The sequence below is a fragment of the Novosphingobium beihaiense genome (genome assembly GCF_022832375.1).
In the GTDB taxonomy this organism is placed as follows: domain Bacteria; phylum Pseudomonadota; class Alphaproteobacteria; order Sphingomonadales; family Sphingomonadaceae; genus Novosphingobium; species Novosphingobium beihaiensis.
In genome coordinates, this window is the sequence record NZ_JALHLG010000005.1 from 56530 (window position 1) to 112736 (window position 56207).

General features: G+C 64.3%; 51 protein-coding genes, 3 tRNA genes, 1 other RNA gene and 1 pseudogene (2 of these 56 only partly in view). 26 read left to right on the forward strand and 30 right to left on the reverse strand.

All coding sequences use genetic code 11. From position 1 onward, the window contains the following. From ygiD to MTR66_RS03840, 6 genes are all read right to left on the reverse strand, one after another. Positions 1 to 514, reverse strand: the 5' portion of a protein-coding gene (gene ygiD / locus MTR66_RS03815) for a 4,5-DOPA-extradiol-dioxygenase (protein WP_243918088.1). The gene continues 269 nt to the left of window position 1, outside the view; 514 of the gene's 783 nt are visible here — the first part of the coding sequence; the start codon lies at positions 512 to 514; the stop codon falls past the left edge of the window. Between the two features lie 146 nt (positions 515 to 660). After that, complete coding sequence (locus MTR66_RS03820; RefSeq protein ID WP_243918090.1) at positions 661 to 1146, reverse strand: VOC family protein; 486 nt, start codon at positions 1144 to 1146, stop codon at positions 661 to 663. Between the two features lie 296 nt (positions 1147 to 1442). Continuing rightward, positions 1443 to 2657 (reverse strand): aromatic ring-hydroxylating oxygenase subunit alpha, encoded by a 1215-nt coding sequence (locus MTR66_RS03825; RefSeq protein WP_243918092.1) that lies wholly within the window; start codon positions 2655 to 2657, stop codon positions 1443 to 1445. Between the two features lie 154 nt (positions 2658 to 2811). Beyond that, positions 2812 to 4104, reverse strand: a complete 1293-nt coding sequence (locus tag MTR66_RS03830) for an MFS transporter (RefSeq protein WP_243918093.1) — start codon at positions 4102 to 4104, stop codon at positions 2812 to 2814. 198 nt (positions 4105 to 4302) lie between these two features. Next, positions 4303 to 6687: a TonB-dependent receptor gene (locus MTR66_RS03835; protein WP_243918094.1), complete on the reverse strand. Its 2385-nt coding sequence runs from the start codon at positions 6685 to 6687 to the stop codon at positions 4303 to 4305. Positions 6688 to 7032: 345 nt separating this feature from the next. Next, entirely contained in the window at positions 7033 to 7740 is a 708-nt protein-coding gene (locus tag MTR66_RS03840) for a response regulator (RefSeq protein ID WP_243918095.1), read from the reverse strand. Positions 7741 to 7905: 165 nt separating this feature from the next. Here MTR66_RS03840 and MTR66_RS03845 point away from each other — a divergent pair, with 165 nt between their 5' ends. The 3 genes from MTR66_RS03845 to MTR66_RS03855 all read left to right on the forward strand — a co-directional run bounded on the left by MTR66_RS03845 (position 7906) and on the right by MTR66_RS03855 (position 10610). Then, positions 7906 to 8589: an outer membrane protein gene (locus MTR66_RS03845; RefSeq protein ID WP_243918096.1), complete on the forward strand. Its 684-nt coding sequence runs from the start codon at positions 7906 to 7908 to the stop codon at positions 8587 to 8589. Positions 8590 to 8682: 93 nt separating this feature from the next. Further along, entirely contained in the window at positions 8683 to 9369 is a 687-nt protein-coding gene (locus tag MTR66_RS03850) for a DUF3313 domain-containing protein (RefSeq protein ID WP_243918097.1), read from the forward strand. A 128-nt stretch (positions 9370 to 9497) separates the two neighbouring features. Further along, positions 9498 to 10610 carry a HAMP domain-containing sensor histidine kinase gene (locus MTR66_RS03855; protein ID WP_243918098.1) on the forward strand — a complete coding sequence of 371 codons (1113 nt, stop codon included), beginning with the start codon at positions 9498 to 9500 and terminating at the stop codon, positions 10608 to 10610. A gap of 6 nt (positions 10611 to 10616) precedes the next feature. On the opposite strand, the gene MTR66_RS03860 is transcribed toward MTR66_RS03855, so the two are convergent. The 7 genes from MTR66_RS03860 to MTR66_RS03890 all read right to left on the reverse strand — a co-directional run bounded on the left by MTR66_RS03860 (position 10617) and on the right by MTR66_RS03890 (position 17704). Further along, positions 10617 to 12881 (reverse strand): TonB-dependent receptor, encoded by a 2265-nt coding sequence (locus MTR66_RS03860; RefSeq protein ID WP_243918099.1) that lies wholly within the window; start codon positions 12879 to 12881, stop codon positions 10617 to 10619. Further along, positions 12859 to 13827: a FecR family protein gene (locus MTR66_RS03865; protein ID WP_243918100.1), complete on the reverse strand. Its 969-nt coding sequence runs from the start codon at positions 13825 to 13827 to the stop codon at positions 12859 to 12861. The genes MTR66_RS03860 and MTR66_RS03865 overlap by 23 nt, the downstream gene beginning before the upstream one ends. 73 nt (positions 13828 to 13900) lie before the next feature. Beyond that, on the reverse strand, positions 13901 to 14431 hold the full coding sequence (locus MTR66_RS03870; RefSeq protein ID WP_243918101.1) for an RNA polymerase sigma factor: 531 nt from the start codon (positions 14429 to 14431) through the stop codon (positions 13901 to 13903). Between the two features lie 146 nt (positions 14432 to 14577). Beyond that, positions 14578 to 14654, reverse strand: a tRNA-Pro gene (locus tag MTR66_RS03875). Between the two features lie 28 nt (positions 14655 to 14682). Further along, positions 14683 to 14758, reverse strand: a tRNA-Ile gene (locus tag MTR66_RS03880). Positions 14759 to 14824: 66 nt separating this feature from the next. Beyond that, entirely contained in the window at positions 14825 to 15829 is a 1005-nt protein-coding gene (locus tag MTR66_RS03885) for a polysaccharide deacetylase family protein (RefSeq protein ID WP_243918102.1), read from the reverse strand. 90 nt (positions 15830 to 15919) lie between these two features. Further along, entirely contained in the window at positions 15920 to 17704 is a 1785-nt protein-coding gene (locus tag MTR66_RS03890; RefSeq protein ID WP_243918103.1) for a sensor histidine kinase, read from the reverse strand. A gap of 252 nt (positions 17705 to 17956) precedes the next feature. Here MTR66_RS03890 and MTR66_RS03895 point away from each other — a divergent pair, with 252 nt between their 5' ends. Both MTR66_RS03895 and MTR66_RS03900 read left to right on the forward strand, forming a co-directional pair. Continuing rightward, complete coding sequence (locus MTR66_RS03895) at positions 17957 to 18424, forward strand: Lrp/AsnC family transcriptional regulator (protein WP_243918104.1); 468 nt, start codon at positions 17957 to 17959, stop codon at positions 18422 to 18424. Between the two features lie 44 nt (positions 18425 to 18468). Further along, positions 18469 to 18993: a hypothetical protein gene (locus tag MTR66_RS03900; RefSeq protein WP_243918105.1), complete on the forward strand. Its 525-nt coding sequence runs from the start codon at positions 18469 to 18471 to the stop codon at positions 18991 to 18993. On the opposite strand, the gene aroQ is transcribed toward MTR66_RS03900, so the two are convergent. After that, positions 18957 to 19394: a type II 3-dehydroquinate dehydratase gene (gene aroQ, locus MTR66_RS03905; RefSeq protein ID WP_243918106.1), complete on the reverse strand. Its 438-nt coding sequence runs from the start codon at positions 19392 to 19394 to the stop codon at positions 18957 to 18959. The genes MTR66_RS03900 and aroQ overlap by 37 nt on opposite strands. Positions 19395 to 19557: 163 nt before the next feature. After that, positions 19558 to 20311 (reverse strand): annotated as a pseudogene (locus MTR66_RS03910) (IS5 family transposase). Between the two features lie 717 nt (positions 20312 to 21028). Between MTR66_RS03910 and MTR66_RS03915 the strand changes: the two are divergent. After that, positions 21029 to 21793, forward strand: coding sequence for a class I SAM-dependent methyltransferase (locus MTR66_RS03915; protein WP_243918107.1), 765 nt, complete (start codon positions 21029 to 21031; stop codon positions 21791 to 21793). A 187-nt stretch (positions 21794 to 21980) separates the two neighbouring features. Here MTR66_RS03915 and MTR66_RS03920 read toward each other — a convergent pair whose 3' ends face one another. Both MTR66_RS03920 and MTR66_RS03925 read right to left on the reverse strand, forming a co-directional pair. After that, on the reverse strand, positions 21981 to 22394 hold the full coding sequence (locus MTR66_RS03920) for a holin family protein (protein WP_243918109.1): 414 nt from the start codon (positions 22392 to 22394) through the stop codon (positions 21981 to 21983). 119 nt (positions 22395 to 22513) lie between these two features. Continuing rightward, positions 22514 to 22590, reverse strand: a tRNA-Pro gene (locus tag MTR66_RS03925). A gap of 295 nt (positions 22591 to 22885) precedes the next feature. Here MTR66_RS03925 and yajC point away from each other — a divergent pair. The 3 genes from yajC (at position 22886) to secF (ending at position 25901) form a co-directional block, all read left to right on the forward strand. After that, complete coding sequence (gene yajC / locus MTR66_RS03930; RefSeq protein WP_243918111.1) at positions 22886 to 23221, forward strand: preprotein translocase subunit YajC; 336 nt, start codon at positions 22886 to 22888, stop codon at positions 23219 to 23221. A gap of 67 nt (positions 23222 to 23288) precedes the next feature. Then, a complete protein-coding gene (secD, locus tag MTR66_RS03935) occupies positions 23289 to 24902 on the forward strand; it encodes a protein translocase subunit SecD (RefSeq protein WP_243918112.1) in 1614 nt (537 codons plus the stop codon). 12 nt (positions 24903 to 24914) lie between these two features. Beyond that, on the forward strand, positions 24915 to 25901 hold the full coding sequence (gene secF, locus MTR66_RS03940; protein ID WP_243918113.1) for a protein translocase subunit SecF: 987 nt from the start codon (positions 24915 to 24917) through the stop codon (positions 25899 to 25901). Between the two features lie 72 nt (positions 25902 to 25973). On the opposite strand, the gene MTR66_RS03945 is transcribed toward secF, so the two are convergent. Then, on the reverse strand, positions 25974 to 27200 hold the full coding sequence (locus tag MTR66_RS03945; RefSeq protein WP_243918114.1) for a glycosyltransferase: 1227 nt from the start codon (positions 27198 to 27200) through the stop codon (positions 25974 to 25976). A gap of 22 nt (positions 27201 to 27222) precedes the next feature. Further along, complete coding sequence (locus MTR66_RS03950; RefSeq protein WP_243918115.1) at positions 27223 to 27795, reverse strand: helix-turn-helix domain-containing protein; 573 nt, start codon at positions 27793 to 27795, stop codon at positions 27223 to 27225. A 92-nt stretch (positions 27796 to 27887) separates the two neighbouring features. Here MTR66_RS03950 and MTR66_RS03955 point away from each other — a divergent pair, with 92 nt between their 5' ends. Further along, the gene (locus tag MTR66_RS03955; RefSeq protein ID WP_243918116.1) at positions 27888 to 28367 is read left to right on the forward strand and encodes a DUF6456 domain-containing protein; all 480 of its coding nucleotides are present in this window, start codon (positions 27888 to 27890) and stop codon (positions 28365 to 28367) included. A 76-nt stretch (positions 28368 to 28443) separates the two neighbouring features. On the opposite strand, the gene MTR66_RS03960 is transcribed toward MTR66_RS03955, so the two are convergent. After that, positions 28444 to 28656, reverse strand: a complete 213-nt coding sequence (locus MTR66_RS03960) for a hypothetical protein (RefSeq protein ID WP_243918117.1) — start codon at positions 28654 to 28656, stop codon at positions 28444 to 28446. A 346-nt stretch (positions 28657 to 29002) separates the two neighbouring features. After that, positions 29003 to 30799, reverse strand: a complete 1797-nt coding sequence (locus tag MTR66_RS03965) for an ABC-F family ATP-binding cassette domain-containing protein (protein ID WP_243918119.1) — start codon at positions 30797 to 30799, stop codon at positions 29003 to 29005. 170 nt (positions 30800 to 30969) lie between these two features. Here MTR66_RS03965 and MTR66_RS03970 point away from each other — a divergent pair, with 170 nt between their 5' ends. The 4 genes from MTR66_RS03970 to MTR66_RS03985 all read left to right on the forward strand — a co-directional run bounded on the left by MTR66_RS03970 (position 30970) and on the right by MTR66_RS03985 (position 33764). Then, positions 30970 to 31281 (forward strand): PepSY domain-containing protein, encoded by a 312-nt coding sequence (locus MTR66_RS03970; protein ID WP_243918121.1) that lies wholly within the window; start codon positions 30970 to 30972, stop codon positions 31279 to 31281. Positions 31282 to 31358: 77 nt separating this feature from the next. Next, complete coding sequence (locus MTR66_RS03975; RefSeq protein ID WP_243918123.1) at positions 31359 to 32036, forward strand: response regulator transcription factor; 678 nt, start codon at positions 31359 to 31361, stop codon at positions 32034 to 32036. Positions 32037 to 32136: 100 nt separating this feature from the next. Then, entirely contained in the window at positions 32137 to 33456 is a 1320-nt protein-coding gene (locus tag MTR66_RS03980; protein ID WP_243918125.1) for a sensor histidine kinase, read from the forward strand. A 104-nt stretch (positions 33457 to 33560) separates the two neighbouring features. Next, a complete protein-coding gene (locus MTR66_RS03985) occupies positions 33561 to 33764 on the forward strand; it encodes a hypothetical protein (RefSeq protein WP_243918127.1) in 204 nt (67 codons plus the stop codon). Between the two features lie 27 nt (positions 33765 to 33791). Here MTR66_RS03985 and MTR66_RS03990 read toward each other — a convergent pair whose 3' ends face one another. Continuing rightward, a complete protein-coding gene (locus MTR66_RS03990) occupies positions 33792 to 34091 on the reverse strand; it encodes a chorismate mutase (protein ID WP_243918128.1) in 300 nt (99 codons plus the stop codon). A gap of 109 nt (positions 34092 to 34200) precedes the next feature. Here MTR66_RS03990 and MTR66_RS03995 point away from each other — a divergent pair, with 109 nt between their 5' ends. Beyond that, the gene (locus MTR66_RS03995; RefSeq protein WP_243918129.1) at positions 34201 to 35217 is read left to right on the forward strand and encodes a polyprenyl synthetase family protein; all 1017 of its coding nucleotides are present in this window, start codon (positions 34201 to 34203) and stop codon (positions 35215 to 35217) included. Between the two features lie 38 nt (positions 35218 to 35255). Then, entirely contained in the window at positions 35256 to 36059 is an 804-nt protein-coding gene (locus MTR66_RS04000) for an energy transducer TonB family protein (RefSeq protein WP_327194477.1), read from the forward strand. Positions 36060 to 36083: 24 nt separating this feature from the next. Here the strand turns inward: MTR66_RS04000 and MTR66_RS04005 are convergent, their stop codons facing one another. Next, positions 36084 to 37820 (reverse strand): putative bifunctional diguanylate cyclase/phosphodiesterase, encoded by a 1737-nt coding sequence (locus MTR66_RS04005; RefSeq protein ID WP_243918130.1) that lies wholly within the window; start codon positions 37818 to 37820, stop codon positions 36084 to 36086. A gap of 321 nt (positions 37821 to 38141) precedes the next feature. On the opposite strand from MTR66_RS04005, the gene hrpB reads away from it, so the two are divergent. The 5 genes from hrpB (at position 38142) to MTR66_RS04030 (ending at position 43346) form a co-directional block, all read left to right on the forward strand. Further along, on the forward strand, positions 38142 to 40595 hold the full coding sequence (hrpB, locus tag MTR66_RS04010; protein WP_243918131.1) for an ATP-dependent helicase HrpB: 2454 nt from the start codon (positions 38142 to 38144) through the stop codon (positions 40593 to 40595). A 45-nt stretch (positions 40596 to 40640) separates the two neighbouring features. Further along, positions 40641 to 40919, forward strand: a complete 279-nt coding sequence (locus MTR66_RS04015) for an ETC complex I subunit (protein WP_243918132.1) — start codon at positions 40641 to 40643, stop codon at positions 40917 to 40919. 72 nt (positions 40920 to 40991) lie between these two features. Next, positions 40992 to 41086: signal recognition particle sRNA small type (gene ffs / locus MTR66_RS04020), an RNA gene on the forward strand. 69 nt (positions 41087 to 41155) lie between these two features. Then, positions 41156 to 43009, forward strand: a complete 1854-nt coding sequence (locus tag MTR66_RS04025) for a DNA polymerase III subunit gamma/tau (RefSeq protein ID WP_243918133.1) — start codon at positions 41156 to 41158, stop codon at positions 43007 to 43009. Between the two features lies 1 nt (position 43010). After that, on the forward strand, positions 43011 to 43346 hold the full coding sequence (locus MTR66_RS04030) for a YbaB/EbfC family nucleoid-associated protein (protein ID WP_243918136.1): 336 nt from the start codon (positions 43011 to 43013) through the stop codon (positions 43344 to 43346). Positions 43347 to 43362: 16 nt separating this feature from the next. Here MTR66_RS04030 and MTR66_RS04035 read toward each other — a convergent pair whose 3' ends face one another. Continuing rightward, the gene (locus MTR66_RS04035; RefSeq protein WP_243918138.1) at positions 43363 to 45456 is read right to left on the reverse strand and encodes a putative bifunctional diguanylate cyclase/phosphodiesterase; all 2094 of its coding nucleotides are present in this window, start codon (positions 45454 to 45456) and stop codon (positions 43363 to 43365) included. A gap of 261 nt (positions 45457 to 45717) precedes the next feature. Between MTR66_RS04035 and lon the strand changes: the two genes are divergently transcribed. The 5 genes from lon to MTR66_RS04060 all read left to right on the forward strand — a co-directional run bounded on the left by lon (position 45718) and on the right by MTR66_RS04060 (position 51460). Further along, complete coding sequence (lon, locus tag MTR66_RS04040; RefSeq protein ID WP_243918140.1) at positions 45718 to 48126, forward strand: endopeptidase La; 2409 nt, start codon at positions 45718 to 45720, stop codon at positions 48124 to 48126. A gap of 187 nt (positions 48127 to 48313) precedes the next feature. Continuing rightward, positions 48314 to 49339 (forward strand): aspartate-semialdehyde dehydrogenase, encoded by a 1026-nt coding sequence (locus MTR66_RS04045; RefSeq protein WP_243918142.1) that lies wholly within the window; start codon positions 48314 to 48316, stop codon positions 49337 to 49339. Positions 49340 to 49359: 20 nt separating this feature from the next. Next, complete coding sequence (locus tag MTR66_RS04050; protein ID WP_243918144.1) at positions 49360 to 50100, forward strand: DUF4336 domain-containing protein; 741 nt, start codon at positions 49360 to 49362, stop codon at positions 50098 to 50100. Between the two features lie 72 nt (positions 50101 to 50172). Continuing rightward, a complete protein-coding gene (locus tag MTR66_RS04055; RefSeq protein WP_243918146.1) occupies positions 50173 to 50538 on the forward strand; it encodes a carboxymuconolactone decarboxylase family protein in 366 nt (121 codons plus the stop codon). 166 nt (positions 50539 to 50704) lie between these two features. Further along, a complete protein-coding gene (locus MTR66_RS04060; protein ID WP_243918148.1) occupies positions 50705 to 51460 on the forward strand; it encodes an alpha/beta fold hydrolase in 756 nt (251 codons plus the stop codon). 2 nt (positions 51461 to 51462) lie between these two features. Here MTR66_RS04060 and MTR66_RS04065 read toward each other — a convergent pair whose 3' ends face one another. From MTR66_RS04065 to ftrA, 6 genes are all read right to left on the reverse strand, one after another. After that, positions 51463 to 52614 carry a L,D-transpeptidase family protein gene (locus MTR66_RS04065; protein WP_243918151.1) on the reverse strand — a complete coding sequence of 384 codons (1152 nt, stop codon included), beginning with the start codon at positions 52612 to 52614 and terminating at the stop codon, positions 51463 to 51465. Between the two features lie 170 nt (positions 52615 to 52784). Continuing rightward, complete coding sequence (locus MTR66_RS04070) at positions 52785 to 54212, reverse strand: AMP nucleosidase (RefSeq protein ID WP_243918153.1); 1428 nt, start codon at positions 54210 to 54212, stop codon at positions 52785 to 52787. A 131-nt stretch (positions 54213 to 54343) separates the two neighbouring features. Further along, positions 54344 to 54952: a 50S ribosomal protein L9 gene (rplI, locus tag MTR66_RS04075; protein ID WP_243918155.1), complete on the reverse strand. Its 609-nt coding sequence runs from the start codon at positions 54950 to 54952 to the stop codon at positions 54344 to 54346. A gap of 13 nt (positions 54953 to 54965) precedes the next feature. Further along, a complete protein-coding gene (gene rpsR, locus MTR66_RS04080; protein ID WP_243918157.1) occupies positions 54966 to 55190 on the reverse strand; it encodes a 30S ribosomal protein S18 in 225 nt (74 codons plus the stop codon). 3 nt (positions 55191 to 55193) lie between these two features. Beyond that, positions 55194 to 55556 carry a 30S ribosomal protein S6 gene (gene rpsF / locus MTR66_RS04085; RefSeq protein ID WP_243918159.1) on the reverse strand — a complete coding sequence of 121 codons (363 nt, stop codon included), beginning with the start codon at positions 55554 to 55556 and terminating at the stop codon, positions 55194 to 55196. A gap of 438 nt (positions 55557 to 55994) precedes the next feature. Continuing rightward, a protein-coding gene (gene ftrA, locus MTR66_RS04090) for a transcriptional regulator FtrA (protein ID WP_243918161.1) crosses the window boundary here: on the reverse strand, positions 55995 to 56207 show its end. It continues 768 nt past the right edge of the window; 213 of the gene's 981 nt are visible here — the last part of the coding sequence; its start codon lies off the right edge, out of view; the stop codon is at positions 55995 to 55997.

The window sequence follows — 56207 nt, forward strand, 5'->3', positions numbered from 1 at the left end:
AGTCCATCGCGGGCAGATTGTGGACGATATTGCCCGTGCCCATGATCAGCACGCCCTCGTCACGCAAGGGGCGCAGCAGGCGGCCCACTTCCCAGTGCCCGGCAGGCGTCTTGCCGACGTCCATGCCAAGCTGGATCACCGGAATGTCCGCTTCGGGATAGGCGTGCACGAGCACCGACCAGGTGCCGTGATCGAGCCCCCAGTTGGCATCGAGCGTGACCGGCATCGGCGCCAGCAGTTCCTTGACGCGGGCGGCGAGTTCGGGATCGCCGGGGGCGGGATACTGCATGTCGAACAGCGCTTGCGGGAACGCGCCGAAGTCATGGATCGTGCGGGGTTCTGCCATCGCCGTCACCGCCGTGCCGCGCGTTTGCCAGTGGGCGGAGATGCACAGGATCGCTTTGGGCTTGCCGATGCGTTCGGCCATCTCGCGCCAGGTGCGGGTGACCGCGTTTTTCTCCAGCGCGATCATCGGGCTGCCATGTCCGAAAAAGACGATCGGGAGGCGGGGCATGACGGAGTGCTCCATTCGTATCCTTCGGTTCTGCGACCCGAAGGGCTTTTGCACATCGAAAGCTAGGTGGGGCGGGCCTGCGGGTCTTGCGGGAAAGCGCACAAGAACTTGTCGTGCGCGCTGCACGGAGCCGCAGGCCCGGCCGGTCATTCGCGGGTGAAGTCCTCGGGAATCTGCGGGTTTTCGCCGCCTTTGACCCAGAGCAGGATTTCGTTGCCCCAGGGATCGGCAAAGCACCAGTTGAAGCCGTTGAACTCCTTCCAGTAGTGGTTGCGCCACAGCACCGTGGCGCCGAGTTTTTCGGCGGTTTCGAGAATGCGTTCGGGGGTGTCGTCCTCGCCCACCAGAATCCAGATGCGCGCCTTGCGGCCGTCGGTGGAGAGCGTGCGGGGTTCCACGCCCGCCGGATCGGGATTGGGGCGCACGTTCTTCGCGTTGAACACGCCGAAGTGCAGGTTGCCGATCTCGCTGTCCGAGCCGTCCTTGTTCTTGAAGAAGCCGCCCGGAACCATGCGGTGATAGAGGCCGCCCATGCGCGAATCGTCCTCCCAGCCGAAGACTTCGGCGTAGAACTGGCCGGCCTTGTCCGGATCGTCGGTGGCGAAGTCGAAGAAGATCAGGCTGTTGGTCATGAAGGGCTCCCTTGTGGTCCGTCCTCGTTGCCTAGAGCGGCGGGGCAGGTTTGCTCGGCGCGCCGCGCACAAAACCTTGATCGCGGACGCCGCCATTCCTCCCTGTCCCCGCAGGGGACGGGGAGGGGGACCGCCCGCGCAGCGGGTGGTGGAGGGGGCTCAAAACCCCTCCGTCACGCACTACGTGCGCGCCACCTCCCCATCGCTGCGCGACAGGGAGGAATGAGGGCAAAAAAAACGGCGCCCAGCCGGAACCGGGCGCCGCAGGTGTCAGGAATGAAGTATAAAACCGCGGGTCAGGAAGCCCCGCCGCTGCGAATGGCCGTTACCGGGGCCGAAGGGCCGCGGCGGCGGTTCCATTCGGCCCAATAGCGTTCGACCAGCCACACATTGAGCAACCGCTGCGCGCCTTCCTGCCAGGAATAGCGGCCGCGCGGTGCAAACTTGGAACGCAGACCCTGCTGCACGAGTTCATCGACATGGAAATCCTGCGCGACGATGCGTTCCACCGCCTCGTCCGTCATTTTCACTTTCAGTTCGAAGAGCGGATCTTCCATCGCTTCGGGCAGCATCAGCGTGCCGATCGTCAGCGCGTGCGATTCCGCCGAGCGCGGGTCCATGATGAGGTAGAGCACCGTATCGTTCAGCACCACCAGCGAGAGGCTGGGCGGCAGGTTCACGAACAGCAGGCGGTTCTGCTCTTCCTCGGTCAGCTTGGGAAAGACCGGGAAGACCGCGCGCTGCGTGGCATTGAACGCGGCGTTTTTGTGCAGCGTGCCGTTGAGCCGGTAATAGCCTGCCGAGCCCTCGGGCATCTCGGGAAAGCTGGCGAGGCCGCTCGGGATGAAATCGTGCAGCGGTCCGGCGTGGAGGCGGCTGGCGTGATAGCCGTCGTTGTTGTTCTCCAGCATGACTTTCCAGTTCCACGGGAAGACCGTGGGCTCGTCAGGCCGGGGGCCGCGCAGCGAAGCGAAATCGTAATTGGCGACGACTTCTTCCAGCCCGGCGAGGCGCGGCGTCAGCGGCTCGGCATCGGGATCGAGGTTGATGAAGACGAAGCCGTGCCAGATCTCGTGCCGGATCTCGGGCAGCGAGGCGCTCTTCTTGTCGAAATTGCAGGTCCTGTTCATCGCCGGAGCGCCGACCAGCGTGCCGTCAAGATCGTAAGTCCAGTGGTGATAGGGGCAGACGAAAGCGCGGGTATTGCCGTGCCCTTCGGCCACCAGCATGGCGCGGTGCTGGCAGACCGAGGACAGCGCCTTGATCGTGCCGTCGCGCGTTTTGCACACGACGATGGGCTCGTCGGCGCGGGTCACAGTGAAGAAATCGCCCGGGTTTTCCAGCCACTCCGCGCGGCCGACGCAGAGCCATTCGTGATGGAAGATCGCTTCCTTCTCGAAGTGGTGGAATTCCTCTTCGACATAGCATTCGGCCGGAAGCGTATCGGCGTCCTCGATGGACTTGATCGAACTGGCGAAGCTGTCGAAGAACTGGTCGGTAAGAAGGGTCATGGGCCGCTGTTTCCCTTTCCGGCGATCCGTGTGAGCGAACCCGGACAGGCTGGGTGCCTGCCGGTGATGAGGCTGACTGTAACCGCCGGGCCGCCTGCTGGCTTTGCGTATGGCGCAGTGTTTCTTGGCGCGGCCTTGCCGCTGCCCGAAAGGCTTACTCGGCCGGAACGAGATGGGTGGCGAGTTCGGCTTCCTGTTCGGCCGTGTCCTGCGTTCCGGCGTCTTCGGTGGTTTCGGCAGCCGCGGTGTCGGGTGCGCGCAGGAACAGCACGGCGATGGCCGTGGTCGCGATCAGCAGCACTGCGAAAACCAGCATGGCGGGAGTATAGCTGCCGGTCACATCGGCAATGCGTCCGGCGCCGATGGGGCCGAGCACGGCAAGCGTGGTGGCAGTGGTCGCCATCGCCACCATGTCCCCGGCAATGGCGGCGCCGAAATAGCGCAGGATCAGCACGTGGGCGGAGAGCCAGGCCATGCCCCAGCCGGTGCCGAACAGCGCGGCTGCGGCGCAGGCAACCAGCACCAGCGGCGTCGACCACAGCAGCACCATCGCCGCTGCCTGCAGCACTAGGCCGAGAACGAGGATGTGGCGCGGATCGATGCGTTCGCACACGGCGCCGGTCACGCCCTTGGCGCCGGTTCCGGCAAAGGCCAGCAGGCTCATCGCGATCGCGCCGGGCGCTGCGCCTTCGCCGAGCGTGGCAATGTGGGCAACGAGGATCGAATGGGTGCTGGTGACGACCATCTGCACCACAGTCATGATCCCGGCGAGAACCAGAAACGTGGGCGTGAGCAGCGCCTTGCGCACGGTCCAGGCGGTGGCACCGGCGGCGGGCTTTTCGCCCTGTCCGCCGGCTTCCTTGACCTGATCGACATTCTCCACTTTCACCGCATCGCGCACGCACACGAAGCAGGCGAGCGCGACGAGCACGGAACTGATCGCCATGATCATCCAGTGCAGGCGCCAGTCGCCGGTGAGGCCAACGATCGTGCCGACGATCAGCGGCCCGGCAATCCCGCCCGAAGAGCCGATCATGAAGTAGAAACCGATCATCCGTGCCGAAGTGCGCGGGAACCACGTCGCCAGCAGATAGACGGCGGGAGAGGGCGCGGCGAGCGTGAAGCCGATGCCCATCAGCGTGGTGGCCACGAAGAAGAAATTGAGATCGGTAATGACCGAGGCAAGCAGGAACCCGGCGGCGAGCACCAGGCAGCCCGCCACGATCGTCATGCGCGTGCCGATCATCTTCATCAGCAGCGGCGGCAGCGGGCTGGCGAGCCCGCAGGCAAGGCCCAGCAGCGAGAAGCTCAGGCCCGCCGACGCCTTGGACCAGCCGAGTTCGGCCACCATCGTGTAGAGGACGTATCCCAGCGAAGTGAAGGTCGTGGCCGTGGCGAAAAAGAACGCGAGCGACGCGGCGAACATGACCTGGGCATTGCGGGGCATGGAGTCTCCTGCGGGCGGTGTGACCCGCGAACAGAGCGGGTATCTACAGTGCACAGGCTCTCATGCCCAGAGCCTGCACTCTTGATGATGCGCGCCTGAACATTTGATCATGGCGCAGGCGCTGTTCAAGCCATGAAAAAGGGCGCGGCGGCTTTCGCCGCCACGCCCCCTTCCTGTCGGCTGACAGGTCTGTCTGGGTCAGAACTTGTAGCCGAAGGATACGATCACCTGCCGCGGCGGGATGTAGGTATGCATGACCTGCGCCGAACCGTAAGGGTCCGAAAAGCGCGAGTTCACGCCGTTCTTGTCGAACAGGTTGACGACGCGCAGGGTGATGTCGGTGTTGGTGCCTTCGGGCTCGTACTTCGCCATCAGGTTGACCTGGGTGTAGGACGGGGTGAGATCGACCGCGCCTTCGTTGAACAGGCGGTACTGATACTTGCCGCGATAGATAAGCTGGGCACGGCCGGTGAATTTGCCGGGGCCGATATCGCCGTTCCAGGTCGCCGCGAGGCTGCCCTGCCAGCGCGGCAGCTTGGGCACGCGATTGCCCTTGATATCGGCGCGGGCCGCATCGCGGGCCAGAACGGCCGGGAAGAAGTTGGTCCAGAACAGATAGTCCGGATAACCCGCCGCGATCTGCGCGGCAGAGGCCGCCGCCGGGTCGAGCGCGTCGTAGTGCGAGGTGAACTTGCCTTCCAGCCACGATCCCGAGGCATCGATGGTGAAGTGCTCGGTCGGTGCCCAGGTCGTTTCCAGCTCGATGCCGTAGACGCGCGCCTTGGGGGCATTGCTGATGCCTTCGCCGTAGAGGATGGGATCTTCCTCAAGGAACTGCATGTTCTTGTAGTTGTAGAGGAAGGCCGAGGCGTTGACCTGCAGGGTATCGTCCAGGAACCGGTTTTTCGAACCGACTTCGAACGAATCCACGGTTTCCTGCTTGTAGGCAGGCAGGATCGAATAGGCATTGCCTGCCGCTGCGGAGTTGTTGATGCCGCCCGGCTTGAAACCGCGCGTCCAGCTTGCATAGAGCATGTTTTCCGGGGTGAACTGGTATTCCAGTGCGACCTTGCCGGTCCAGGCATGGTTGGACAGGCTACCGGTGCCCGCAGGCTGCAGATAGGCGCCCGAGGACTGGCTGGCGGTCCCGCCGGCCACGCTGTCGAACGTGCCCGATGCCTTGTCGTGATTGTAGCGGGCACCGGCGGTCAGCTTGAGCTGGCTCGTCAGTTCGTAGGTGCCCTGAGCGTAGAAGGCGTAAAGCTCGCGCGTGATCGACGAGAGTTCGGCATAGCTCAGAGGGATCGTGTCCGGATCGTCGTAAGGCGTGCTGACAGGCAGGGCCGGGCGGAGGAAGTCATCGTCCGAGCCATTGTATTCGTTGATGTACTGGCTGTTTTTCGAATGCAGGTACACGCCGCCCGCTACCCAGGAGAACGGTCCGTTGCCGTTGGAGGTCAGGTTGATTTCCTGGCTCCAGCTCTCCGTGCCGGACTGCCACAGCGGCACGTGGTCATAGCTGTATCCGGTGAAGGAAACCGGGCTGTAGGTCTGGGCGAAGAACGCCGAGGTATCGAGGCCGTCGGCATCCCAGGCCTGTTCGGAATGCAGCTTCTGATAGCCGGTGATCGATTTGATGACGGCAAACGGCGTCTCGTAGCGCATCGTGCCGGAGTAGAACTGCGTCTTGACCTTGGAGCGGCCCGGATAGTCCTGTGTCAGCACGCGCGGATCGGGCTCGGGATCGAGCAGGTTCTTCTGCGCCGGGCCGTGGGTGTCGCTGTCGTACTGGATCGTGTTCAGCGTGATCGAGAAATTCGACGTGGGAGACCACTTCGCGCCCAGGCGCCAGCCGGTGTTGTCCTCGTCGTCGAGGCCGTATTTGGCGACGCCGGGCACTTTGGTGGCATGGGCATAGCCATCGTGCTTGGTGAACTGGATCGCGCCGCGCACCGCCAGCGTGTCGCTCAGCGGCACGTTGAGAGCGGCATTACCTTCCTTGTAGTTGTAATTGCCGATCCCGGCGCTGACATTGCCGCTCAGCGCATCGGCGGAGGGTTCGTTGGTGACGACGTTGATCGTGCCGCCGGTCGATCCCTGGCCGAACAGCGTGCCCTGCGGCCCGCGCAGCACTTCCACCTGCTTCACATCGATGAAGGCGGCGCTCGCGGCGATCGAGTTGAAGATATAGACGCCGTCGATGTGATAGGAGACGCCCGGCTGGGTATTGGTGTTTTCGGGCGTTTCCGAACCGATGCCGCGGATCGAGATGATCCGCTCGCCGCCGCCGCTGCGCGCGACGACAAGGCCGGGGACCGAGCCGTTGAGGCCGGTAATGTCCGTGATATTGGCGGACTTCAGCAGTTCCGAAGTGACGGCGCTGACAGAGAGGGGGGCATCCTGCAGGCTCACGTCGCGGCGTTCGGCAGTGACGACGATATCGGTGATACCGGAGCCGCTGTCGCTGGCGGCAGCCGTAGCCGCGGTGGCGTCCGCATCGGCAGCGCGGGCGGTTCCCGCTGTGAAGGCGAGCAGCGAAGCGCTGCAGGCCAGGGCATGGACGAAATGAGACTTGCTGATCATGAAAAGCTCCCCGAGTCTATGCGTCAGAACCATTCCCGGCACGCGGCTCATCGTTGTTGATTTTGACCGCTTGCCGGAAAATCTGGCGCCTGCGGGGCTCCCGGTCTTGTGCAACTGCGAATAAGTACTTGACTGGAGTCCCCTGCGGCAGGGGCGGAAGGGAAGCGAAAAGCCTCCCGTTTCCGGGCATTTTCCGGCGATTCGCGGCCGGTGGGGAGTTTCGGGCGGTGTTGCACTGCCGCAGATTTGCGCAATGGCGCCTCGTATCAAGGAAATGCAACACGCATGAACAAGAACCGGGCGTGCCGTTGTGCGGCACGCTTGCATGCGCCGCCGCCGGGATCGCTACGGCTTGACGGCCACGTCGCTGCAGAGCCGGTAGCCGATGCCTCTGACGGCCTCGATCAGGTCTGTGCACCCGGCAGCGGCCAGCTTGTGCCGCAGTTTGGACAAGTGGCTGTCAATCACGCGGTCGTAGGCGTCACTGTCGGGCAGGGCGGCTTCCAGCAGTTCCGCACGGGAAAAGGCGCGGCGGGGCTGGCGGGCCATATGCGCGAGGATCGCGAATTCGGCCGGGGTCAGCGGCAGGTGCACGTCCCGGTCCATCTCCGCGTCGCGATATGTGGCCAGGCGCTCGTCGAGTTCGACCAGCAGCTTGCCCACGGCCAGCGTGCGCTGCCCGGTCATGCGGCTGGTACGGCGCAGGACGACGCGGATGCGTTCCACCACTTCGGCGGGATTGAAGGGCTTGAGCACATAGTCGTCCGCACCGATCCGCAGCGAGGAGAGCTTGGTGATATCGTCCTGCACGGCGGAAACCATGATCACCGGGGTTTCGAACCGGCGGCGGATCGCGGTCAGGACTTCGATGCCGTCTCCTCCCGGCAGGCCGATATCGAGCAGGACGAGCTGCGGACGCAATTGCGCGTGCATGCGGATCGCCTCGTCCACACTGGCCGCCCGCGCCACTTCGAAACCGGCGCGGGTGACATAGGCGATCAACACTTCGGCGATCTCCTGTTCGTCTTCGACTATCAGAATGGGCTGTTTCATACGGGTCTCTTGGTAGGGCAGATGGCGCAGAAGTGTTGAGCATTTGTGGAGATGGGGATTCACGGTTCCTCCACAAACCCTCCAACGCGCATTGACTGGCCGGGGCCAGAGAGGGGTTCGACGCCAGCCATGGGGGCTGGTGACGATCCTCAAGGTTCCTACGATATGCAGCTCAACACCTTTCATGCCTCGCTGCTCGGTTTCGCGGCACTGGCCGCCACAGCCGCGGCACCGGTTCAGGCGCAGGACGATGACGGCCACGGCATTTACGGCGTCGCCCGCGCCGGTGCCTCGTTCCAGCCCAAGCAGACGCTCGACGGTTCGGACTTCGATGTGTCCGACACTTTCGAGAAGGATACCAAGTACAAGAGCGGCCTCACTGGCGAGATTGGCGCGGGTTACGATTTCGGTATCGTCCGCGTCGAGCAGACCATCGGTTACACCCGGCACAATCCCAAGAACCTCGATCTGGGTGATCTGGTGGGCGATGGCAGCTTCAATGCCTACAATCTCAGCCTGAATGCCTTTGTCGATCTGCCGGTCAGCAAAGTCTTCGTGCCGTTCGTCGGCGGCGGTGCGGGCGTGGCCCGGGTCGATGCCGACCTGGCCCGCGCCGATACCGTAGCGAACCTTTCGAGCAGCTATTCGGGCAAGGACTGGGGCTTCATGTGGCATGCCGATGCCGGCATCGGGGTGCGTCTTTCGTCCAAGGCCACGGTGGAACTGGGCGCCCGCTACACGCGGATCAGCAGCCTGAAGTTCGATGGCCAGAACAACGGTGAAGCGGCCGTCTTCGATCCGAAGATGAGCACGCTCTCGGGCACGCTGGGGCTGCGCTACAGCTTCTGAGCGCCCGAGGGGCAGCCGCGCGGGCATGCGCCCCCGCTCCCTCTCGCGCGGCTGCCCGAACGCGGCTTTCCACGAAACCAAGGAACCCTATCCATGCGCAGACTTCCCATCGCGGCAGCCGCAGCCCTGGGGCTGGCCGGGTGCGCAGGACCGCAGCCCGTCGTGTACTCGGACCTCGAATCCGCCTCCCATCTGCGGCCCAGCGCGGATGATGATAACGGGCGCATCCCTTATGCCTATTCGGTGCCGGTCAACTGGCGGCGCTACTACCGGATCATCATCGATCCGGTGCAGGTCTACAAAGGGCCGGACGCCCAGTTCGGCAAGATCCCGCCGCGCGGGCAGGACTATCTGGCGCATTACATGCAGGAGCGCTTCACCAAGCGGTTGTCCCGGGATTTCGAGATTGTCCGCAAGCCCAGGCCGTCCACCTTGCGGCTGAAGCTGACGCTGACCGGCGCGCATCCGACCCCGCCGGTGATCGGCACGTTCTCTCACTTCGATCTGGCGGGCGGCCCGTACAATGCCGTGCAGGGCCTGCGCGGCAAGCCGGGCATGGTTTCGGGCGCTGTGATGTATGCCGTCGAGATCCACGACGCGCGCAGCGGCCGTCTGCTCTATGCCCAGGTCACCAAGCAATATCCCGGTGCCCTGAACATCGGCGCCAGTTTTGGCGCGATGAAGGCCGCGAAGAAGGGGATCGACAAGGGCGCGGACGAACTGGCCGAGCAGATCACCCGCAACGAACCGGGGCTCGCGCAGGATGACCGGCAGCGCTGAGCCGTTCTGCCTGGGGCAGGCGGCAGGCTGCCCGCCACGTGCGGCGGATGGCGGTTTTTAGGTGGTAGGGCGGCGGCGAGGGCGCGCCGTCTCTTCCCGGCAAGCGATAGAGACTTGTCGGGAACGCCATGAAACACACTGTTCTGCTGCCGCAATCCAATCACGCCCTCGCTACGCCGCAGGGCTGGCCTCTCGCGGCGGGCCGCCACCGCCGCCGCCTGTACCGCCCCTCGTACCGCCACAAGACACGGGCCGCCGCCGATCGGGCGGGCATGCGCGCCGTGGCCGTGCTGGGCGGCGTCTCGGCGGCGTTCGGCATGGCTGTCTATTGGAGCGGACCGTTCGTGCTGGTGCAGGCGGGGCTGCTGGCGCTTGTGCTGGCGGCTGGGCTGGTATTGCTCCGGCTGCGTTCCTGCGTGAACGCGGTTACGGCAGCGGCGGCCCGGATATCGGATGGGGATCGCAGCGTGCGGGTTCCCGGGTCGGGGCTTGGCCGGGGCCTGGCCCGCGAAGTGGATGGCCTCATCCGCAGTTTCAACGGCATGGCTGCCGCGCTCGACGCCAGCGAGCGGGAACGCGCGCAAGTGGCGGCGGGCGTCAGCCATGAACTGCGCACACCGCTGACGATCCTGATGGGCCGCCTTCATGCCATCCGGGATGGCGTGATCCCCGGTCAACCAGCCGAAACCGAGCGCCTGCTGCACCAGGTCCAGCACATCCTGCATATCGTCGATGATCTGGACGCCATGGCCCATGCCGATAGCGGGCGCATGGCTTTCGAATGGGAGTACGTCGATCTGGCGGAAGTGATCCGCCCGGTGATCGCAGACCTGCAGCCGCTGCTGGCGCGGCACGGCCTGACGATCCGGGCAGGCTATTGCGGTGCGCGGGTCTTGGGTGACCGGCACCGGCTGCGGCAGGTCTTCACCAATATCCTGACGAACGCGGCCAAGCACTCGCCCGAAGGCGGCCGCATTACCGTCGCGCTCGATGTGCGGGACGGCAATGCGGAAATCAGCGTGACGGACGAGGGGCCCGGCATCGCGCCCGCCGATCTGGAAAACGTGTTCAAGCCCTTCTGGCGCTCGGCGGCCTCGCGCCGCAGGCCGGGATGCACGGGGTCCGGCATTGGCCTCGCGCTGACCGGCAAGCTGATGCGGGCCCATGGCGGCCATGTCGAGGCGGCGAACCGTCCGGACCGCTCCGGCGCCTGTTTTCGCGTGGTGCTGCCGCTGGCGTGAGGGCGGTCAGAACCGCCGGTCGATGCGCAGGATTGCCGTGCGCGGACGGATCGGCGTGTGCTGGGTGGTTTGCCGGTAGGTGAAGGGATTGCCGAAAGCGAAACTGTCGGCTTTGCTGTTCAGCAGGTTGGACAGGCTCAGCACCACGCGCCAGCCGCCCGTTTCCGCCGAAACACCGGCGTTCATGATATAGCGCGAAGGGATCGTGAGCGGCCGCTGGGGATCGAAACCCAGCCGGGTTGAAGACCAGTAGTTGCCCGAAAGGTATGCCCCCAGCTGCCAGTCGCCGAAGGTTCCGTTCCAGCCGGTTTGTACCCTGCCGGACATGTCGGGAAGCACGGGAAGCCGGGGATCGGAAATGCCCGCAACAGTTGAGATCAGACGCCCGTGTTGCGCCGTCATGGCCGCTTCGAGCGTGAATCCGCGCCATTTCGCCCTGGCATCGAGCTCGATGCCGTAATTCGTGGCCGTGCCGACATTGGTGGTGATGACAAGGCCGTCCGTGCTCACCCGGTCGCTCTGCACACGGTTCCAGCGCAAGGTGAAAGCTGTGGCGTTCAGGGTCAGCGCGTCGCCGGGCAGCGTCAGGCGGCTGCCCAGTTCCAGGCTCTGGAGATGGTCGGCCTTGAATGTCGTCAGCGTGCCGGAACTGTCGATGCTGCGCCCTCCCGGCCGGATGGCGCTGGAATAGCGCAGCCAGGCCAGCGCGCCCGGCCCGGCATGCCAGGCCAGTGTGGCGCTGGGCGTTACGCCGAAAGTCTTGATGCCAGGGCCCGACGTGTCGAGCGGATTGTCGTAGATCTGGGAAATGAAGGCGCGACCGCCGAACGTCAGGTCAAAGCTATCGATCAAAGGCTGCCGGTATTCGCCGAAAGCCGCCGCTTCCAGATTGAGACCGGCAAGCTGCCGGGCCAGCGTCTCCTGCGCTTCCGTGGCGGCGAAAACGCCCTTGGTCACGCTGATCGTGTCTGTCACGGAAACACCCGCGATCCATTTGTCCGGGCGGCTGAGACGGAATTCCTGGTTGATGAGGTAGATGTCGCGCTGTTCGCGGTAGGCGAGCGGCGTATCGAGACCGCGCGATGCGGCCACGCTGCTGGCATCGTAGGCAAGATTCAGGTGGTTTGATTCAATCGCCGTCGTCGATAGGAAATCCAGCCCGCCGATAGGGCCGTTGGCCTCCAGCCGGACAAGGAAGAAGCGATTGTGCGCAGGCTCCGCGATGGCCGCCGTGTGCGTATAGCCTTGCGTGGCATATTGGCTGTCGCGGCTGCGCAGCCCTTGCGCGGCCACGGACAGGTCAACGGTCCAGCCTTCGCCGGGGACCCAGCGCAGGTCGGCCCGCCCGCCGGTCCGGCGCGACCGGTTGATGTTCCTGCGGCCGCGCGCGGTGTCGGTAATCCACCCGCCGGTGGTGTCGGTATAGGCGGCCGCGCGCAGAGCCAGCTGTCCTTCGGCCAGCGGCACGTTCGCATAGCCTTCCAGCGCGCCTCCGGCCGCGCCGCCCTGAGTTGTGGTTCCTTCCACGGCGATGTCCCCGCCGAAGCTGTAAAGGTCCGGCCGGTTGGTGACGATGCGGATGATCCCGCCCAGCGCACCGCTGCCGTAAAGCGTACCCTGCGGGCCGCGCAGGATTTCCATCCGGTCTATGTCCACCAGCCGCAGGTCGGGATCGGGCAGGGCGAAATTGATCCGCGAATCGTCGAGAAACAGGCCGACGGTGGACTGGGTCGGTCCATTGAACGGGCTGTCCGCCACACCGCGCAGGAACAGCCTTTCGCGTCCGGGGCCGAGATTGGTGGAAAAGACGCCGCCGGTTTCCGCCGCGATGTCGCTGGAACTGCGCGCGGGCGAAGAGAGGCTGAAATGATCGCCGGGAATGACGGATATCGAGGCCGGAACATTCGCCGGATTCTCTTTGACCTTGCGCGCTGTGACGACGATTTCGACGGGAGGCGCCGGTTTCGGAGGCGGCCCTGCGGCCGCTGGGCGAGGGGTGGGGCGCGGTTTCGGCTCTAGCCGCCAGATGCCGGGCGCGGCCTGCCGGGCCTGCCAGCCGCTGCCCGTCAGCAGCCGCCGCAGCGCCTCGCCGGGGGGCATCCGGCCCTTTACCGCGGGCGTCCGCAGCGCGGGCAGGGGCCCTTGGGTTGCGATCGAGATCCGGGCCTGCCGCGAAAGGGCGTCCAGCGCATCGCTCAGGCGACCGGCGGGCAGGTCTATGGCAACGGCTGGCTGGGCCTGTGCGGTTTCAACGCCCAGGCTTGCCGGCAATATGCACAGCGTCACCTTCGCCGCGCACTTCCACCGGAAGATAGGCTTCGATCTGCTGGAGGAGGTCCGCGCGGCCGCGGATGAACAGGACGCCGGAGAGCTTGAGGCCGGCAACCGAAGGATCGACATAGATGGGATCGGCCGTATAGCGGGACAGGTCCGAAGCGACCAGGGAAAGCGGGGCATTGTCGTAGATCAGGCGGCCTTCCCGCCAGGATGCCACGGACGTGGCGGCAATATTGCGGACCGTCACCTGGGCGCCTGCGGCATCGAGTCTGCGCCCGGCCGCCAGCCGCACCGGATCGTGCCCGGGCCACGAGACATCGACCAGCCCTTGCGCAACAGCCACGGAAACGCCGGTTTCGCGCCGGGTAACGGCAAAGCGTGTGCCGATGTCGCGGATGCGGTAGTCTCCGGCGCCGATTTCCAGCGGCTGGCCGCCCGCATGGCGCACATCCACGTAGATCGCGCCGCGGATCACATCGACATGTTCGCCGCGCCCGGTCTCCACCGCGATCCGGGTGCCCCGGTCCAGCTGGACTTGCGTGCCGCTGGCCAGCGCGATCCGCCGGGGGGCGTCCTGCGCGGTGTAGTAGACCGGATCTTCAGGCCACAACTGGCGGACGGCCGGAAAACTCACCAGCGCGGTCAGGACCGCCGCGATCGCGCCGCCCGCAATCCACCGGCGGCGCGTGCTGGCCGGGCGTCCGGCGGCGTCCGGGCTGCTGTCGTCGTTGGCGGGGGACAGGGGCGCTGCAGGGGCGTTGTCCCGGCCCCAGCGGGTGAAATCGTCTTCCAGCAGGGCGATCTTTTCGTAAGCCGTATGATGTTCGGGGGCGGCGTCCAGCCATTGCGCGAAAGCGTCCCAGTCGGCATCGCCGCCAAGGACGCGCGCGTGCCATTGCGCTGCCTGCGCCAGCACTTCTGCGTGATCCTCGTCGTTCACCGTACAGCCCTCTCTCGCGCAAGCGGCGCAGCCCTTGGAGGGGAGACGGCAAGCCTCGCCCGTTTCCCTACCTTCATTCCGCAAATTCCTTGGCCAGATGGCGCAGGGCGGTGCTCATGTTCTTTTCCACGCCCTTGCGCGATATGCCCAGACGCTCCGCCACGTCCTTGTGGCTCAGCCCTTCGATCCTGTGCATGCGAAAGACCCGCGCTGCGGCGGGCGGCATCGATTCCAGCGCGCTGGCGAAGCGCTGGTGCTGCTCGCGCGCCAGCAATTGCGCGATCTGAGAGGGGCTTTCGTCCACCAGATCCTCTCCCAGCCGCGTCGTGGCGGCTTCGCTCCAGTCCTGTTCGCGCCGGGCCCGCCGCTGGCGCTCGCGCATGCGGTCGATCACGATGTTGAGGCCGATGCGGTGCATGTAGCCCAGCGGATCCGCGATGGGGCCGGTCCCGGCACTGTCCAGCCTGAGGTAGATTTCCTGCACGATGTCTTCCGCCTCATGCGGGTCGCGCGTGCGGCTGGTGAAGAAGCGCACCAGCCGTTCCCGGTTTGCAAGGAATGCGGCAGCAAGGCCGGACGCGGGCCTTGGAGTGTTTCCGCTCACGCTATGCGGGCCCTGTCAATTGCACCGGGGAATTGCGTTCTCATCCGACTGTCAGGAAAGTTCGTACCCGCAATGGGCTAGCGGCCGCAGATCAAAACCGCAAGCCGAAGCGGGACCGGTGGAAGGCAGGGCGTGGGAAATCGAAATGGTCGGGGAGACAGGATTCGAACCTGCGACATCCTGCTCCCAAAGCAGGCGCGCTACCGGACTGCGCCACTCCCCGACCCTTCGGGCGTGTATATCCACGGTGGTGGTGGGCCCGGCAGGATTCGAACCCGCGACCTAGCCGTTATGAGCGGCCAGCTCTAACCGCTGAGCTACAGGCCCCAACCGCCGTGCGCCCGGCGGTACACGAACCGGCCGGGTGGGAGCCCGTTAGCTTGGCTTGCGCGATCAGGCAAGCGTCACGGACGTCATGATGTCGGCAACGCTGGCCGGTTTTACCCCGCGCTGTGCCAGATGGCCGAAAAGCGTGCGCCACCAGCCGTACAGTTCATCGAGATCGTCGTCCGTGCGCACATAGGGTGTGTGCCCCGGCGCCAGTGACGGGCTGTGGAAGGAGAACATCAGCACCGGCAGCCCTTCGTCGATGGCGATATCAACGCCGCGCAGCGCTTCTTCGGCCGTGATTCCCTCCGGCGTGAGGGGGATTCGTTCGAGCAGGCCGGTGCGCGCCAGCATGCCGCGCATGGCAGGTGTGCGCCACAGATGCGGGTAGATCACATTGCCCATCTGCCGCAGCGGTCCCCAGTAGACCGTGGTCAGCGGCAGTTCGAGCAGGCTGCGTTCCGCATCGGCCCAGTAGGGATGCAGCGGATGGTCGCGGTAGTTCGGGCCGCCCGTTCCGCTGTAATCGAATCGCGAGCGCACCGATGTGTCGATGGCGATGCCGCATTCGCGCAAGATCTCTCCGGTTCGCGGACCCAGGCCATAACGGCCCGCACGGTAAATTCGCGGGGCCACGCCAAAGGCCTGTTCGATCCGGTCGCGCAGCGCGTGGAACTTTGCCTGCTCCAGCTCAAACGGCAGGTTTCCGGCATAGCTGTTGAATTCGGTGACCTCTTCCTCGAACGGAGGGCTTACCCAGGGATGGAGTTGCACGCCCACTTCGGCGCGGCCCTGCGTGACGGCATCGCCGATCGCCTCGGGCGCGTAGGGGGAGCAGGCGACCGGGTAATCGATCAGATAGGTGGGGACGACGCCGAAGCTTTCGCAGAACTGCTGGAACTTGCGCAGCGCGGGTATCGTGATGACACTGTGCTTGTGCCGGTCGAGCGGGGCGGTCCAGTCGAACTCCTCTTCGGTATCGACGGTAACGATGAAACGTTGCCCGAAATCCTCGCGGAAGACGGCCTTTGCCTCCGGTTCAGGTGTTTCCAGGAGATTGAGCTCTAGCATTAGCTGACTGTCCCTCCGGTTCGCGCTGCCCTGACGCTAGCCTGCTCCCCTTGAGAAATCGTCACCAGGCAAGGACTGCAAGGAATTGAATTACTGCGAATAACCCTCTGCAAGGTTGGAACTTGCGGGAGTGCCGGCCAATCCCGGCAGTTGCAGGCAGAGGGCATCGCCGTCGCGTTGCAGGCTGCCGCCCGCCGCTGCGGCTTCCGCTGCGGCAAGGCGCAGGGTGAAACCGGTGCCGAACATCCCGGCCGAAAGCGGCTGTCCGCGCTCGCCCGGTTTTGTGCCGAACAGTTCCCCATCCTCGCGCGCGGTGAGCGCGGCGGGAAGCGCAACGCGAACCGTGACGCTGCGGCTACCGGCCGACCAGGTCAAAGCCAGCGGTTCTTCCGGCGCCGTGGCGCCTGCCAGAACGGCAAACAGACGCCAGACCAGGCGGTTGACCTCCACGCAGTCGAACGGCACCGGCAGCGCGCCCGGAGCCGCGCCGGGATCGACTGCGAACCCGCTATGGCGCGGGCCGGTCCATGAATGCAGGCGGCCAATGATTTCGGCCAGAACCTGCGCCAGATCGCATTCGCCCGCTTCCAGCTGCAGCGCGCCGGTTTCCAGCTTCACCAGCCGGTCCAGTTCCTCGAACCCGGCAAGGATATGCGCGCAATCGCTGGCGATGGCGGCGGCCAGGGCGCGGTATTCGTGCGGGGCAGGGCCATAGAGCTGTTGCTGCACGATTTCCGCGGCCACCTGGATGGCATTGGCCGGGGTGCGCAGTTCGTGAAGAATCTCGCGCATGCGCCCGGCCTCGCGCCGTGCCACGGCGGCAGCCTCATCGGCGGCGCGGGGGCGGGCGCGGCGCAGACGGCCGCAGTATCCGGTGAAGTGCCCGTTGGCCGGATCGAAGCGCGGCACGGCATCGACATGCCACTCGCCGCTGACGGCCGGAGCGCCGTTGACGCACAGGCGCGCCGCGCGCAGCGGCTGGCGCTTGCGGATGGCGGCGCCGGGGCCGGGCGAGGGGGCGGTGTCGTCATCGTTCGCGGCAAGGTTGAGACCGAACACCGACGGCGCGAAGGGCCCGTCTGCCCAGTTGATCCGGCCTTCCGTATCGGTGGCGAAGTCGATGGCTTTTGCGCGCCGGTCCGCGGCCGGAACGGTATCGCCTAGCGGCAGGCGGGGCGCATCGGTGCCCGAAGCGGGATGCCCATGCGATTCGCGCGCCTTGCGGAATTCCTCGATGCGCCGGACGATCGCGCCGATTCCCGCTTCCGCAGAGGCCGACTGTTCCGGAGACGAGGCGGCCGCTTTTGCGCGGGCCGCTCGGGCCTGCGCCCATTCGTGCAGCGAAGTGGGTGCCGGGGGATCCTCGATCATGTCGAGCAGTTCCAGCACGTCGCCGGAGATATAACTGTCGTCTTCGGCTTCGGTGGCCACAGTGGCGGGCGGAAGCCCACGGTCGTGCACGCCCAGCCGCTCCAGCAGAGCCTCGACAGGCGCGGAGAGGTCCCGGCGGTGGCGCAGGATGCCGCGGGCCCGCACCGGCAGCTCGGGAATGAGCGCAAGCCATTCGGAGTCGCGAAGCTGCGCGGCGGCAATGGCCGCGCTGGCGACACCGGGTTCCGCCTGCGCGAGAATCGCTATCAGTCTGGGATTGGTAATGGGCTGGAGTGGCTGGCGCAGCAGCCGGGCCTGATCGGCGGCGGGAATGCGTGTGGACAGGACTGCCAGTTTCGCGAATCCGGAGTCGAGCGCTTCGGATGCGGCGTCTGCAGGCAACCGCCCCAGAATATCGATGAGCTGACGATACTGGATACGCGCAAGGCCATCCCCGGAATCGGGAAGGCGCAGGACCGTATCCAGGCGATCGTCGAAGTGCATTGGAACTCCAGAGGGCCCGGCTGGCTATGCTAACAGCCATATACAGGCAAGGAAACTTTGCATTTTACCCACGCCGTTTGGCCGGGGAAGTCTTCCTAATAGCAAAGCCGTGGATGATCGGAAGCGTTCGCTATGCAGCGTTGCAAAGCGGGACGATTACGCTAAGGAACAATAATATTACCGTGTGCTGGCGTTTTCGATGTGGATATTGCATTGAAGTTGGAGCGAGGGGCACTCGCCAGGGAATTTATAATGATCAATCTCGATGAAATCGACCGCCGCCTCCTTGCCGAGCTGCAGGCGGAAGGGCGGATTACCAACGTGGAACTGGCCCAGCGCGTGGGGCTCACCGCGCCGCCATGCCTGCGCCGGGTGCGCAGTCTGGAGGAAGCCGGGATCATTCAGGGCTATCATGCCGATCTCGATGCCTCCAAGCTGGGTTTCACGATCACGGTTTTCGCGCTGGTCAGCCTGAAGAGCCAGGCGGAAGAATCGCTGCGCGCTTTCGAAGACCACATGAAGACGCTGCCCGAAGTGCGCGAATGCCACATGCTCAATGGCGAGATCGACTTCATCTTGAAGATCGTTAGCCGCGACCTGCAGAGCTTCCAGGAATTCCTGACCAGCAAACTCACGCCCGCGCCGAATGTGGACAGCGTGAAGACCTCGCTGACGATCCGCACGTCGAAGAGCGTGCCAGGCGTTCCGCTGGAAACGTGAGGCCCGGAGCGATTGCGTAGCGATTTCGTGCTGACTGGATTGTGATGAAACGGCGGCGGCTTTTCCTTGTGTCGTTGGCCGTGATGCTGGCGGGCGCGAATCTGTGGTTCTTCCTCGTGCACCGGCCTTCGCCGCCGAAGCCGGACTTCGAACTGGGGGCTACGCTCGCCTCGATCGGGGTGGGCCGTGCGGAATGGGATACGGTGCCACAGTTCGATTCCGCCCGGAAACAATGGCTCGTGAAGGGGAAGCCCGTTCGCGATCTGGTCCCGCTCCTTCGCACACCCCTCGGTGATACCAGTTCTATCGCGGGTCAGCCGGTTCTCGTGGCCAGGTTGTCCCGGGAGGCCGGAGCGCAGGATGTCAGGCGGGCCCTGTTGTCCCTTGCCCGGCAAGGGATCTGCAATGTCGCGATCTGGGGTGGCGGCGAGGCAATTGTATCTGGCACATCTGGCGGGATGGTGGACATCCCGGTGCACGCCATCGTTTCGGTGGGCGACGGCGAAGGCCGCCGCCTGACCTGCACGCAGCGTCAAAGCGCGGCGGCGGCTTCCAGCGCCAGCAGGTAGCTCTGCGCGCCGAAACCGGCGATCGTGCCCTTGGCCGCCTGTCCCACCCACGACGTATGCCGGAACGGCTCGCGCGTGTGCGGGTTGGACAGATGGACTTCGATCACCGGCACCGAAATCGAGCGGATCGCATCGAGCAGCGCCACCGACGTATGGGTATAGGCCCCGGCGTTGAGCAGCACGGCATGGGCGCTTTCGTCCTGCGCTTCGTGCAGCCAGTCCACAAGGTGGCCTTCGTGGTTGGATTGGCGCATCTCGATTTCGCAGCCGAGCGCCTCGCCGCGCTCCACCAGCAGCGCGGCGATATCGTCCAGCGTTTGCGAGCCGTAGATCTCCGGCTCGCGCTTGCCCAGCCGGTTGAGATTAGGCCCGTTGAGGACATAGACCAGCTTGCTTGCCATAGTTCGTGAAATCCCCGGGAAGCCGTTGAAAGACCGCGCCGGCCTTTTTAGCGGCCGCGCGGGTTGGCGCAAGCGTTGCTGCCGGGCTTCGTTACCGTTGTTTGCGCCGGATACGGAGGCGATTAGAGTGATCGCCGTATGTTCGAGGTAGAGCGTAGGCTCATTAATTGGTGCACCATATGCGTGCGCAGAGGAGCTTGAAGGCGGCGAGGTAGTTTTCTGGATCCTTGCCGTATCGGGGTGCTATGCCCTGGAATTGTTTGATCCGGTTGAAGAAGCGTTCGATGAGGTTGCGCTGCTTGTAGAGCCAGGGCGAGAAGCCGAAGCGCATTTTACGGCTGGAACGGTTGGGAATGTTGGCCCAGATATCTCGCGCGGCCGCGGCGTCTCGGACTGCGGCTTTGTCGCCCAAGAGGGTGGCACCTGCATCGTGGACCTGCCCGCCGGTCAGCCTCAATCCGATAGGACGTCCGCGAGCATTGGCAAGGGCGTGGAGTTTGCTGGTGTGGCCGCCCCTGGAACATCCCGTGCCACGATAACAGGATCCCCCTTTTTACCCGTCGCACCATGCTGGTGGACGCGGACACAGGTGGAATCGATCATGACCAGATCACCATCGTAATCGGCCTAGACGGCTGGCAGAAGCCGATCCCAGACACTGCCCTGCGCCAGCGCACGAACCGGTTGTAGCAAATTGTTGAGGGTGCATAACGCTCTGGAACTTCGGCCCAGGTTGCACCAGACTGGAAGCGCCACATGATACCGTTGAGTACTCTGCGATCATCCACCTGCGCCACGCCGCGCGGTTTATTGGGAAGCAAGGGCTCGATGATTACCCATTCCCGATCCGTCAGTTTGTAGCCCGCCGTGCCATCAAGCTTCCATCGCAACGGAAAGCCTGAATCACGCAGAATCATAAACCTTAAGGCCATTTATGAGTTTACGGCCTAGTGTGGTGGAACTGAAGTTCGCGTCACTATTTTCCGTCATCCCCGCGCAGGCGGGGATCCTGCTTTTTGCAGCATAGCGTAAAAAGGTAGCGGGGCCCCCGCCTGCCCAAAGGGCAGTTTATCCTGAGCGGCCGACCTGTCGGCCAGCCGAGGGGCGGGGGCGACGAATTATGACACGAACTTCGTTTTCACCAGACTAGTATCCGCTGCGTCGCGTTCGGCTATCCCAGCGTGTGGCGGTTTCTAAAAGAGGGCTTCGCGGCGATCCGCTGCACTCAAACCGCGAGCTTGGAACGATCAGGGGGGCTGTTGATATCGCGATTGCAATCATACAGCGATGGTTAACGTGATGTATTTTTACAATAAAAAATCTTTTTAATCATGGAGATGGGTGAGTGTTGCGACAATTAATTCGACATATACTAATACAAATAGTAGCTTGCACAACACTGGTGAAATCTTGCGTGCGTGAAGCGGTAGAGTGAGGGGTGCTCGCTTAATATCGCGGAGAGGGCTCTGGGGCTGTTTTTGTACCCAGTGATGGTCAGTGATGCGCAGCCTGCGTCCACTAAAGCACTGCTGATATCGTTGCGTACTATGTTGTAGTAAGGCTGGTTAGCGCTGAAACTATTCTCAATTATTTCTATAATTTACTTTCTATAACAAGAGGTGGTTATGGTTTTTATGAGCTCTGATGCGCAGCAGGAGCATAGTGACAGGGGTATTACGGAGGCGTTCTTCCCGGAGGCTAAGATTGATGGATTTAGCCGGTATGACGGAACTCTTTTATTTTATTCCAAAGTGAAGTCGCTGCTAAAAAAAGATGATATTGTTCTTGATTTTGGCGCGGGGCGGGGAGCGGGGGCGAGCCACTGCCGGTCAAATTATATTAAGAGTCTCCAAAATTTCAAAGGCGAATGTGCTGAAATTCATGGTTGCGATGTGGATCCTGTCGTGAAGGACAATCCGTATCTTGATGAGGCTAGAATTCAGGAGGTGGGAGGGGCTCTTCCTTATGAGAAGGATTTTTTTGATTTAATTGTTTCTAGCTGGGTTTTTGAGCACATTGAAGACCCCCGGCAGGTGGCTAGTGAATTGATTAGGGTGCTAAAGCCGGGGGGGTATATTTGCGCCAGAACTCCTAACAAATTTGGCTATATATCGTTCTTTTCTCGTCTTTTTAGAAATAAATACCATGCGTATTTTCTGAAATTCATACAGCCAGAAAGAAATATTGAGGATGAATTTCATACTTATTATAGGATGAATTCGAAGAAAGACATAGAGAAAATTTTTGGTGATACGTGCGATGTGGTGGTTTTTTCCTATTCGGCAGATCCTTCGTACCACTTTAATAGTAAAATTATTTATTGGATTTTTACTGTGATTCACAAGTTAACCCCGTCAGTGTTTGGGGCTGCTATTTTTATATTTCTTAGGAAGAGATAGTTCTGTAATCTAGTTTGTGAGGTAAAGATGGTGGGCGTTGGCTTTAGGAGAGTTTTCTGACGCTGCCCGCGCCCGGTCGCTTGTGATATCCGTGCGGTGTGAAACTGTTGGATCAGGGCGCCCCATTGGCGAGGAAAAAAGGCGGGGGGCGCACGTGCCTCGATAGAATACAGCGCGTTTTGGCGGCTTAGCGGTCCGAGCCTTTGACCTTGCCCCACTGGCGCATCGCCGAATATCCCAGATAACCAGTGCCGAAGAGCGCGTAGAGCGGCTCTGGAATCGCGGCTAGGTAGGCGCTGATGCCGGAAGAAATGGCCTTGGCCGTGCCGGGGCTGAACGCGCTGACAAGCCCCATCGGCAGGGCCCACAGGATCATGATATACATGACGTAGAGAAAACTGGGACGCGCGCGGCTGGTCCACGGATCGCTTGATCGGGCCTCGGCGACTATCGCCGAAAGGCTGGCGCGCAGCATGTCCAGTTCCTGTGAATTGCCGAGCTTGAGCAGTTCCAGCTTGGCCCGGTCGCGGGCTTCGGGATCGGGGATCACCTTGTCGATGATGCGGGTGACGGGACCGAGGATCGAATCGAGCAGAGGCATGGGCGAGACTTCCGTTTCCGGTTAGTGACTCACGAATAGATAACCATATAGGTTTGTGTAGGAAAACGCTTTTCCGAAAGCGGCCGCAATCTGCGGAAAACATCGTCTTTCGGAAAAATTGGTCGGGACGAGAGGATTCGAACCTCCGACCCCCACACCCCCAGTGTGATGCGCTACCAGGCTGCGCTACGTCCCGACCGGAGCGCGGCCTATAGGCACCTCGTGCGATGAACGCAAGCGGGTCTGGAAAAAGTCTTTTGCCATCCGAAAGGGGCGGCTTGAACTCGCTGTGCGGGGGCCTATCTGCCGGTGCATGCGCAGGCGGACGGAAAACGGCGCACGCGTTGCCAGTGCGGCGCTTTGTTGCTAACCGCCCGCATCCGGAAAAGTCAGGTTGTTGTTTTCCGGGTGAGCTGTGCGGCATATGGGATGCCGTGTGCAGGCTCCCCGAAGCCGCCAACCGGCTGAACACGAGAAGGCCCCTCAGTTCAATGCAGACCTCGATTCTCAACCAGCTTGCCGCAGCCGTTCCCGCGGGGGCGCCGCCGGCGTGGATTCAGTACTTGCCGTTCGTCGCCATGGGCCTGATCTTCTGGTTCCTCATCCTGCGTCCGCAGATGAAGCAGCAGAAGGAGCACAAGGCGAAGCTCGGCGGGCTCAAGAAGGGCGATGAAGTGCTGACGGGCGGCGGTTTCGTCGGCAAAGTGCTCAAGGTTGACGAGAACTACGCCGAAGTGGAGATCGCACAGGGCGTGAAGGTCAAGGCGCTCAAGTCCACGATCGTCGATGTGATCCCGCCCGCCGGATCCAAGCCCGCGAACGACTGAGCTTCGCGACGCAGAAGTTTCCGGGGCTCTCCGGTGCGGGAGCCCGATTGGAGAGAAGCTACAGGCAATGCTCGAATTTCCTACCTGGAAGAAGCTCTGGTACTGGGGGCTGACGCTTGCCGTCGCTGCTGCCGCGCTGCCTTCCCTGTTTTCCGTATCCGGGCTTCCGTGGCCCTCCGCGCTCCCCAATCCGCAGGTCAGCCTCGGGCTTGACCTTGCGGGCGGGAGCCACATCCTGCTCGAAGCCAATGAAAAGCAGGTCGCCCAGCAGCGCCTTGAGAACATGGAAGAGTCCGTACGGGGCCGTTTCAAGCTGGCCAAGCCGCGCATCCGCATCGGCGATATCTCCAGCGCGGGCGGCCGGTTGAGCTTTCTGCTCAAGGATCCCTCGCAGGTCGATGCCGCGCGGGAGGAAATCCTGCCGCTCACCACCGGCGCCGGGCTCACCGGCCAGCGCGACTGGGATATCGCGGTCGAGGACGGCAGCCGTTTCGTGCTGACGCCGACTCGCGAAGGGCTGGCGCAGGCCGTGTCCAACGCGATGGATTCGGCGATTGAGGTGATCCGTAAGCGTATCGACGCGCTCGGCACCCGCGAACCGACGATCATCCGCCAGGGCGAGAACCGCATTGTCGTGCAGGTTCCCGGCCTCGACGATCCGACCGCGCTGAAGGAACTGCTCGGCAAGACCGCCAAGCTCGAATTCAAGCTGGTTGACGAGACTGCCGCGCCGAACGACGTTAAGCAGGGCATTGCCCCTCCGGGCGACGAGATCGTGCCCTGGGCCGATCCCAATGCTCCCGGTTCCGGCGGCGTTCCGGTGATCGCGGTCAAGCGTCTGGGCGGCATCAAGGGCGATCAGCTCACCAATGCCAAGCAGGCGTTCGACAGCCGCAACAATACGCCGGTCGTCTCGATCACGTTCGATCAGCAGGGCGGAGCCAAGTTCGCCAAGCTGACCAGCGAGAACGTCAACAAGCGCTTCGCCATCATCCTCGACGGCAAGGTGCTCTCCGCCCCCAGCATCAATGAGCCGATCCTGGGCGGCAGCGCGCAGATCCAGGGCAGCTTCTCCGTGCAGTCGGCCACACAGCTCGCCATCGCGCTGCGTTCGGGCGCGTTGCCGGTCGATCTTACCGTGGTCGAGGAACGCACCGTAGGGCCTGACCTGGGCGCCGACTCGATCCGCAAGGGCCTGATCGCCATGGGCGTCGGTTCGGGGCTGGTCGTGCTGCTGATGATCGCGGTCTATGGCCGTTTCGGCATCTATGCGACGATCGCGCTGATCTTCAACCTGATGATGATCCTCGGCGTCATGGCGGTCATGGGCACGACCCTGACGCTGCCAGGCCTTGCCGGTTTCGTGCTCACCATCGGTGCTGCGGTGGACGCCAACGTGCTGATCTACGAACGCATGCGCGAGGAGCGCAAGAAGGGGCGGCGCGTGATCGCGGCGGTGGAGAACGGCTACAAGGAAGCCAGCCGCGCGATCTATGACGCGAACATCACCAACTTCATCGCGGGCGTGCTGCTCTTTGCCTTCGGCTCGGGCCCGGTGCGCGGTTTCGCGGTGGTTCTCATCATCGGCCTGTTCACTTCGGTCTTCACCGGTGTGACGCTGACCCGCATGTGGGTGGCCGACTGGCTGCGCAAGGCGCGGCCCACCGAACTGAACGTGTAAGGGACTGCTGCCATGCGTCTACTCAAGCTTGTCCCCGACAACACCAACATCAAGTTCCTGCGCTGGCGGGTGCCGTTCTACGTGGTCAGCATGATCCTGATCGCCGCGAGCTGGGGCCTGATCATGAACAAGGGGCTGAACTACGGCGTCGATTTCGCCGGCGGCCAGGAAATTGAGGCCACTTTCACCAAACAGGCCGCCGCGCCCGTTGCCGCCCTGCGCGAGCAGGTGAGCAAGCTGGGGTACGGTGATCCGGTGATCCAGCGCTTCGGCGCGCCCAACGAAGTCTCGATCCGCACCAAGCTGCCCGAAAGCGCCGAGGGTAACCCCGGCGCGGCCGAGGCGATCTCCAAGAAGATCATCGCCACCATCCGGGCGGGCAATCCCGATGTGCGGATCGAAAGCGTCAGCACGGTGTCGGGCAAGGTCTCGGGCGAATTCCGCCAGACCGCGCTTTACGCGCTGGGTGCGGCGATGCTGGCGATCTCGATCTACATCTGGGTCCGCTTCGAATGGCAGTTCGGCGTGGGCGCGCTGTTCGCTCTGTTCCACGACGTGTCGCTGACGCTGGGCATGTTCGCGCTGTTCCAGCTCGAATTCAGCCTGCAGATCATCGCCGCGATCCTGGCCATTATCGGCTATTCGCTCAACGATACGATCGTCGTTTACGACCGTATCCGCGAGGATCTGAAGAAGTTTCGCAAGATGCCGCTTCCCGAGCTGCTGGACATGTCGGTGAACGAGACGCTGGCGCGGACCGTGATGACGTCTGCGACGCTGCTGGTGGCACTGATCCCGCTGCTGTTCTTCGGGCCGGAAAGCCTGTTCGGACTGACCGCGGCGATCGTGCTCGGCATCTTCGTGGGTACGTACAGCTCGATCTACATGGCCGCGCCGATCCTGATCTGGCTGGGCGTGAGCGGAGACAGCTTCGTGCCCACCGAATCGGCGGTGGACCGGCAGGAGCGTCTGGCGCGCGAACGCAGCGCCAAGCCCTGAACCATCGGTAACAGACTGGTTCGAAAGCCCCGGAGCCGTAAAGCGCGGCTTCGGGGCTTTTCGTTTAACGGCCTACCAGGCGCCTGCGAGATGTTCCTCGGCGCCGATGGGCATGCCTTCCAGAACGTCGCTCCAGAAGCGCACGATATTGCGGGCGCTGATGCCCCAGCTGAAGCGGCTGACGTTGGCGGCGACGTCCGCCTGGCTGGGCGGATCGGCCAGAATCGCGGTTACCGCTTCGGCAATGCTTTCAGGCGTGCGCGATATCAGGCGCCCGGCGCTCTCGTCCTTCACGATCTCGCGGGCACCGCCGATGTCGGGGATCACGATGGGCGTGCCGCAGGCAAGGCCCTCGATCCAGACATTGGCGAGCCCCTCGCTGGCCGAGGGCAGCACCAGCACGTCCGCGGCGCAAAGCACATGCGGCAGCGCGTCGTGATCGACGAGGCCGAGGAACTGCACCCGGTCGGCCACGCCCAGCCGTTTGGCCAGGGCTTTGAGGCCGGTCTCGTCCTCGCCCGCACCGGCCAGTGCCAGCCGCGCATCGGGCAAGTGCGTCAGCGCTTCGATGACCAGCCGCTGCCCCTTGCGCGGGATCAGCGCGCCGGGCGTGACCAGCAGCGGCCCTTCGGACCAGATGCCGAGGTTGGGCATGGCCGAGACCAACGCGCGCGCCGCACCGCGCTCCACGGTGTGGAACTTGTCGCGGTCGAGCCCGGTATAGTGCACGCCGATGCGGTCCGCGGGCATGCCAAGCGCGATCATATCCTCGCGCAGCGCCCGGCTGACGGCGAGCAGCCCGGCGGACTGTTCCGCTGCCTTGCGCATTTGCGCCAGCGCGCGCGGACGCTGGCCCCAGAAGTGGATGTCCGCCCCGCGTGATTTGATCGTCAGCGGCAGGCCCAGATCGCGCGCGATGATCGCGGCCGCAGGGCCATCGGGGAAGAAGAACTGCGCATCGACCAGATCGAAGGGCTTTTCCGCGTGCAGCTTGCGCGCCAGCGGCAGCACGGCCGAGGCAATGCGCCCCGGATTGGAATCGCCGCCGATCTTGGGGAACAGCATGAAGCGCGGATAGTGAACCTTGAGCCCCACCGCTTCGCTCACCTTCGGGATATCGCGCAGCCGGGCGTAGGGCGGGCGCGTCGACAGCGGCCAGGGCGGCATGCCGATGGGGCTGATCATCGTCAGATCGACATCGCCGCGCGCGACGACCGCGCGCATCTGGTTGCCGACGAAGACGCCGAACGAGGGCTTCACCGGATTCGGGAAGAGCGTGGAAATCGAAAGAATCCGCATGGATAACGCCATTCGTAGCGCTTCAGAGTTTCCTGACAAGCATCTCGGCAACGGCCAGCCACGCGGGATGTTCCACAACCACCTGGCGCTGGCCGCTGGAGGGGGGCAGCAATGCGATGCGATCCCCGTCGCGATCGATCAGACGCCCGAAGGCGAAGCGGCCGCCGGGGCGGGGCGCCAGCACATCGCGGTTCATCAGCCGGGGGGCGTCTTCGGGCGGATACTGGCGCAGCCAGACCTGATCGCCCGCCCGGTACTCGCCGCAGGAGGCCTCCACCACCAGCACCAGCCAGGGGGCATCGGTGGAGAGCGTGTGGGGCAGCATGGGCTCGACGGGGTTGCGCGCGGCCTCGGCGCCCTGATCGCCCAGCACCGCGACAATGCGCGGCGGCTCGCTGTCTTCGCTGCGCAGGAGCAGTTCGGGCTCGACGTCGAGGGCGGCGGCAATCCGGTTCATCCACACGAGCGAAAGGTTGCGCATGCCCGTTTCGAGACGGCCGATGGTCTGCGCTGTGGTCGGCGGCTCGCAGGCGGCGGCAACGTCGGCCAGCGTCATGCCCTTCTGCTTGCGGATGTCGCGGATGCGGTTGATCATGATGGGCCTCGATTTGATAACCTATTTGGTTTTTCTCTTTCCTACAGATAGCCGCGTTTGGCAAGTTTCCCGTTCGTTACAGGGAGACCGTCATGAAGCAGCATCTCGTCGAACGCGAACTGACCAGTGAAGGGCCGTGCCGTTCCGGCTCCGGTCCCCGCCGGGGGCGGCGCAGCGCTACGGTCAATCTGGCCGAATCGCCGCTCACCTGGCTGCATGCGCGCGGGCACCTGACCGACCGGCGTCTGGCGGCGGGCGAGCAGTTGCGCGCCGATTGGGAGCGCGCGCAGCTCGCCCCGCGCGTCACCATGCGCTGGGATCCGGTGCGGGTGTCCGGCGGGCCGGACGCGGAGCTGACGCCCGGCGAGCGCCAGCTTGCGGCCAAGGCGCGGTTCGACGGGGCGATTGCGGCAGCGGGGCCGGGGCTGTCCGACATCCTCTGGCGCGTGGCCTGTGCCGGGGAGGGGCTGCCCTCGGCCGAAAAGGCGTTGGGCTGGCCGGTGCGCAGCGGCAAACTGGTGCTGGGGCTGGCGCTTGACCGGGTGGCGGATTTCTACCGGGTGAGAGGTTGAAGTGTCTCGACTTCGCTTGCCACGAACGGACAGGAGAGCGGTGTTTGCCTCCGCTCGTGCTAGGACGGATCGACATTCAGCCCTGACGGCCTGCAAATGGCGCTTTTGCACGCTTCCGGTGCTCACGTACATGAAGTACGCTGCGCTCCGGCTCGCGCAAAATCACCATTTTCGGCTCGCCATCTTCTGAATGTCGATCCGTCCTAAGCTTGTCGAAGCATGCTGGCGCAACGCCGGCCTCCAGACCCTTCAACAAGCTCAGGGTGAGCGCGGGTGTTTCCAATTCCACGCATCTGGTGCTGGAGGAATGGGATGATCCTCAATGTTTCGTCATCGCGAACCCGCGAGGCGGGTGGAGCCATCCAGTGCGGCGTAAATCGCGCTGGATGGCCGCGCGGCCTGCGGCCGCTCGCAATGGCGATGCTTTCCGGATGGAACGGGCCACAAAGTGACACATCGGAATGCAAGGTGACACATCGCTGCGCGCAAAGTGACACATGGACGGCACAAGGTGACACTTTACGGTCCAAGGTGACAGGTTTTCCCCTTGGACAGTGTAAATCGTGTCAACCGGGTGTCACCTTGTGCATCCCTCTCCGCTCGTGCTGAGCCTGTCGAAGCACGCAGGCGCCGTGTCAGCCTTCGACCTGTTCCGCCAGTTCCAGCCAGCGTTCCTCGGCAGCTTCCTTGTCCGCGCGGGCTTTCTCGATCGCGGCGGTCAGGGCGGCGAATTTCTTGGGATCGCGGGTGTAGAGGGTGGGATCGGCCAGGGCCTCCTCGTCGCGCACGATCGCGGCTTCCAGTTCCTCGATCCGGCCGGGCAGCAGGTCGTAGTCGCGCTGGTCCTTGTAGGAGAGCTTGGTCTTTTTCGGCGGCGGGGGAGGGGGCGGGGCGGCACCTTCGGCCTTCGCTTTGGCCTTGGCAGGCGCGGTGCGCTGCTTGCGCTTGGCTTCCCAGTCCGCATAGCCGCCCGCGATCACATCGATATGGCCCGATCCGTCGAGCCCCAGCGTCAGGTTCACGGTGCGGTCGAGGAAGTCGCGGTCGTGGCTGACGATCAGCACGGTGCCGTCGTAGTCCGAGATCACTTCCTGCAGGAGGTCGAGTGTTTCGAGGTCGAGGTCGTTGGTCGGCTCGTCCAGCACCAGCAGGTTGGAGGGGCGGGCAAATTCGCGGGCCAGCAGCAGGCGCGAGCGCTCGCCGCCCGAAAGCGTGCCCACTTTGGCATCGATCAGGCCGGGATCGAACAGGAAGTCCTTGAGATAGCCCTGCACATGCTTGCGCACTCCGCGCACGTCGAGCCAGTCGCTGCCGTCGGCGATCACGTCGCGCAGCTTCATTTCCGGTTTGAGCAGGCTGCGCTGCTGGTCGATGATGATCGTGGTCAGGGTATTGGCGAGCGTGACAGTGCCTTCGTCGGGCGCCAGTTCGCCGGTCAGGATCTTGAGCAGGGTCGACTTGCCCGCGCCATTGGCGCCGACGATGCCGATCCGGTCGCCGCGCTGGATGCGCAAGTTGAAGTCCTTGAGGACCGTGCGCTGAGTGTCTCCGGCCCCGAAGCGCTTGGTCACGTGCTCGGCAACGATCACCGACTTGGTCTTGCTGCCATCGCCTGCGACGGCGAGCTTGGCGGTGCCGGCGGGGGACATCATGGCGGCGCGTTCGGCGCGCATTTCCCACAGTTTGGCGAGGCGCCCCTGATTGCGCTTGCGCCGGGCCGTGACGCCGCGCTCCAGCCAGTGCGCCTCGATCTTGAGCTTGGCGTCGAGCTTTTCGGCGGCGCGGGTCTCTTCCTTCTGCACTTCCTCTTCCCACGCCTCGAACCCGCCGAAGCCCACGTCCTTGCGGCGTAGCGATCCCCGGTCGAGCCACAAGGTGGCCTTGGTCAGGCGGGTGAGGAACGTGCGGTCGTGGCTGATCACCACGAAAGCGCCGTTGTAGCGCTGCAGCCAGGATTCGAGCCATTCGATAGCGGCCAGATCGAGGTGGTTGGTCGGCTCGTCGAGCAGCAGCACGTCGGGCTCGGAAGCGAGCGCGCGGCACAGCGCGGCGCGGCGCCGCTCGCCGCCCGAGGCGCTGGCGGCCTCGCGCGACAAGTCGATGCCGAGCTGGTCGGCAATCGCCTCCACTTCGTGCTGCTGGGGCGCATCGGGGCCGTGCAGGGCGAAATCGAGCAGGGTATCATGGCCCTTGAAGAACGGATCCTGCTCCAGCGTGACCACGCGCGCGCCGGGCTGGATCGAGCGTTTGCCCTCGTCCGCCTCGACGAAACCGGCGATCAGCTTGAGCAGCGTGGTCTTGCCCGCGCCGTTGCGCCCGATCAGCGCCAGCCGGTCGCGCGGAGCGATATTGATGTCGAGGCCCCGGAAGAGCCAGCCGGAACCCTGGATCAGGCCGAGGCCTTCCCAGCTGAGGATCGGTGCGATTGCCATGCGCGGCCCCTACAAGCGGGGGCAAGGGGCTGCAAGCGGGCGGCGAGAGCCGGAGGCGTGGATGGCGTGGGAAAGTGGCGTGGGAAATTGGCAACAGGTGAACCTGTCTGCCACCTTCCCGCCACATTCAGGACTTGTTCAACGCCGGAACCTTAGGCACCCAGACTGTGATGAAAAAGCTTCTCCTTCCCCTCTCCGCACTTTCGGCGCTTGCGCTCGGCGCAGCCTCGCTTCCTGTCCGTGCCCATGCGGACGACAGCGGTGAGCAGGGCGAAGCGCGCAAGGAACGCAAGGCAGGCAATATCCTCTCGATCCGCCAGATCGAAAGGATCGTGCTGCCGCGGATGGGGGGGAAGCAATACCTTGGCCCCGATTATGATTCCGCCGCAATGGCTTACCGGCTGAAGTTCATCCAGAACGGAAAAGTCTATTATGTCGATGTCGATGCCCGCACCGGGCGCATCATCGGCCAATCGCGGTAACCGTACCCCGGGCAGCCTCGCTTGACGCTCACCGGGTTTCGGCCCATTTCAGCCGGGTTCTTTAAGGGAGACCTGAATTGCGCATCCTGATCGTCGAGGATGAACCTACTCTGGGCAACCAGCTCAAGACCACGCTGGAGCAGACCGGCTATGCCGTGGACCTGTCCACCGATGGTGAAGACGGGCATTTCCTCGGCTCTACCGAAGAATACGACGCGGTGATCCTTGATCTCGGCCTGCCCGAGATCGACGGGCTTACTGTGCTGGGCATGTGGCGCAAGGAAGGGCGCAATTTTCCGGTTCTGGTGCTGACCGCGCGCGACAGCTGGTCGGACAAGGTGGCCGGGCTCGATGCCGGGGCGGACGATTATCTGGCCAAGCCGTTCCAGACCGAGGAACTGATTGCCCGCCTGCGCGCGCTGATCCGCCGCGCTTCGGGCAATACGTCGAGCGAACTGACGGCGGGCGACGTGCGGCTCGATACCCGCTCGGGCCGGGTCACGCTGTCCGGCGAGCCGGTGAAGCTGACGGCGCAGGAATACAAGCTGCTGTCCTACCTGATGCACCACAAGGGCAAGGTGGTCAGCCGCACCGAACTGATCGAGCACATCTACGATCAGGATTTCGACCGCGATTCGAACACGATCGAGGTCTTCGTCACGCGCATCCGCAAGAAGCTGGGTGCCGATGTCATCACGACGATCCGTGGCCTTGGCTACAGCCTCGACGATCCCGCCGACGCCCCCCGCGGCTGAACCGCCGTCCGGGCCGGCCAGCGCACCTGCGGGGGCGAAGGTTCCGGCTGCGGCGGACGGGAGTGCGGCGCCCACGCATACCGGATCGCTTGCCCGGCGCATGATGCTGATCGCGGCGGGCTGGATTTCGGTCCTGCTGCTGGTGGGCGGGCTGGCGCTCGATCATACGCTGACGGGGCTCGTCACCCGCAATTTTGACGAGCAGCTCGGCTACATGCTCACCGGCATGATCGGCTCGGCGGAGATCGGGGCGGACGGCGATGTGTTCTTCATCCGCCCGCTCGGCGATCAGCGCTTCATGGAGCCCAATTCCGGCCTCTACTGGCAGATTCGCGGCAAGGGGCATGAGGACTATCCCTCGCGCTCGCTGTGGGACCGCAGCCTTGATGTGCCCGAGGATCACTTCGACGCGCAGCCGCATGTCTATGACAGCGACCAGTTCGAGGGCGAGCCGCTGCGGGTGATGGAACGTTCGATCATCCTGCCGGGCAGCAAAACCAAATGGATGTTCACGGTTGCGGCCAGCCGCAAGGATCTGAACGAGCAGATCAAGACGATCCGCGCGATTCTGGTCTACAGTTTCGTGGCGCTGGGCTTCGGGCTGCTGCTGATGGCCGGGATGCAGACGTGGTATGGCCTGTTCCCGCTGCGCCATGTCCGCCGCGCGATCCAGAAACTGCGCACCACTGGCGCCGCGCGCGTGACCGAGCCCCTGCCGCAGGAAGTCGAGCCGCTGGTGGGCGAACTCAATGCCCTGCTGGCCCATACCGAGCAGCAGGCGGAGGAAGCGCGCACGCACGCTGGCAACCTGGCCCATGCGCTCAAGACCCCGCTGACAGTGCTGATGAACGCGGCGACCGCGCAGGCGCCGGACTTGTCCAATACCGTAATCCGGGAGGCGGCGGTTATGCGCCGCCAGGTCGATCACCACCTGGCCCGCGCCCGGGCCGTGGGGCGGCGCGCGGCAGGCCTGTCGCGCGCGGATGTCTGGCCCAGTCTGGAGGCGGTGCTGCGCGCGGTAGAGCGGCTCTATGAGGACACCCGCTTCGACCTCGACGGCAATCAGGCTGCGGCCGTGGCGATGGAAAAGCAGGATCTGGAGGAACTTCTCGGCAACCTGATCGAAAACGCCGCGAAGTACGGCGGCGGCAGTGTCTTCGTGACGGTGGATGCGGGGGAAAAGACGCCCCGGTTTTGCGAGATCTGGATCGAGGACGATGGCATGGGCATTCCCGAGGCCGAGCGCGTGCGGATATTCGATCGCGGGGCGCGGCTCGATACCGGCAAGCCGGGGACCGGGCTTGGCCTGGCCATCGTGCGCGATGTTGTCGAAATCTATGGCGGCACGGTTGCGCTGGAAGAGAGCGAGGATCTGGGCGGTCTGCTTGTCAAACTCCGGCTGCCGCGCGCGGTGTCCTGAATGGCCGGGGCGGCCTGACCCGCCGGGGACAAGGTGCCCGAAACGGGTTGCGGATCGGCCCGGCTGCCCTCATGTGGCCCATCGATGAATTCCAAGGAGCAGCCATGACCGACACCATCCCCCTCGCATTGACCTCCGACGAGATCGAAATGCTGGTTGATGCCCTTGAGGCCGATATGGAAGGCTACGTCGAAGCCGCCAAGGAAGCGCGTGGCAACAACAACCGGGAAGACGTGCAGACCTTCACCGAAGCGGCCACCCGTATCCAGACCCTGCTGAGCAAGTTGCAGGATCTCGTCGAAGAGTGACCGGCAGGAGGGCTGGCGGCGTTGCCGTCAGCCCGCTTTTGCGCGCTCGTGGTGGCGGATGACTTCGTCAATCACGAAGCGAATGAACTTCTCGCCGAAATCGGGATCGAGATTGGCGTCTTCCGCCAGTTTGCGCAGGCGGGCAATCTGCCGTTCCTCGCGCCCGGGATCGGATGCGGGCAGGTCGTGCTCGGCCTTGTAGGCGCCCACGGCCTGCGTGATGCGGAACCGTTCGGCCAGGATGTGGATCAGCGCGGCATCGATGTTGTCGATGCTGGAGCGGAAGCCGGCGAGAATGGCGTCGGTAGCGGGTGTGTCCTGGGTCATCGTGCGGCTGCGCTAGCACGGGTTTTCCCCGTCTGCCAGCCGGACTGTTTACCTGACGGTTAGCGTTTACACTTGCGTTGAAGACGATCAGCGCGCAATGCGCGGGGCGATGAGTGCAGACGTTATTTCCCTGCGTTCCCGCAGGTCGCAGCCTTCCCTCGCTCCCATGCTGGCGCTGACCGCCGCCGGTATGAACAGCGTCAATTCCGTCATCCTCGACCGGATGCAGAGCGAGATCCCGCTGATCCCGGCGCTCGCCGGGCACCTGATCTCGGGCGGCGGCAAGCGCATGCGCCCGATGCTGACTGTCGCTGGCGCGGAACTGTGCGGTTATCAGGGCACTCGCCATCACAAGCTGGCAGCGGCCGTGGAGTTCATCCACACCGCCACGCTGCTGCATGACGATGTCGTTGACGGATCGGACCTGCGCCGGGGCAAGGCGGCCGCCAATATCGTGTTCGGCAATCCCGCCACGGTTCTGGTGGGCGATTTCCTGTTCACCCGCTCGTTCGAACTGATGGTGGAGGATGGCAGCCTCAAGGTTCTCAAGATCCTCTCGAACGCTGCCAGCATCATTGCCGAGGGCGAAGTCGATCAGCTCACCGCCCAGCGCAAGATCGAGACGAGCGAGGAGCACTATCTCCAGATCATCGGCTCGAAGACTGCGGCCCTGTTCGCCGCCGCCACCCGCATTGCCGCCGTTGTCGCGGAAAAGAGCGAGGCGGAGGAACTGGCGCTCGATGCTTTCGGCCGCAATCTGGGCATAGCCTTCCAGCTTGTCGACGATGCCATCGATTACGATTCGGAAGCCTCCGAATCGGGCAAGGACAAGGGCGACGATTTCCGCGAGGGCAAGATGACCCTGCCGGTGATCCTGGCCTATGCACGCGGCAATGCGGAGGAACGCAAGTTCTGGGAGGAGGCCATTGCCGGTTTCCGCACCGAGGACGAAGATCTGGCTCATGCTGTGGAGCTGATCAACCGCCACGGCTGCGTCGAGGCGACGCGCGAACGGGCGCGGCTCTATGCACAGCGCGCGATCGATGCGATTGCCGGTTTCCCGGCGGGTGAGGCCCGCTCGGCGATGGCTGAGGCCGTCGAGTTCGTGGTGGCGCGGCGCTACTGAGATCTGCCGCCGTTTTCTGAGGCCCGGCTTGCGATAATGTGGCGATTGCAGTGAAATCCGGGCTTGCATATCTCAGCGGCGTGATGCGTTCTCAATCTGATCGTGTGCCGACGGGCTATCAGTCCGGGTCGCCTCGTCAACGGCTGATCTCCATGGTGCTTTCGGCGGCGATCGTCGTGATGGCGCTGCTGGTGGCGATCTATCAAACGCAGGTGGCGCCCCGGCTGGAGAAGCAGAAGAACCCGGTCACATTCGATGTCGCGGGCAACGACAAAGAAGCGGGTAACAAGGCCAAGGAAAAGGCCCGGCAGGAGAAGAAAAAGCCCGAGACGCGCCGCCCTGTCCGCAGCGAGGCCCAGGCCAAAAAGCCCGTACCGACGGTCGAGCCACCGGCAGCCGCTCAAAAACCGGCCTTTACCTTTCTCAAGATGTCGAGTGCAGACATGGCCGCCGCGGACATTGGCGGCATGAAGCGTTCCGGGGACAGCGCCCCGGCGGGCGGCGGTGCGGTATATGGGCCGGGAGAGGGACCGGGCGGCGCAATCCTCTACAATGCGGACTGGTTCCGCGAACCCACCGATGCGCAGCTTGGCGGCTACCTGCCTGCCGGTGCGCCGAGGCAGGGATGGGGCATGATCGCCTGCCAGACGCTGGAGCACTATCGCGTCGACAATTGCCAGATTCTGGGAGAATCTCCACGCGGGTCCGGATTTGGGCGGGCCGTGCTTGATGCAGCGTGGCAGTTTCAGGTCGTTCCGCCGCGGATCAATGGCAAGCCGCAGCTTGGCACGTGGGTCCGTATCCGGATCGACTACGGGACGAAGACACCGGCTGCCGGTTGAAACCCGCCGGGGCAGCGCGCCCGGTCAGGCAGCGCTCCACCGCTCGGCTGTGCCGTCGTTCAGCCGGGCTAGAAGACTGGCGAAATCCATGGGCCGGGCAATGAAGTAGCCTTGTGCCAGCGAGAAACCGGCGAGCCGGGCGCTGATAAGCTGTTCCTCCGTCTCGATGCCTTCGATCACGCATTCCAGAGAGAGCGAGCGGGCCAGATTGCGGATCGCCGTAATCAGCCGCCGTCCCGATGCGTCGCCAAGGCGGGCGGCAAAGCTGCGATCGATCTTGACCATGTCGAGCGGCAGTTTGTGAAGCGAGGACAAACTGGAATAGCCGGTGCCGAAATCGTCCAGCGCAATGCGGGCCCCGGTATCGCGCAGCCGCTGGAGCGCGGCCTCGGCAATGTCGATATCGGTGATAAGCGAGGTTTCGGTTATTTCGAACAGGAGCCTGCTGGCATCGCATTGCGACGCCGTCAGGCGTTCCAGCAGGGCCGTGATCGTGCTGGCATCGCACAGATTGTGGCCGGACAGGTTGAACGATACGCGCAATGCCGCCGGAAGCTGCCGGACTGCTTCCAGGGCCGTATCGAACAAGGTCAGGGCCACTTCGCGGGCGCGCCCGACGCGCTCGGCCGAAGCGATCATGAGTTCGGGGGAAACCTCTCCCAGAGTGGGCGAAGTCCACCTCGCAAGGCACTCTACGCCAATCGGCTCCAGATCTTCGGTGGTGACGATTGGCTGATAGACCAGCGTCAGTTCCGTATCCAGATCGGCGACTTGCATAGCCGCGTCGATCGCCTGTTCTGACCGGATCAGGTGTTCCAGCTTCTCGGTAAACAGAACGCACTGCCCGCGATTCTGCTTCTTGGCGTGATAGAGTGCGAAATCGGCCCGGTCGAAGAGCAACTCGGCGCTGCTTGCCGTTTCCGGATAGACGGCAAGCCCTGCCGAGCACCCTACGGCAACCATAACGTCGCCGATCTGCACGGGCTCGTGAATGGCCCGGCACAAGGACTGGGCTACCCGTTCGGCGCCTTCAGGCCCGTCCATGACGATCAGCCCGAATTCGTCGCCGCCCAGCCGGGCGACGATCGTGTCGCTGGGGCACAAGGCTATCATCCGCTGGCCGATCACTTGCAGCAGACGGTCGCCATGCGCGTGGCCGTGGGTGTCGTTGATGGGTTTGAAACGGTCGAGGTCGATAAGGCCGATGGTAAAGGTCTCGCCCGGCTCTGCGCGGTCGAGCAGGCCTTTCAGCGTCGCGAAGAAATAGCGGCGGTTGGGCATGCCGGTCAGAGCGTCGGTCTGCGCGAGCCGTGCGTTTTCCTCGCTGAGGTTTTGCGCCTGGCGGCGTTCGCTCTGGAGTTCGCGCTGGGACTTTTCGAGGCTGACGAAGGATTCGTAGTAATCGCGCAGGATCTTCAGAACGACGGCCGTGACAAGCGCGATGTTGAGCGCGATCGCGACCAGCACCTCGGTGCCCTGCACAAAGCAGTACACGAGGAATGTGCCGAGAACGCTTACGGCGACCAGCAATGCAGCTACAGGCAGGAACGTCAGGCAGAAAATGCAGCCAAGCACGGTCACGGCAACGAATATCGCGACATGGCCGTGTTCGTAGGGGCCGCCGTAACGGTCCAGGCTCATGGCCCAGAATACGTAAGCCACAGACAGGGCAATGGCCAGGAGCACCGTGCGCCGGAGACGCGGCCGGACCAGCGAGATATCCAGATCCTTTTCGGAGACCGGGCGCATCCATATCAGCATGCGAATCATGCACGCGGCAATCAGAATCGCCGGGATGGTCAGCACCAGCGGACCCGGAGCCAGATTGCGGTGGGTGTAAGCCAGAATAGCCGCGTTGACAGATAAGAGCCCGTAAAGCGCAGGAATTTGTTCCCGCAATCGCAGGTATTGCGCTACCGGAAGAGGATGTTGACCAGCTCGGTTCATTTTCCGGGAGTTCGGGCCTTCGTTGTTTGTGCCGTTAATCGCTGATGGGCGCAATAAGGATGAAGTGTTGAAGAAACGTGGAGGAGGGTATTGCGCTGCTAGGCAGGAGGCCGTGCAATATCTAAGGCACCGCTGGTGAACGGCCTGCCAATTCATGCTGTCCTGGACGACCTTTTGCACGCGTTGCGGGCGCAGACCGGCGCCGTGCTGATCGCGCCGCCGGGGGCGGGCAAGACGACGGCGGTGGCCCCGGCATTGCTGGCCGAGCCGTGGTGCGGCGGTACGGTGATCCTGCTCTCTCCGCGCCGGGTGGCCGCGCGTGCGGCGGCCGAGCGCATGGCGGAGCAACTGGGCGAAAAGGCGGGGGAGACGATCGGCTATGTGACCCGCCTCGACACCCGCCGCTCCGCGCGCACCCGCGTCGTGGTGATGACCGAGGCGATCTTCGTTTCCACGATCCTGTCCGATCCCGAATTGGCCGGGGTTTCCGCCGTGCTCTTCGACGAGGCGCACGAGCGGCATCTCGACAGCGATCTGGGGCTGGCGCTGGCCATCGAGTGCCGCGATGTGCTGCGCGAGGATCTGCGGCTGGTGGTGATGTCCGCCACGATCGACGGGTCGCGCTTTGCCCGGCTGCTGGGAGAGGGCACGCCGGTGGTCGAGAGCGCGGGCAAGGCCTGGCCGCTTGCCGTGCGCTGGCTGGGCAGCGCGCCCGGTCAGCGGATCGAGGATGCCATGACATCGGCGGTCCTGACCGCCTGGCGCGAGCAGGAGGGGGATGTGCTCGCGTTCCTGCCCGGCGTTCGTGAGATCGAGCGGGTGGCCGAACGTCTGGCTGACAGGCTGCCGCAAGCGCTGGTCCTGCCGCTGCATGGCCAGTGCGAACCGGCCGCGCAGCGCGCCGCGATCCGCCGCGATCCGGAAGGGCGCCGCCGGGTGGTCCTGGCAACGGCGATTGCCGAAACCTCGCTGACGCTCGATGGCGTGTCGGTGGTCGTCGATGCCGGGCTCTCGCGCCGGGCCGAGTACGACAAGGCGGCTGGCGTCACCCGGCTGGCCACGCACCGGGCCAGTCAGGCCTCGGCGGCGCAGCGGGCCGGGCGTGCGGCGCGTCAGGGGCCGGGCGTGGCCTATCGTTTGTGGGAAGAAGCTGCGCACGCCGGGCGGCCCGCGTTCGATCCGCCCGAGATCACCACCAGCGATCTGGCACCGCTGACTCTCTCGCTGGCGCAATGGGGCAATACCGATCCTGCCGCGATGGCCTGGCTCGATCCGCCGCCTGCCCCGGCGCTGGAGGCGGCGCGCCGGGAACTGGAAGCGCTCGGCGCGCTCGACGATGCCGGGCGGATCACGGACTTCGGCGGCAAGGCTGCCAGCCTGCCGATGGACCCGGCGCAGGCGGCGATGATCCTGCGCGCGACGGAACGGGGCGCGGGAGACATAGCCGCGAAGCTGGCGCTGCTCTTGCAGGAACGCGGGCTGGGCGGGCGCAGCGACGATCTGGCGCAGCGCCTCTCGCGCTGGAACGGCGAGCGGTCTTCGCGTGCCGAAGCCTCGCGCAAGCTGGCGGCGGGGTGGGCGAAGCGGGCGCGCTCGCTGGTTTCCGGCGCGGCACTGGGGGAAGTGGTTCCCGCCGGCGTGCTCCTGGCGCTCGGCAGGCCGGACATGGTGGCGCGGCGCCGCGATGCTTCGGGCGAAACCTGGCTCTCGGCGGGGGGGCGGGGCTATGTGCTCGATCCCGCATCGCCGCTGGCGGCGCGGGAGTGGCTGGTGATCGGCGATGCGCAGGGGCAGGCGAAAGGCGCGCGCATTCTCTCGGGCGCTTCGCTCGAACCGTCCGAAGTGGAGCAATGGCTGGGGGACAGGATCGAACGGCGCTCGGTACTGCGCTGGAACGACAGCGAGGGCCGCGTCGAGGCCCGGCTCGAACGGCGGCTGGGGGCGATTACGCTGGCGAGCGGCCCCGATCCCGCGCCCGATCCGGATGCGGTCTCGGCCTTCCTGCTGGCGCGGGTGCGCGAAAAGGGGCTGGCGCTGGTGCCGTTCGGTAAGTCCAGCCTCTCGCTGCTGCGCAGGGCGCGCTATGCCGGGATCGCGGCCTTGTCCGAGGAGGCGCTCCTGGCGGATATCGATGTCTGGCTGGGGGCGCTGCTGGGCCGCCGTCTCGATGCGGTGGACAAGGGTGCCTTGCATGAAGCCCTGCGCGGCCGCCTGAGCTGGGAGGACCAGCAGGCGCTCGAAAAACTCGCTCCGGCCGAATTTCGCAGCCCGGCTGGAACGTCGCATGCCATCGATTACGAGGACGAGGGCGGGCCCAGCGTGGATGTGCGCGTGCAGGCGCTGTTCGGGCTCGACCGGCATCCCACGTTCGGCCAGCCGCCGCAGCCGCTGCTGCTCAAGCTGACCTCGCCCGCAGGCCGACCGATTCAGACAACGCGCGATCTGCCCGGTTTCTGGCGCGGATCGTGGCGCGATGTGCAGCGCGACATGAAAGGCCGCTATCCCCGGCACCGCTGGCCGGACGCGCCGTGGGCCGAAGATCCCAGCCTGAAGACGCGCAATGCCTTCGAGGCGTCGAAAGGGAAGTGATTTCGTCTTGATTTCCTGTCTGATTCGGGGGCAAAGCGCTCGTCCATGAGTGCACGTATCTATCAGCGCCCGAAGAACGCCATGCAGTCCGGCAAGGCCCTGCTGGACCAGTGGGTCCTCGAATTCGCGCCCGCAGAGGCCAAGAAGCCTGATCCCCTGATGGGCTGGGCCGGGTCCGGCGATACCCAGCAGCAGGTCGTGCTCCGGTTCCCCAATGCCGATGACGCCAAGGCCTATGCTGCGCGGTACGGTATCGAGGCCGAAGTGCACGCGACGCCGCCGCGCCGCCTGAAGCTGCAGGCTTACGCCGACAACTTCCGCTGAGCGCGTTTGTCCGGCCTGACAGCTGGACAAACGGGGGCTGGACAAACGGCAAGCCGCCCTCCATATGGCCGCCCGGGAGTCGGTCGGGCGCTTGCGTCCGCCAACCTGGTCAGGTCCGGAAGGAAGCAGCCACAACGGGTTGCGGCGGGTCGGCCGGCTCCTTTACCCCACATCGCCGCGCATAACCTTGAACCCGGGCGTGACCTGATCGCGTTTGCGGCTTAGTTTGCCACACGATGGACGATTCACGCGAGACTTTCGGCGATTCCCCTCCCTGGGACGACAAGGAGACGGAAGAGGCCGCCCCCAGCGCCGCAGAACTTGAAGCGGCCGGGCAGTCGTCGATGTTCGGCGAGCCTGCACCTGCACCTGCACCTGCGCCTGCGCCGCAATCCGAAGCGGCTCCCGCACCGCAACCCGAAGCCGCGCCTGCGCCGGTTCCCGCGCCGCCGCCTGCCGGAACGCCCGCGCAGCCCTATCGTGTGCTCGCCCGCAAATACCGCCCGCAGACGTTCGGCGAACTGATCGGGCAGGAAGCCATGGTCCAGACGCTGGCGAACGCCATCAAGCGCGACCGGCTGGCCCATGCCTTCCTGATGACCGGCGTGCGCGGGGTCGGCAAGACCTCGACCGCGCGCCTGATCGCCAAGGCGCTCAACTGCATCGGGCCCGACGGGCAGGGCGGGCCGACCATCGATCCCTGCGGCCAGTGCGAACCGTGCCTCGCTATTGCCGAAGGCCGCCATATCGATGTGATCGAAATGGACGCCGCCAGCCACACCGGCGTCGACGACGTGCGTGAGATCATCGAGGCGGTGCGCTATTCCGCCGTTTCCGCGCGCTACAAGATCTACATCATCGACGAAGTTCACATGCTGTCTCGCAATGCATTCAATGCCTTGCTCAAGACACTTGAGGAACCGCCCGCGCATGTGAAGTTCCTCTTCGCCACGACCGAAGTGGACAAGCTGCCGGTCACAGTGCTTTCGCGCTGCCAGCGCTTCGACTTGCGCCGCATCCCGACGCCGATGCTGGCGGAACACTTCGCGATGGTCTGCGGCAAGGAAGGCGTGGACGCGGAGGAAGAGGCGCTGTCGATGGTCGCCGCCGCGGCCGAGGGATCGGTGCGCGATGGCCTGTCGATCCTCGATCAGGCGATTGCCCATGCCGATCTTGATGGCGAGGGCAAAGTGCGCGCGGACAAGGTGCGCGACATGCTCGGCCTGTCGGACAAGTCGGTGCAGCGCAAGCTGCTCACCGCGATTCTCGACGGCAAGGGCGCGGACCTGCTGGAACTGGTGGCGCACCAGTTCTCGCTGGGCGTCGAGCCAGTGGCGATGATGCGCGGACTGATGGAGCTCGCGCACCGCATTGCCGTGGCGCAAGTCAGCGGCGCGGCCGATGCGCCCTCGGCCGAAGAGCGCGAGGCGATCGAGAACTGGGCCAAGGCCTTGCGGGCCGGGCAGCTGCATCGCCTGTGGCAGTTGCTGCTCAAAGGGCATGACGAAGTCCGCTCCGCACCCGATCCGCTGGTGGCGGCGCAGATGGCGCTGCTGCGGATCATGCATGCCTCCGACATGCCCGACCCCGGCTCTCTGGTGAAGAAGCTGGAAGAACTGGCCGCACGGGCGCCCGCAGCCGCGCCTGCGGCGGAAGGCGGCGCGCCGGCGGCAGGTGCGCCTTCGGCAACGGCCTTGGTTGCGCCGCGCTGGGAAGCGCTGGTCGACGATGTCGAGCATTACGGCCAGCCGGTGGCGGCCAACGTGATGCGTATGCAGGTTCGCGTGGTTGAGCTGACGCCGGGGGTGCTCCGCTATGCGCAGCCGCCGGGGTTCAAGGAAGACATCTCCGGGCAGCTCAGGAATGCCCTGCAGGAGGCCACGGGTGAGCGCTGGCAGGTGGAACGGGTCAACGCCGAAGGCACGCCGACGCTGGTCGAGCAGGTGGAAGCAAAGACCGTAGCCGACCGGCAGGCCATGCACACCTCGCCGCTGGTGGCCGCCACGCTGGCCGCCTTTCCCGGGGCGGAACTGATTGAAGACGATCGCCCGGCCGCCGTTGGCGGCCGGTCACGCAATTGGAGACGTTGAAATGAAATCCATGGAAGAGATGATCCAGGCCGCCCAGAAGGCCGCCGAGACCATCCAGCAGCAGATGACCGAAACCCAGGCCAAGCTGGACTCGATGGAGATCGAGGGCTTGTCAGGCGGCGGCCTCGTCAAGATCCGCTGCTCGGCGAAGGGCCGCGTCATTGGCGTCTCTATCGATGACAGCCTGATGCAGCCGGGCGAAAAGGGGATGCTCGAAGACCTCGTCGCCGCCGCTTACAACGATGCGCGGGTCAAGGCCGATTCGGTTGCCAACGAGGAAATGGCCAAGGCGCAGCAGGGCATGGGCCTGCCGCCGGGCTTCAAGATGCCGTTCTGAGCAAGACTGTACCGGATCAGGCGGCGGCGCTTGCCGGACCGCCTGTTTCCGTGTTCTGCGCTGCGGCCTGTTCCGCATAGAAGGATTCGATCGCTTCGGCTTCCACCGGCATGGAAAGGTGGAAGCCCTGCAAATGCGTGCATCCGGCCTCGCTCGCCGATTTGACGAGAAGGTGCTCGGACACGCCCTCGGCCACCACTTCGGCGCCGATCTGCCGGGCCATCTGCACGGCGGCATCGAAGACCGCGCGCGAGGTGGCATCGGCCTGGATATCCTTCACCAGCGAACGGTCGAGCTTGAGGCGGTCGAAGCGGAACGTCTTCATCATGCACAGCGACGAGTAGCCCGTTCCGAAATCGTCGAGCGCGATACGAAACCCGGCGTTGCGGAGCAGCTCCAGCGTCAGCAGGGCGCGGGTGTTGCGCTCGATCGAGACGGTCTCGGTCACTTCCAGGATGACCCGGCCCGGCTGGATGCCGTGCATGCGGCAGCGTTCGAGCAGGAAGGGGACGAAGCCGTCCTGTTGCAGTTGCAGCGGCGAAAGGTTGATGCTCATCGACAAGTGCGGCCACTGCGTCAGATCGGACAGCGCGCGCTCGATGATCCAGGCCCCCAGTTGCGGCATCCGGCCAGAGCGTTCGGCGGCGGGAATGAACTGGGCAGGGGAAACGTCGCCCAGGTCCGGGTGGCGCCAGCGCACCAGTGCTTCGACTTCACTGGCCTCGTCGCTCACGGCATAGATCGGCTGGTAGACCATGCGCAGTTCGCCGCTGGAGAGCGCGCGGGCGAGGTCGCGTTCGAGCATGCGGTCAAGATTCCGCGCATCTTCCAGATCGGCGGTGAAGCCCGTGGCGCGGTTACGCCCGTTGCGTTTGGAAGCGTACAGGGCAAGGTCGGCCTTTGATATCAGTGTGGTGACGGCATCGTCCTGCACCGTGCCGCGTTCGACGTAGCCCAGCGAAATGGTGACGGCGATGGAAAAGCCGTCGAAGTCGAACGGCTCGCGCACTTTGGCAGCCAGCTTGCTGCAGAGCACGGCTGGCGTTTCGCCAGCGGGGCAGCGCGCGTAGAGCGCGAACTCGTCGCCGCCGATGCGGGCCACCAGCGCATCATCGCCGAGCACGGCGCGCGCCCGTTCGCCGATAAGCTGGACGAGCGTGTCGCCCACGGCATGGCCATAGTCGTCGTTGACGTATTTGAAGCGGTCGATGTCGAAGACGGCAATGAATTCCCCGCCCGGCGCGGCCATATCCCGTATGCGGCGGGCGGCGGCATCAATGAAGGCCCGGCGGTTGGGCAGGCCGGTGGCCGGATCGGTGAATGCCAGATCCCGCACCGCGAGTGCATTGCGGCGGAATGTTTCGAGTGCGTGAGCCAGCGGGCGCAGTTCGCGCAAGGTGAAACGTTCCACGGCCAGATCGAGATCGCCATCCGCCAGGCGGCGCAGCGAACCGTGCATCCTGCGCAGTGCGGGCAGAATGTTGCACGACAGGTCCCACAGGATAATCGCGGCGAGAACCAGCGTAACGATTCCGATGGTCGATACCCGCCCGAACCATTGCCGGGTCGATCTTTCCAGACTGGCATAGGCCTTGTCGCGGCGGTGCTCGGCCTGTTCCTGCAAGTGCGCGGCCGATGCCAGCATGCGGTCGACTTCCCGAAGGGCCTGATGCTTGGTTTCTCCGCCCGTTGCGACGGCGGCGACGACCTGATCGAGATTGCCGAAAGTATAGCGCTGCTCCGTCCAGTCGAACGTGCCTGGGGCATCCATGCGCATGGCGTTGACCGTTTCGCCGATGTTCATGGCCACGTCGGTCAGGTCATCGGCCTCGCGTGCTGTGCCTTCCTGGGTGGCTCCGTCCAGGCCGTTGGCCTCGATACGGAAGTGCAGCACCTGTTTCATCAATTGCGCGCTATGCTCGGCCATGCTGATCGTGGCCTGCAGTTCCTCGCTTTCGCGGCGCAGCGCGACGGCCCGGTTCTGCGAGACGACCTGCAGCCCGAACGTGCAGGCGATGATCAGCGTGATGGCGAGAATCAGGCGCCGTTCCAACGATCCGAAAATCAGGCCTGAAAACCGCCTGATACGTTTGCCCACAATACCGAACATAAACAGATGCGCTCCCGATGCCCGCGTTCTTGCGCTGGCAGAATGGCGCTATAAGACGCTAATCGTTGACAATATGTGATCATAACCAACTGAAATTACTTGGTAATATTCACAAAAGTGTCATATTTCACTGGTGTGACAACAAGGATCGGGGCGGGCATCCACAACTGGCCCGGAAAGGGCCATTGCGCTGGGCTGGCGGTGTCACCATATTTCGATCAACCGCCGATCCATCCCTTGGGGTTGGACGCGTCTTGGAATATGGAAATATCTGTGAACCTGTTACCGCTTCTTCCGCTTCGCGACATTGTCGTCTTCCCCGGCATGGTCGTGCCCCTGTTCGTCGGCCGTGAAAAGTCGGTGGCCGCGCTTGAGGCGGCCATGGCGGGCGACAAGGACATCTTCCTGCTCGCCCAGCTCGATCCCGGCTGCGACGATCCCGATCGCGACGATCTTTATGATACCGGTGTGATCGCCAGCGTCCTGCAACTGCTCAAGCTGCCGGACGGCACCGTGCGCGTGCTGGTCGAAGGGCAGGATCGCGCCCGTTTGGAAATGCTGCGCGCGGAGCAGACCGAAGACGGCGAGATGCTGCTGGCCGAAGTCGAAACCATTGAGCCGCTTGAGGCCGAGGGCACCGAAGTTTCGGCGATGATGCGTTCGGTGGTCGAGCAGTTCGGCGAATATGCCAAGCTCAACAAGAAGCTGAGTCAGGACGCCGGCGATCAGCTCGGCGATATCGAGGAACCGGCTAAACTGGCCGATACCGTGGCCGCGCAGCTTTCGGCCAAGGTGTCCGACAAGCAGGCCGTGCTGTCCGAGGCCGATCCGCTCAAGCGCCTGGAAATGGTCTATTCCTTCATGGAAGGCGAGCTCGGCGTCCTGCAGGTCGAGCGCAAGATCCGTGGCCGCGTGAAGCGGCAGATGGAAAAGACCCAGCGCGAATATTACCTCAACGAACAGCTCAAGGCGATCCAGAACGAGCTGGGCGGCGGCGATGGCGACGAAGTCAACGAGCTGCAGGAGCTGCAGGACAAGATCGAGAATACCAAGCTTTCGAAGGAAGCCCGCGAAAAGGCCAATTCGGAGCTGAAGAAGCTCAAGTCCATGCAGCCGATGAGCGCCGAGGCGACGGTCATCCGCAATTACCTCGATGTGCTGCTCGGCCTGCCCTGGGGCAAGAAGAGCAAGCTCAAGCGCGACATCTCGACGGCGCAGGACGTGCTCGATGCCGATCACTACGCGCTCGACAAGGTCAAGGACCGGATCATCGAGTATCTGGCCGTGCAGGCGCGCACCAACAAGCTGAAGGGGCCGATCCTGTGCCTCGTCGGCCCGCCAGGCGTCGGCAAGACCTCGCTGGGTAAGTCGATCGCCAAGGCGACGGGCCGCGAGTTCATCCGGCAGTCGCTGGGCGGCGTGCGCGACGAGGCCGAGATTCGCGGCCACCGCCGCACGTATATCGGCTCGCTGCCGGGCAAGATCGTCACCAACCTCAAGAAGGCCGGCAAGTCCAACCCGCTGTTCTTGCTCGACGAGATCGACAAGCTGGGACAGGACTTCCGTGGCGATCCGGCCTCCGCGCTGCTCGAAGTGCTCGATCCCGAACAGAACGCGAAGTTCCAGGACCACTATCTGGAACTGGATATCGATCTGTCGGACGTGATGTTCGTGTGCACTGCGAACAGCCTCAACCTGCCGCAGCCGCTGCTCGACCGCATGGAGATCATCCGGCTCGAAGGCTACACCGAGGACGAAAAGGTCGAGATCGCGCAGCGCCATCTGATCGAAAAGCAGGTCGAGGCGCACGGGTTGAAGAAGGGCGAGTTTACGCTCACCGAAGACGGCCTGCGCGACCTCATCCGCTATTACACGCGTGAGGCGGGCGTGCGCACGCTGGAGCGCGAAGTCGCCCGGCTGGCGCGCAAGTCGCTGCGTCAGATTCTGGAAGGCAAGGCCACCGAAGTGGTCATCACGCCGGACAACCTTTCTGAGTTCGCGGGCGTGCGCAAGTTCCGCCACGGCGTGGGCGAGGAAGAGCATCAGGTGGGGGCTGTCACCGGCCTTGCCTGGACCGAAGTGGGCGGCGAGCTGCTGACCATCGAAAGCGTCACGGTTCCCGGCAAGGGCGCGATCAAGGCGACCGGCAAGCTGGGCGACGTGATGAACGAATCGATCCAGACCGCCTGGAGCTTCGTCCGCGCGCGTTCGCCTGCCTATGGCATCAAGCCGAGCGTGTTCAACAAGAAGGACATCCACATCCACCTGCCCGAAGGCGCGGTGCCCAAGGATGGCCCTTCGGCCGGTATCGGCATGGTCACGTCGATCGTTTCCACGCTGACCGGGGTTCCGGTGCGCAAGGACGTGGCGATGACCGGCGAAGTCACGCTGCGCGGCCGGGTGCTGCCGATCGGCGGGCTCAAGGAAAAGCTGCTGGCAGCCATGCGCGGCGGCATTACCACCGTCCTCATCCCCGAGGAGAACCGCAAGGATCTCGCGGAAATTCCCGATAATGTGAAGGAAGGGCTTGAGATCGTTCCGGTTTCGCACGTCGACGAAGTACTCTCGCGGGCGCTGACCGAGCAGCTGGAAGCGATCGAGTGGACGGAGGCCGACGAACTGGCGGCAGCCCCCGCACATAGCTCGCCGCCTTCCGCGACGGCGCACTGATTGGCCGGGCCGGGCGCCTTTTTTCCGGTCGGAACAGGGCGTCCGGTTCGCAATTTTCAGTCCTGCCGCGCGGGCTGACTGAAATTCTCATGCTCCCAGCGCTTGTAACGCGCGGGCAGGGGCGCTAACGCGCCGCCTTCGTGCGGGTACGATGCCTGCATGAGCCAAAGCTTAGAAGGATCTTGTAATGGGTTACCGGGTAGCCGTTGTCGGTGCGACCGGAAATGTCGGCCGCGAAATGCTCAACATCCTCGCCGAGCGCGAGTTTCCGTGCGACGAGATCGCCGCGGTCGCTTCGCCGCGCTCGACAGGCATGGAGATTGAGTTCGGCGAGACCGGTAAAATGCTCAAGGTCAAGAACATCGAGCATTTCGATTTCACCGGCTGGGACATTGCCCTGTTCGCCGCCGGATCGGGCCCGACCAAGATCTATGCGCCCAAGGCCGCCGCGCAGGGCTGCGTGGTGATCGACAATTCGTCGCTCTACCGCATGGAGCCTGACGTGCCGCTGATCGTGCCCGAAGTGAACCCGGATGCGATCGATGGCTACACCCAGCGCAACATCATCGCCAACCCCAACTGCTCGACCGCGCAGATGGTCGTTGCGCTCAAGCCGCTGCACGACAAGGCGAAGATCAAGCGCGTCGTCGTCTCCACCTACCAGTCGGTTTCCGGCGCGGGCAAGGCGGGCATGGACGAGCTGTTCGAACAGAGCCGCGCGATCTTCGTGGGCGATCAGGCCGAGCCGCACAAGTTTACCAAGCAGATCGCCTTCAACGTGATCCCGCATATCGACGTCTTCCTCGATGACGGTTCCACCAAGGAAGAGTGGAAGATGGTCGTCGAGACCAAGAAGATCATGGACCCGAAGGTAAAGGTACAGGCCACATGCGTGCGCGTGCCGGTCTTCGTGGGCCACGCCGAATCGATCAGCCTCGAATTCGAGGATGAGATTTCGGCCGAGGAAGCTCAGAACATCCTGCGCGAGGCGCCGGGCGTGATGCTCGTCGACAAGCGTGAGGACGGCGGATACGTCACCCCGGTGGAATGCGTGGGCGATGGCGCGACTTACGTCAGCCGCGTGCGCGAAGACCCGACCGTGGAGAACGGGCTGGCGCTGTGGTGCGTCTCGGACAACCTGCGCAAGGGCGCGGCACTCAATGCTGTGCAAATTGCGGAACTTCTTGGCCGGCGCCATCTGAAAAAAGGCTGAGTTATGATAGGTTTCCTCGCATGACATCGAAGGAAACCTATTCGCCCCTGAATTGCCCCAAGCCTTTTGCCGAGGGCATCTGGATTTTTGACGGCCCGGTGATCCGCATGGATCTCGGGCCGTTCAAGGTTCCGTTCCCCACGCGCATGACAGTCGTGCGGCTGTCCGATGGCGCGCTGTGGGTGCATTCGCCGATCGCGCCGGACGAAGACCTCTTCGCGGCTGTCGATGCGCTGGGGCCGGTGCGGCACCTGGTCGCGCCCAATTCCATCCACTACTGGTACATGGCCGACTGGCTGGAGCGCTATCCCGATGCGCAGAGCTATGCCGTGCCCGATCTCGCCACCACCGCCAAACGCCCGTTCCGGATCGATCATCGGCTGGAGGACGGCGCGCGTTTTGGCTGGGAGAGCGATATCGACTGGCTGCTGGTCCCGGGCACCCGGGTGAGCGAGGCGGTGTTCCACATCCCCGCCGCGCAGACGGTGATCCTCGTCGACCTGATCGAGAATTTCGAGGCGGCGAAGCTCTCCAATCCCTTCATGCGCTTCATGCTGAAGCTGGTGGGCGGGCTCGATCCCAACGGCATGGCGCCGCTCGATCTGCGCATGACGTTCCGGCCCAAACGCGAGCAGGTGCGTGCACAGTTGCAGCACGTGGTGGACTGGCAGCCGGAAAAGGTGATCATGGCCCACGGCCGGGTCTACGACCGGTCGGGAACCGACGAACTGCGCCGCGCTTTCCGGTGGGCCATCGGATAGGCCCTATTTGATTTTGCGCATGGCGGTGGCGGTTCACGGTGGCGAAGATGCAATCGGAAAAGGAGCCCCATCATGGCGAAAAGCAATTTCAAGGACTGGCCGAACATGGCCAAGACGCTCAATCCGGCCGTCGGCGAACTCAAGCGCAGCGCGCCCGGGCCGATGCAGGCGTTCTCCGAGATGGGCAAGGCGGCGCTGGAGCCCGGCGCGCTCGACACCAAGACCAAGGAACTGATCGCGCTGGCCATCTCCGTGGCGGTGCGCTGCGATCCTTGCGTGACGTACCATTCCTCCGCTGCGCAGCGCGCCGGGGCCACGCGCGACGAAGTGGCAGAGGCGATGGGCATTGCCGTCTACATGGGGGCAGGGCCTTCGGCGATGTACGCCGCGCAGGCGCTTGAAGCTTTCGATCAGTGGGATGAAAAGGCGAAGGGCTGACTTCGGGCCGTGTCGGCACGCCGGTATTTTTCCGTTCGACCGGGCATTCCGGCTGTGACCCCTTGCATGAACGCGGGCTCGATACCAAGGATCTGCCACGCCACTACAGCGCGGCGACGCAAAGCGTTGTGCGGCAATGGAAAGCGGCAGGTCTGGAGGTTCCCGAGTGAGCGAAGTGCGCAAGGATTATATCGAAGGTTTCGGCGGTACGCGGCTGGCGGTCCATACGATGGGGACAGGGCGGCCCCTGCTGCTGCTGCACGGGTTGTTTTCCAGTGCGCAGGTCAACTGGATCAAGTACGGCAATGCGCAGATCCTGGCCGGGGCAGGCTTCGAAGTGATCATGCCGGATTTGCGCGCCCATGGCGAAAGCGAGGCGCCGCACGATCCCGCGCTCTATCCCGAAGACGTGCTGGTCGAGGACCTGAAGCGGCTGGTGGCCGAACTGGGGCTTGCCGACTACGATCTGGGCGGTTTCTCGCTCGGCTCGCGCACGTCGGTGCGCGGGGTTCTGGCCGGGCTTGCCCCGCGCAAGCTGGTGCTGGGCGGCATGGGGCTGTCGGGGCTGGCGGGCTGGGCACGGCGCTCGGCGCATTTCGTGGATGCTATCGACCGTTTCGGGACGATCGAACGCGGCGACAAGGCCTTCGTGGCGCAGGCCTTCATGAAGACGATGAAGGTGGACCGCATTGCGGCGCGGCTGTTGCTCGGTTCCGTCGACGATACGCCGCCGGAGGCCATTGCCGGTGTGCCTATGCCCACCTTGTGCGTCTGCGGCGCTGACGATCAGGACAACGGCTCCGCTCCGGATCTAGCGGAGGCCTTGCCTGACGGGCACTATGCTGAAGTGCCGGGCAACCACATGTCGTCAGTCACGTTCAAGGAAATGGGCCGCGCGATGGCGGAGTTCCTGCTGGCCTGAGATCAGGCGGAACACTCGGTATCGAAGGCCTTGGCGAGGGCTGGCACCCGCTTGTCGCGCCCGTAGATGTCCGGCTGGACCACGAACGTGCCGTCGCCCAGCAGGCCCGCTGTGAAGTAGGTGATATAGACCGGCAGCGGTGAGGGCAGCTTCACTGTCGTGTTTTTCCGGCTCTCTACGACGGCGTCCACCTCTTCGCGTGTGCGGGCGCCGTCGAGCAGGGTGGTCGCGAAATTCAGCGCGTTGCCCACGCGGATGCAGCCGTGGCTGAAGGCTCTGACATCACGCTCGAACAGGCTCTTGCCCGGGGTGTCGTGCATGTAGACGCTGAAGGGGTTGGGCATGACCAGCTTCATCTGCCCCAGCGCGTTGTTCGGTCCCGGTTTCTGGCGGTAGCCGCTCGCGGTTTTCACATAGCCGAGGCGGGCGGGAAAGCGGCCGTGCTTCTCCCGCACGATGCTGGCCGGGATGTTCCACCAGGGATTGAGGATCACGCCGGTGATCTGCGCCGAAAAGACCGGGCTGGGCGTCGAGCGCTTGCCGACGATGACGCGCCACGTTCCGGTCTGCTGGCCGTTTCGCCACAGACGCGCCTCGAACGTGGCGGTGTTGACGAGGACATAGGAGCGGCCCAGCGATCGCGGCATCCAGCGCCAGCGTTCCATGTTGCGGGCAATCGTTGCGCGCCGTTCGGGATCGGTCTCGGTGGCAAGCGCTTTACGCAGGGCCGCGTAATCGGGGTGAGCAGGGCGCAGGGCTTCGAAGAAGCCGTCTATGTCGTCCGAGGCGAGGGCCGCTTCCAGGCGGGGCTGGAGGTCTATCGCGGTATCGGTATCCGTGATGTGCCAGCCCGCCCGCTGCGCCGTTGTGGCAACGCCCAGCAAGTGCATGCGGCCCAGCTTGAGCGCCAGAGCCGATGCGGCGGTATCGATCGCGGCGTGGTCCCCGCTGGCAATGGCCGTTTCCAGTTCCTGCGTACCGGGTGAGGGCAGGGCATCCTGCGGTGCGGCATGGACCCAGTGGAGCAGGCGGGCGATTTCGTCTGTGCTCCATGTCCCGGCGGGCAAAACCGGATCAGTGATCGCCTCGGGGCTGGCCGTGGCCGGGGGAGCCGGATTGTCGGCCGCCCCGCATGACATCAGGGCCAGAACCATCAGTGTAACGGGAAGAGCGCGCCCTCCCGGATACCTAGAAACGCTGTTTTCCATCGCCATAGGGCAGTGAAAGCATAATTCGGGAACGTAGGACAATGAAATTTGGCACATTTCGCCGTGCTGTTTTGTCCTGCGTTCCCAAAGAGTGGCTTCCAGCCCGTGTCCGTGGCTTACCGGAAAGGCGGCTCGTTGAACGCGCGTAGCTTGCGCGAGTGCAGGCGGTCGCCCTGTTCACGCAGAAGGTCGCAGGTGATCAGGCCGATTTTGAGGTGGCTGGCGATAGCCTCTTCGTAGAAACGGTTGGCCTGCCCCGGCAGCTTGAGTTCGCCGTGCAGCGGCTTGTCCGACACGCACAGCAAGGTGCCGTAGGGAACGCGGAAGCGGTAGCCCTGCGCGCTGATCGTGGCGCTTTCCATATCGATGCCGATGGCGCGGCTGAGACTGAAGCGTTTGGCCGAGGCGGTATAGCGCAGTTCCCAGTTGCGGTCGTCGGTGGTGACGATAGTGCCGGTGCGCATCCGCTTCTTGAGGTTTATGCCGCTGCCGCTCACTATCTCGGCGGCCTGTGCGAGGGCCTGCTGCACTTCGGCAATGGCGGGCAAGGGGATTTCGGGCGGCAGCACCGGGTCGAGCACGTGATCGTCGCGCAGATAGGCATGGGCGAGCACATAGTCGCCAATGCGCTGCGTCTCGCGCAGGCCGCCGCAGTGGCCGATCATCAGCCAGGCTTCCGGGCGCAGCACCGCGAGGTGATCGGTGATGGTCTTGGCGTTGGACGGGCCAACGCCGATGTTGACCAGCGTGATGCCCGAACCGTCTTCCTTGATCAGATGGTAGGCGGGCATCTGGTGGCGCCGCCATGCCGTGTCGGACAGACGCGCGCGGGCATTCTCGACCGGCGCGTCGAGATAGAGCCCGCCCGCGCCGGACAGGGCCACATAGCCGTCGGAGCCGACCTGCTTGCCCGCCCAGTCCACGAATTCATCGACATAGCGGTGATAGTTGGTGAACAGGACGAAGCGCTGGCAGTGCTCAGGGCTGGTGCCGGTATAGTGCGCAAGGCGGGCCAGGCTGAAATCGGTGCGCAGTCCGTCGAACAAGGCGAGCGGCAGCGGCTCGTCTTCCTCGAACACGTGCACGCCATCGGCGATCTCGTCGCCGATCATGGCGAGTTCGGTGCTGGGGAAGTGCTGCGCCAGATCCTGCGGCTTGACCGAGCCGATGGGCACACCGTCCAGCACGTAGGGGAAGGGGATTTCCTGCGCCGAGCGGCTGACTTCGAATTCCACCTCGTACTCGGCTTCGAGAAGGCCGAGCTGTTCGGCCAGATATCCGGCGAAGAGGCCGGGCCGGGTGACGGTGGTGCGGTAAGTGCCCGCCGTTTCCAGCCGCCCGAAAGCGCGCGAGGCGCGGGCGGCCTTTTCCTGCCCGCGATAGGTCACGCGCAGTTCGGGATAGGTCCAGAGCCGCTCGGTGCGGCGTTCGGGAGGGGGAAGGGTGCCGTTCTCGATGAAGGCGATCATGTCGGCCTTCAGGCAGGTAACGGCGGCGTCATATACGCGGACCAATTCCGCGAGGGTCTCTTTCATCGTTTGCATGGCCGTCTATCGCGCAAATCATTTTGCGGTGCAATAGGTGGGCTTTTTGCATGACGGTGTTGCAGAAAAAGGAAAGGCCTCCGCTCCATGGGGAGCGAAGGCCTTCAATTCCTGTGCGGTGAAGGAGAAGCTCAGGCTTCCGCTTCGCCTTCGGCCGGAGCCGCTTCTTCGGTTTCCTCGGCAGCGATCTCGCCGGGTTCGGCATTGGGATCGTAAGCCTCGGTGAAGCCCGAAGTGTCCTGTTCGAACATGGCGGCCATGACGTCCACGCCCTGCGCCTGCAGTTCGGCTTCGTCGGGCGAACGGGCGACGTTCACCTGGACGTTGACCGAAACTTCGGGGTGCAGGTTCACGCGCACGTCGAACACGCCGAGCGTCTTGATCGGGCGTTCGAGAACGATCATCTGCTTGACGACTTCGGCGCCCTGCTCGTTGAGGGCATCGACGATGTCACGCACCGAAACCGAACCGTAGAGCTGGCCCGAGTTCGACGAGGCGCGGATCAGGACGACCTGCTTGCCTTCGACATTGCCCGAGTGCGATTCGGCGGCCGAACGCTTTTCGGCGTTGTCGGCTTCGATCTTGGCGCGGTTGGCTTCGAAGACCTTCTTGTTGGCTTCGTTGGCGCGCAGCGCTTTCTTGTTCGGCAGCAGATAGTTGCGTGCGTAACCGTCCTTGACGGAAACGACGTCACCAATGGCACCGAGCTTTTCGACGCGTTCGAGGAGGATAAGGTCCATGGGAAAGTCCTCCTTACTTGACGATGAAGGGCAGCAGGCCGATGTGCCGGGCGCGCTTGATGGCCTGGCTCAGCTCACGCTGCTTCTTGGCGGAAACCGCGGTGATGCGGCTCGGGACGATCTTGCCGCGCTCGGACATGAAGCCCTGCAGCAGACGGATGTCCTTGTAATCGATCTTCGGCGCGTTCTTGCCCGAGAACGGGCAGGACTTGCGGCGGCGGAAGAATGCACGTGCCATGGATCAGTTCCCCTCGCGTTCGCGGCGGCGACGGTTGTCGCGGTCGTTCTTGCGCATCATCACCGACGGGCCGGCTTCGTGCTCGTCGACGCGGATGGTGACGTAACGGATCACGTCTTCGTTGATCTGGGTCTGACGTTCGAGTTCGGCGACAACGTCACCGGCGCACTCGATGTTCAGCATCACGAAGTGTGCCTTGCGGTTGCGCTTGATCTTGTAAGCGAGATTCTTGAGGCCCCAGGTCTCGGTCTTGTGGACCTTGCCCTCGTTGCTCTCGACGATCTCGGTGGCGGCGGCGGCCAGCGCATCGACCTGCGACTGGCTAAGGTCCTGGCGCGCCAGGAACACGTGCTCATAAAGAGCCACGGCAGCTTCCTTTCATTCATCTAACCGATCGCTGGCTTGTCCGCGGGATTGCGGGGCCCCTCCGGCTTTCTTCAGTTTCCCCGGACACCGGGGAAGGCGGCCCCTTAGCGCACCGGGCGGAAAATGCAAGCGGTTTGGACTCCAGCCGGTGCGCCCCCGCAAGGCGAAAGGTACGCAAGGTGACAGGTTGACACGCTTTACACGGTCCAGAGGGAAAACGTGTCACCTTATGCCCGAATGTGTCACCTTGTACGGCCAAAGTGTCACCTTCCGGGGGCAAAGTGTCACTTTGTGGGGTTAGGGTGTCACTTTGCAGGGCAAGTGTCACCTTGTGCGGATGAGCGGCGCAAGAACGGGCAAGAGGCGATCGCGGGAGCATGCGGGCACGATACCGGAGCCTGCGGCATGTAGGAAAACGGTTTCGCTTCACCCGGATCGCTACGACGCGATTCCTGCGTGAAACCGGATGCGGTAGGCCGCCGGTGGCAGCCCCACGGCGGCGCGAAAGTGCTGGCGGAAATTGGTGGCGGTGCCGAACCCGGCCATGGCGGCCACCGTCTCGATGGAAAGCCGGGTTTCTTCGAGCAGGTCGCGCGCATGGGCGAGGCGTTCGCTCTGGAGCCATTCGCCGGGCGGCAGGCCGGTCGCATC

Excerpts from the sequence above, each read along its gene's own strand:
- secD (WP_243918112.1), top strand. The coding sequence starts at position 23,289 with ATGCTCGAATTTCCTACCTGGAAGAAGCTCTGGTACTGGGGGCTGACG.
- rpsR (WP_243918157.1), bottom strand. The coding sequence starts at position 55,190 with ATGGCACGTGCATTCTTCCGCCGCCGCAAGTCCTGCCCGTTCTCGGGC.
- rplI (WP_243918155.1), bottom strand. The coding sequence starts at position 54,952 with ATGGACCTTATCCTCCTCGAACGCGTCGAAAAGCTCGGTGCCATTGGT.
- MTR66_RS04050 (WP_243918144.1), top strand. The coding sequence starts at position 49,360 with ATGACATCGAAGGAAACCTATTCGCCCCTGAATTGCCCCAAGCCTTTT.
- lon (WP_243918140.1), top strand. The coding sequence starts at position 45,718 with ATGGAAATATCTGTGAACCTGTTACCGCTTCTTCCGCTTCGCGACATT.
- MTR66_RS04055 (WP_243918146.1), top strand. The coding sequence starts at position 50,173 with ATGGCGAAAAGCAATTTCAAGGACTGGCCGAACATGGCCAAGACGCTC.
- MTR66_RS04030 (WP_243918136.1), top strand. The coding sequence starts at position 43,011 with ATGAAATCCATGGAAGAGATGATCCAGGCCGCCCAGAAGGCCGCCGAG.
- MTR66_RS03980 (WP_243918125.1), top strand. The coding sequence starts at position 32,137 with ATGATGCTGATCGCGGCGGGCTGGATTTCGGTCCTGCTGCTGGTGGGC.
- MTR66_RS03900 (WP_243918105.1), top strand. The coding sequence starts at position 18,469 with ATGAAACGGCGGCGGCTTTTCCTTGTGTCGTTGGCCGTGATGCTGGCG.
- MTR66_RS03840 (WP_243918095.1), bottom strand. The coding sequence starts at position 7,740 with ATGAAACAGCCCATTCTGATAGTCGAAGACGAACAGGAGATCGCCGAA.
- MTR66_RS03950 (WP_243918115.1), bottom strand. The coding sequence starts at position 27,795 with ATGATCAACCGCATCCGCGACATCCGCAAGCAGAAGGGCATGACGCTG.
- MTR66_RS04025 (WP_243918133.1), top strand. The coding sequence starts at position 41,156 with ATGGACGATTCACGCGAGACTTTCGGCGATTCCCCTCCCTGGGACGAC.
- MTR66_RS03885 (WP_243918102.1), bottom strand. The coding sequence starts at position 15,829 with ATGCTAGAGCTCAATCTCCTGGAAACACCTGAACCGGAGGCAAAGGCC.
- MTR66_RS03965 (WP_243918119.1), bottom strand. The coding sequence starts at position 30,799 with ATGGCAATCGCACCGATCCTCAGCTGGGAAGGCCTCGGCCTGATCCAG.
- MTR66_RS04070 (WP_243918153.1), bottom strand. The coding sequence starts at position 54,212 with ATGCAAACGATGAAAGAGACCCTCGCGGAATTGGTCCGCGTATATGAC.
- MTR66_RS04015 (WP_243918132.1), top strand. The coding sequence starts at position 40,641 with ATGAGTGCACGTATCTATCAGCGCCCGAAGAACGCCATGCAGTCCGGC.
- MTR66_RS03835 (WP_243918094.1), bottom strand. The coding sequence starts at position 6,687 with ATGATCAGCAAGTCTCATTTCGTCCATGCCCTGGCCTGCAGCGCTTCG.
- MTR66_RS03920 (WP_243918109.1), bottom strand. The coding sequence starts at position 22,394 with ATGCCTCTGCTCGATTCGATCCTCGGTCCCGTCACCCGCATCATCGAC.
- MTR66_RS03970 (WP_243918121.1), top strand. The coding sequence starts at position 30,970 with ATGAAAAAGCTTCTCCTTCCCCTCTCCGCACTTTCGGCGCTTGCGCTC.
- MTR66_RS03990 (WP_243918128.1), bottom strand. The coding sequence starts at position 34,091 with ATGACCCAGGACACACCCGCTACCGACGCCATTCTCGCCGGCTTCCGC.
- secF (WP_243918113.1), top strand. The coding sequence starts at position 24,915 with ATGCGTCTACTCAAGCTTGTCCCCGACAACACCAACATCAAGTTCCTG.
- MTR66_RS03995 (WP_243918129.1), top strand. The coding sequence starts at position 34,201 with ATGAGTGCAGACGTTATTTCCCTGCGTTCCCGCAGGTCGCAGCCTTCC.
- MTR66_RS03845 (WP_243918096.1), top strand. The coding sequence starts at position 7,906 with ATGCAGCTCAACACCTTTCATGCCTCGCTGCTCGGTTTCGCGGCACTG.
- aroQ (WP_243918106.1), bottom strand. The coding sequence starts at position 19,394 with ATGGCAAGCAAGCTGGTCTATGTCCTCAACGGGCCTAATCTCAACCGG.
- MTR66_RS03850 (WP_243918097.1), top strand. The coding sequence starts at position 8,683 with ATGCGCAGACTTCCCATCGCGGCAGCCGCAGCCCTGGGGCTGGCCGGG.
- MTR66_RS03855 (WP_243918098.1), top strand. The coding sequence starts at position 9,498 with ATGAAACACACTGTTCTGCTGCCGCAATCCAATCACGCCCTCGCTACG.
- MTR66_RS03890 (WP_243918103.1), bottom strand. The coding sequence starts at position 17,704 with ATGCACTTCGACGATCGCCTGGATACGGTCCTGCGCCTTCCCGATTCC.
- MTR66_RS04005 (WP_243918130.1), bottom strand. The coding sequence starts at position 37,820 with ATGCTGATATGGATGCGCCCGGTCTCCGAAAAGGATCTGGATATCTCG.
- MTR66_RS03945 (WP_243918114.1), bottom strand. The coding sequence starts at position 27,200 with ATGCGGATTCTTTCGATTTCCACGCTCTTCCCGAATCCGGTGAAGCCC.
- MTR66_RS03955 (WP_243918116.1), top strand. The coding sequence starts at position 27,888 with ATGAAGCAGCATCTCGTCGAACGCGAACTGACCAGTGAAGGGCCGTGC.
- MTR66_RS04035 (WP_243918138.1), bottom strand. The coding sequence starts at position 45,456 with ATGTTCGGTATTGTGGGCAAACGTATCAGGCGGTTTTCAGGCCTGATT.
- MTR66_RS03985 (WP_243918127.1), top strand. The coding sequence starts at position 33,561 with ATGACCGACACCATCCCCCTCGCATTGACCTCCGACGAGATCGAAATG.
- MTR66_RS03830 (WP_243918093.1), bottom strand. The coding sequence starts at position 4,104 with ATGCCCCGCAATGCCCAGGTCATGTTCGCCGCGTCGCTCGCGTTCTTT.
- MTR66_RS04065 (WP_243918151.1), bottom strand. The coding sequence starts at position 52,614 with ATGGTTCTGGCCCTGATGTCATGCGGGGCGGCCGACAATCCGGCTCCC.
- MTR66_RS04045 (WP_243918142.1), top strand. The coding sequence starts at position 48,314 with ATGGGTTACCGGGTAGCCGTTGTCGGTGCGACCGGAAATGTCGGCCGC.
- MTR66_RS03915 (WP_243918107.1), top strand. The coding sequence starts at position 21,029 with ATGAGCTCTGATGCGCAGCAGGAGCATAGTGACAGGGGTATTACGGAG.
- MTR66_RS03895 (WP_243918104.1), top strand. The coding sequence starts at position 17,957 with ATGATCAATCTCGATGAAATCGACCGCCGCCTCCTTGCCGAGCTGCAG.
- MTR66_RS03820 (WP_243918090.1), bottom strand. The coding sequence starts at position 1,146 with ATGACCAACAGCCTGATCTTCTTCGACTTCGCCACCGACGATCCGGAC.
- MTR66_RS03825 (WP_243918092.1), bottom strand. The coding sequence starts at position 2,657 with ATGACCCTTCTTACCGACCAGTTCTTCGACAGCTTCGCCAGTTCGATC.
- yajC (WP_243918111.1), top strand. The coding sequence starts at position 22,886 with ATGCAGACCTCGATTCTCAACCAGCTTGCCGCAGCCGTTCCCGCGGGG.